56 protein-coding genes and 1 riboswitch (2 of these 57 only partly in view) are annotated in these 56,297 nt (G+C 72.1%); of the genes, 32 read left to right on the top strand and 24 right to left on the bottom strand.

The genetic code is table 11. The features are described from left to right. Both H283_RS0120825 and H283_RS25985 read right to left on the bottom strand, forming a co-directional pair. A protein-coding gene (locus H283_RS0120825) for a hypothetical protein (protein ID WP_020145469.1) crosses the window boundary here: on the bottom strand, positions 1-1,282 show its 5' portion. 74 nt of this gene lie to the left of the window's left edge; 1,282 of the gene's 1,356 nt are visible here — the first part of the coding sequence; the start codon lies at positions 1,280-1,282; its stop codon lies off the left edge, out of view. A gap of 55 nt (positions 1,283-1,337) precedes the next feature. Continuing rightward, positions 1,338-1,601, bottom strand: a complete 264-nt coding sequence (locus H283_RS25985) for a hypothetical protein (RefSeq protein ID WP_231372336.1) — start codon at positions 1,599-1,601, stop codon at positions 1,338-1,340. A gap of 320 nt (positions 1,602-1,921) precedes the next feature. Here H283_RS25985 and H283_RS0120815 point away from each other — a divergent pair, with 320 nt between their 5' ends. Both H283_RS0120815 and H283_RS0120810 read left to right on the top strand, forming a co-directional pair. After that, on the top strand, positions 1,922-3,721 hold the full coding sequence (locus H283_RS0120815; RefSeq protein WP_020145467.1) for a DEDD exonuclease domain-containing protein: 1,800 nt from the start codon (positions 1,922-1,924) through the stop codon (positions 3,719-3,721). Between the two features lie 19 nt (positions 3,722-3,740). Continuing rightward, entirely contained in the window at positions 3,741-4,025 is a 285-nt protein-coding gene (locus tag H283_RS0120810; protein WP_020145466.1) for an Lrp/AsnC family transcriptional regulator, read from the top strand. 77 nt (positions 4,026-4,102) lie between these two features. Here H283_RS0120810 and trpD read toward each other — a convergent pair whose 3' ends face one another. Together trpD and H283_RS0120800 are read right to left on the bottom strand one after the other, a co-directional pair. Next, on the bottom strand, positions 4,103-5,152 hold the full coding sequence (gene trpD / locus H283_RS0120805) for an anthranilate phosphoribosyltransferase (RefSeq protein ID WP_020145465.1): 1,050 nt from the start codon (positions 5,150-5,152) through the stop codon (positions 4,103-4,105). 3 nt (positions 5,153-5,155) lie between these two features. Then, positions 5,156-5,626: a response regulator transcription factor gene (locus H283_RS0120800; RefSeq protein WP_028785793.1), complete on the bottom strand. Its 471-nt coding sequence runs from the start codon at positions 5,624-5,626 to the stop codon at positions 5,156-5,158. A 214-nt stretch (positions 5,627-5,840) separates the two neighbouring features. On the opposite strand from H283_RS0120800, the gene H283_RS0120795 reads away from it, so the two are divergent. From H283_RS0120795 to H283_RS0120770, 6 genes are all read left to right on the top strand, one after another. After that, on the top strand, positions 5,841-6,503 hold the full coding sequence (locus H283_RS0120795) for a heme-copper oxidase subunit III (protein ID WP_081633962.1): 663 nt from the start codon (positions 5,841-5,843) through the stop codon (positions 6,501-6,503). 61 nt (positions 6,504-6,564) lie between these two features. Further along, entirely contained in the window at positions 6,565-7,374 is an 810-nt protein-coding gene (locus H283_RS0120790) for a c-type cytochrome (protein WP_020145462.1), read from the top strand. Positions 7,375-7,423: 49 nt separating this feature from the next. Further along, positions 7,424-8,533 carry a ubiquinol-cytochrome c reductase iron-sulfur subunit gene (locus H283_RS0120785; protein WP_020145461.1) on the top strand — a complete coding sequence of 370 codons (1,110 nt, stop codon included), beginning with the start codon at positions 7,424-7,426 and terminating at the stop codon, positions 8,531-8,533. After that, positions 8,530-10,293 (top strand): ubiquinol-cytochrome c reductase cytochrome b subunit, encoded by a 1,764-nt coding sequence (locus tag H283_RS0120780; RefSeq protein ID WP_020145460.1) that lies wholly within the window; start codon positions 8,530-8,532, stop codon positions 10,291-10,293. Before H283_RS0120785 ends, H283_RS0120780 begins: the two co-directional genes overlap by 4 nt. Before the next feature lie 174 nt (positions 10,294-10,467). Continuing rightward, positions 10,468-11,031, top strand: coding sequence for a DUF2231 domain-containing protein (locus H283_RS0120775; RefSeq protein ID WP_020145459.1), 564 nt, complete (start codon positions 10,468-10,470; stop codon positions 11,029-11,031). Positions 11,032-11,177: 146 nt separating this feature from the next. Next, positions 11,178-11,528 (top strand): metallopeptidase family protein, encoded by a 351-nt coding sequence (locus H283_RS0120770; RefSeq protein ID WP_020145458.1) that lies wholly within the window; start codon positions 11,178-11,180, stop codon positions 11,526-11,528. A 416-nt stretch (positions 11,529-11,944) separates the two neighbouring features. Here H283_RS0120770 and H283_RS0120765 read toward each other — a convergent pair whose 3' ends face one another. Genes H283_RS0120765 through coxB form a run of 3 tightly spaced genes read right to left on the bottom strand, consistent with a single transcriptional unit; the run spans position 11,945 to position 15,047 of the window. Next, complete coding sequence (locus H283_RS0120765; protein ID WP_020145457.1) at positions 11,945-12,346, bottom strand: cytochrome c oxidase subunit 4; 402 nt, start codon at positions 12,344-12,346, stop codon at positions 11,945-11,947. Between the two features lie 5 nt (positions 12,347-12,351). Next, entirely contained in the window at positions 12,352-14,121 is a 1,770-nt protein-coding gene (gene ctaD / locus H283_RS25980) for a cytochrome c oxidase subunit I (RefSeq protein ID WP_020145456.1), read from the bottom strand. Then, complete coding sequence (gene coxB / locus H283_RS0120755; protein WP_369791904.1) at positions 14,121-15,047, bottom strand: cytochrome c oxidase subunit II; 927 nt, start codon at positions 15,045-15,047, stop codon at positions 14,121-14,123. Before coxB ends, ctaD begins: the two co-directional genes overlap by 1 nt. 214 nt (positions 15,048-15,261) lie before the next feature. Between coxB and H283_RS0120750 the strand changes: the two genes are divergently transcribed. Next, the gene (locus tag H283_RS0120750) at positions 15,262-16,500 is read left to right on the top strand and encodes a cysteine desulfurase family protein (protein WP_020145454.1); all 1,239 of its coding nucleotides are present in this window, start codon (positions 15,262-15,264) and stop codon (positions 16,498-16,500) included. Further along, positions 16,497-16,760 carry a sulfurtransferase TusA family protein gene (locus H283_RS0120745; protein ID WP_020145453.1) on the top strand — a complete coding sequence of 88 codons (264 nt, stop codon included), beginning with the start codon at positions 16,497-16,499 and terminating at the stop codon, positions 16,758-16,760. Before H283_RS0120750 ends, H283_RS0120745 begins: the two co-directional genes overlap by 4 nt. On the opposite strand, the gene aat is transcribed toward H283_RS0120745, so the two are convergent. The 6 genes from aat to H283_RS0120715 all read right to left on the bottom strand — a co-directional run bounded on the left by aat (position 16,729) and on the right by H283_RS0120715 (position 22,196). Beyond that, positions 16,729-17,403 carry a leucyl/phenylalanyl-tRNA--protein transferase gene (gene aat, locus H283_RS0120740; protein ID WP_020145452.1) on the bottom strand — a complete coding sequence of 225 codons (675 nt, stop codon included), beginning with the start codon at positions 17,401-17,403 and terminating at the stop codon, positions 16,729-16,731. The genes H283_RS0120745 and aat overlap by 32 nt on opposite strands. Positions 17,404-17,479: 76 nt before the next feature. Beyond that, positions 17,480-18,466 carry a carbohydrate kinase family protein gene (locus H283_RS0120735; RefSeq protein ID WP_020145451.1) on the bottom strand — a complete coding sequence of 329 codons (987 nt, stop codon included), beginning with the start codon at positions 18,464-18,466 and terminating at the stop codon, positions 17,480-17,482. A gap of 120 nt (positions 18,467-18,586) precedes the next feature. Further along, positions 18,587-18,964: an iron-sulfur cluster insertion protein ErpA gene (erpA, locus tag H283_RS0120730; RefSeq protein WP_020145450.1), complete on the bottom strand. Its 378-nt coding sequence runs from the start codon at positions 18,962-18,964 to the stop codon at positions 18,587-18,589. Positions 18,965-19,093: 129 nt separating this feature from the next. Further along, positions 19,094-20,260, bottom strand: coding sequence for a glycerate kinase (locus tag H283_RS0120725; protein ID WP_020145449.1), 1,167 nt, complete (start codon positions 20,258-20,260; stop codon positions 19,094-19,096). Between the two features lie 122 nt (positions 20,261-20,382). Next, a complete protein-coding gene (locus H283_RS0120720; protein WP_020145448.1) occupies positions 20,383-21,477 on the bottom strand; it encodes an S-adenosylmethionine:tRNA ribosyltransferase-isomerase in 1,095 nt (364 codons plus the stop codon). After that, positions 21,474-22,196 (bottom strand): SDR family oxidoreductase, encoded by a 723-nt coding sequence (locus H283_RS0120715; protein ID WP_043650390.1) that lies wholly within the window; start codon positions 22,194-22,196, stop codon positions 21,474-21,476. The genes H283_RS0120720 and H283_RS0120715 overlap by 4 nt, the downstream gene beginning before the upstream one ends. 110 nt (positions 22,197-22,306) lie before the next feature. On the opposite strand from H283_RS0120715, the gene nadA reads away from it, so the two are divergent. Together nadA and H283_RS0120705 are read left to right on the top strand one after the other, a co-directional pair. Further along, a complete protein-coding gene (gene nadA, locus H283_RS0120710; RefSeq protein WP_020145446.1) occupies positions 22,307-23,509 on the top strand; it encodes a quinolinate synthase NadA in 1,203 nt (400 codons plus the stop codon). Positions 23,510-23,515: 6 nt separating this feature from the next. Next, complete coding sequence (locus H283_RS0120705; RefSeq protein ID WP_020145445.1) at positions 23,516-24,295, top strand: metallophosphoesterase; 780 nt, start codon at positions 23,516-23,518, stop codon at positions 24,293-24,295. Between the two features lie 65 nt (positions 24,296-24,360). Here the strand turns inward: H283_RS0120705 and H283_RS0120700 are convergent, their stop codons facing one another. Next, a complete protein-coding gene (locus H283_RS0120700) occupies positions 24,361-25,731 on the bottom strand; it encodes a dipeptidase (RefSeq protein WP_020145444.1) in 1,371 nt (456 codons plus the stop codon). 116 nt (positions 25,732-25,847) lie between these two features. Here H283_RS0120700 and H283_RS0120695 point away from each other — a divergent pair, with 116 nt between their 5' ends. From H283_RS0120695 to H283_RS0120685, 3 genes are all read left to right on the top strand, one after another. After that, on the top strand, positions 25,848-26,657 hold the full coding sequence (locus H283_RS0120695) for a methyltransferase domain-containing protein (RefSeq protein ID WP_020145443.1): 810 nt from the start codon (positions 25,848-25,850) through the stop codon (positions 26,655-26,657). A 70-nt stretch (positions 26,658-26,727) separates the two neighbouring features. Beyond that, on the top strand, positions 26,728-27,309 hold the full coding sequence (locus H283_RS0120690) for a protein-L-isoaspartate O-methyltransferase (RefSeq protein ID WP_020145442.1): 582 nt from the start codon (positions 26,728-26,730) through the stop codon (positions 27,307-27,309). Between the two features lie 73 nt (positions 27,310-27,382). Then, on the top strand, positions 27,383-27,964 hold the full coding sequence (locus tag H283_RS0120685) for a DUF3043 domain-containing protein (RefSeq protein ID WP_020145441.1): 582 nt from the start codon (positions 27,383-27,385) through the stop codon (positions 27,962-27,964). Between the two features lie 43 nt (positions 27,965-28,007). Here the strand turns inward: H283_RS0120685 and H283_RS0120680 are convergent, their stop codons facing one another. Beyond that, positions 28,008-29,381 (bottom strand): serine hydrolase, encoded by a 1,374-nt coding sequence (locus tag H283_RS0120680; RefSeq protein WP_020145440.1) that lies wholly within the window; start codon positions 29,379-29,381, stop codon positions 28,008-28,010. Next, entirely contained in the window at positions 29,378-29,593 is a 216-nt protein-coding gene (locus tag H283_RS0120675) for a hypothetical protein (protein WP_020145439.1), read from the bottom strand. Before H283_RS0120675 ends, H283_RS0120680 begins: the two co-directional genes overlap by 4 nt. Before the next feature lie 53 nt (positions 29,594-29,646). After that, a riboswitch (cobalamin riboswitch) is annotated at positions 29,647-29,760 on the top strand. Between the two features lie 110 nt (positions 29,761-29,870). On the opposite strand from H283_RS0120675, the gene H283_RS0120670 reads away from it, so the two are divergent. The 6 genes from H283_RS0120670 to H283_RS0120645 are packed head-to-tail and all read left to right on the top strand — an operon-like array spanning position 29,871 to position 35,580. Further along, positions 29,871-30,614, top strand: coding sequence for an SCO2322 family protein (locus tag H283_RS0120670; RefSeq protein WP_156023353.1), 744 nt, complete (start codon positions 29,871-29,873; stop codon positions 30,612-30,614). A gap of 15 nt (positions 30,615-30,629) precedes the next feature. Next, complete coding sequence (locus tag H283_RS0120665; protein ID WP_020145437.1) at positions 30,630-31,715, top strand: energy-coupling factor transporter transmembrane component T; 1,086 nt, start codon at positions 30,630-30,632, stop codon at positions 31,713-31,715. Further along, positions 31,712-33,334 (top strand): ABC transporter ATP-binding protein, encoded by a 1,623-nt coding sequence (locus tag H283_RS0120660; protein ID WP_020145436.1) that lies wholly within the window; start codon positions 31,712-31,714, stop codon positions 33,332-33,334. Before H283_RS0120665 ends, H283_RS0120660 begins: the two co-directional genes overlap by 4 nt. Next, positions 33,331-34,188: an ECF transporter S component gene (locus tag H283_RS27925; RefSeq protein WP_020145435.1), complete on the top strand. Its 858-nt coding sequence runs from the start codon at positions 33,331-33,333 to the stop codon at positions 34,186-34,188. The genes H283_RS0120660 and H283_RS27925 overlap by 4 nt, the downstream gene beginning before the upstream one ends. After that, entirely contained in the window at positions 34,185-34,781 is a 597-nt protein-coding gene (locus tag H283_RS27920; RefSeq protein WP_020145434.1) for a bifunctional adenosylcobinamide kinase/adenosylcobinamide-phosphate guanylyltransferase, read from the top strand. The genes H283_RS27925 and H283_RS27920 overlap by 4 nt, the downstream gene beginning before the upstream one ends. Then, positions 34,774-35,580: an adenosylcobinamide-GDP ribazoletransferase gene (locus H283_RS0120645; RefSeq protein ID WP_020145433.1), complete on the top strand. Its 807-nt coding sequence runs from the start codon at positions 34,774-34,776 to the stop codon at positions 35,578-35,580. The genes H283_RS27920 and H283_RS0120645 overlap by 8 nt, the downstream gene beginning before the upstream one ends. A gap of 22 nt (positions 35,581-35,602) precedes the next feature. On the opposite strand, the gene H283_RS26945 is transcribed toward H283_RS0120645, so the two are convergent. Next, positions 35,603-36,388, bottom strand: a complete 786-nt coding sequence (locus H283_RS26945) for a hypothetical protein (RefSeq protein ID WP_020145432.1) — start codon at positions 36,386-36,388, stop codon at positions 35,603-35,605. Beyond that, complete coding sequence (locus H283_RS25970; protein WP_020145431.1) at positions 36,385-37,632, bottom strand: Mur ligase family protein; 1,248 nt, start codon at positions 37,630-37,632, stop codon at positions 36,385-36,387. The genes H283_RS26945 and H283_RS25970 overlap by 4 nt, the downstream gene beginning before the upstream one ends. Before the next feature lie 141 nt (positions 37,633-37,773). On the opposite strand from H283_RS25970, the gene H283_RS0120630 reads away from it, so the two are divergent. Next, entirely contained in the window at positions 37,774-38,910 is a 1,137-nt protein-coding gene (locus tag H283_RS0120630) for a P1 family peptidase (RefSeq protein WP_020145430.1), read from the top strand. Positions 38,911-38,994: 84 nt separating this feature from the next. Here the strand turns inward: H283_RS0120630 and gcvT are convergent, their stop codons facing one another. Continuing rightward, the gene (gene gcvT / locus H283_RS0120625; protein ID WP_020145429.1) at positions 38,995-40,113 is read right to left on the bottom strand and encodes a glycine cleavage system aminomethyltransferase GcvT; all 1,119 of its coding nucleotides are present in this window, start codon (positions 40,111-40,113) and stop codon (positions 38,995-38,997) included. Between the two features lie 185 nt (positions 40,114-40,298). Between gcvT and H283_RS0120620 the strand changes: the two genes are divergently transcribed. Further along, positions 40,299-41,768 carry a leucyl aminopeptidase gene (locus tag H283_RS0120620; protein ID WP_020145428.1) on the top strand — a complete coding sequence of 490 codons (1,470 nt, stop codon included), beginning with the start codon at positions 40,299-40,301 and terminating at the stop codon, positions 41,766-41,768. 63 nt (positions 41,769-41,831) lie between these two features. Here H283_RS0120620 and H283_RS0120615 read toward each other — a convergent pair whose 3' ends face one another. Both H283_RS0120615 and H283_RS0120610 read right to left on the bottom strand, forming a co-directional pair. Next, positions 41,832-42,020 carry a DUF5302 domain-containing protein gene (locus H283_RS0120615; protein WP_020145427.1) on the bottom strand — a complete coding sequence of 63 codons (189 nt, stop codon included), beginning with the start codon at positions 42,018-42,020 and terminating at the stop codon, positions 41,832-41,834. Between the two features lie 133 nt (positions 42,021-42,153). Beyond that, entirely contained in the window at positions 42,154-42,501 is a 348-nt protein-coding gene (locus H283_RS0120610) for a hypothetical protein (protein ID WP_028785791.1), read from the bottom strand. Between the two features lie 201 nt (positions 42,502-42,702). On the opposite strand from H283_RS0120610, the gene lpdA reads away from it, so the two are divergent. The 3 genes from lpdA to H283_RS0120595 are packed head-to-tail and all read left to right on the top strand — an operon-like array spanning position 42,703 to position 46,947. Next, positions 42,703-44,082 carry a dihydrolipoyl dehydrogenase gene (gene lpdA, locus H283_RS0120605; protein WP_028785790.1) on the top strand — a complete coding sequence of 460 codons (1,380 nt, stop codon included), beginning with the start codon at positions 42,703-42,705 and terminating at the stop codon, positions 44,080-44,082. Between the two features lie 31 nt (positions 44,083-44,113). Continuing rightward, the gene (gene sucB / locus H283_RS0120600; RefSeq protein WP_028785789.1) at positions 44,114-46,015 is read left to right on the top strand and encodes a 2-oxoglutarate dehydrogenase, E2 component, dihydrolipoamide succinyltransferase; all 1,902 of its coding nucleotides are present in this window, start codon (positions 44,114-44,116) and stop codon (positions 46,013-46,015) included. A gap of 23 nt (positions 46,016-46,038) precedes the next feature. After that, positions 46,039-46,947, top strand: a complete 909-nt coding sequence (locus H283_RS0120595; RefSeq protein ID WP_020145423.1) for a TIGR01777 family oxidoreductase — start codon at positions 46,039-46,041, stop codon at positions 46,945-46,947. Here the strand turns inward: H283_RS0120595 and H283_RS0120590 are convergent. Beyond that, a complete protein-coding gene (locus H283_RS0120590) occupies positions 46,925-48,523 on the bottom strand; it encodes a serine/threonine-protein kinase (RefSeq protein WP_020145422.1) in 1,599 nt (532 codons plus the stop codon). The genes H283_RS0120595 and H283_RS0120590 overlap by 23 nt on opposite strands. Positions 48,524-48,647: 124 nt before the next feature. Continuing rightward, on the bottom strand, positions 48,648-49,715 hold the full coding sequence (locus H283_RS0120585; RefSeq protein WP_020145421.1) for a Gfo/Idh/MocA family oxidoreductase: 1,068 nt from the start codon (positions 49,713-49,715) through the stop codon (positions 48,648-48,650). 36 nt (positions 49,716-49,751) lie between these two features. Between H283_RS0120585 and lipB the strand changes: the two genes are divergently transcribed. From lipB to H283_RS0120560, 5 genes are all read left to right on the top strand, one after another. Continuing rightward, positions 49,752-50,411, top strand: coding sequence for a lipoyl(octanoyl) transferase LipB (gene lipB, locus H283_RS0120580; RefSeq protein WP_020145420.1), 660 nt, complete (start codon positions 49,752-49,754; stop codon positions 50,409-50,411). 115 nt (positions 50,412-50,526) lie between these two features. Continuing rightward, complete coding sequence (locus H283_RS0120575) at positions 50,527-51,495, top strand: ABC transporter ATP-binding protein (RefSeq protein ID WP_020145419.1); 969 nt, start codon at positions 50,527-50,529, stop codon at positions 51,493-51,495. Further along, positions 51,492-52,541: an ABC transporter permease subunit gene (locus tag H283_RS0120570; RefSeq protein WP_020145418.1), complete on the top strand. Its 1,050-nt coding sequence runs from the start codon at positions 51,492-51,494 to the stop codon at positions 52,539-52,541. The genes H283_RS0120575 and H283_RS0120570 overlap by 4 nt, the downstream gene beginning before the upstream one ends. Before the next feature lie 125 nt (positions 52,542-52,666). Further along, positions 52,667-53,692 carry a lipoyl synthase gene (gene lipA / locus H283_RS0120565; RefSeq protein WP_020145417.1) on the top strand — a complete coding sequence of 342 codons (1,026 nt, stop codon included), beginning with the start codon at positions 52,667-52,669 and terminating at the stop codon, positions 53,690-53,692. A 5-nt stretch (positions 53,693-53,697) separates the two neighbouring features. Continuing rightward, entirely contained in the window at positions 53,698-54,432 is a 735-nt protein-coding gene (locus H283_RS0120560) for a DUF4191 domain-containing protein (RefSeq protein ID WP_020145416.1), read from the top strand. A 99-nt stretch (positions 54,433-54,531) separates the two neighbouring features. Here the strand turns inward: H283_RS0120560 and H283_RS0120555 are convergent, their stop codons facing one another. Next, a complete protein-coding gene (locus tag H283_RS0120555) occupies positions 54,532-55,014 on the bottom strand; it encodes an RDD family protein (protein WP_028785788.1) in 483 nt (160 codons plus the stop codon). Between the two features lie 198 nt (positions 55,015-55,212). Here H283_RS0120555 and glnA point away from each other — a divergent pair, with 198 nt between their 5' ends. Beyond that, positions 55,213-56,297, top strand: the 5' portion of a protein-coding gene (glnA, locus tag H283_RS0120550) for a type I glutamate--ammonia ligase (protein ID WP_020145414.1). The gene runs 340 nt beyond the window's last position; the window shows 1,085 of its 1,425 coding nt (coding positions 1-1,085); its start codon is at positions 55,213-55,215; its stop codon lies beyond the right edge, outside the window.

Genomic DNA, 56,297 nt, shown 5'->3' with positions numbered 1-56,297 from the left:
GCAACGCGGCGTCGACGGCTGCCTCCCGGTCGTCGAGCCGGGAGGTGGGGACGTCGAGCCCGCCGGCCGCGGCCCGGTAGAGACGGACGACGGCCTGGGTGCCGTGCGCGTCGGCGAGGGTGCGCAGGGCGAGCAGCGAGAGGCCGTATGCCGCCGCGAGCGCGTGGGTGCCCGGGTCGAAGTCCGCGTCCGCCGGGAGTGCCTGCGGCAGGCCGGACGCTCGCACCCGCTCGAGCGCCGGAGCGACGATCGTCGCCTCCGGCAGGTCGACGGGCTCGTACGCGACGAGCTCGGCGAAGCCCTCGGACAGCCAGACGGGGACGGCCCGTGTCGTCGAGGCCCGCACGGTGACGTGGGTCAGCTCGTGGGTCATGACGACGTCACGGCCGTCCGGACGCAGGGAGGCCCACGCTCCCGGGACGAGCACGATGCGGTCGGCTCCGGCTCTCTCCCCCGGCGTCAGCGGGCCGTCCGTGGCGGCGGCGACTCCGTCGAGGTCGCCGGTCGTGCGTCCGAGCAACCGGGCGGCGTCGGCATCGGTGGCCGGGGCGATCCAGACCGCCGGCCGCACCTCCCCCCACACGCTCGCGACCCGCGAGGCCGCCGTGCGCGCCCGACGGACGACCTCCTGCACCCGGTCGTCGTCGCCGACGGCGAGCACCAGCGCGGTGTCCGACCTGCGGACGACGAGGCCCGCGAGATCCCAGGGCTGCGGACGCTCGGAGGGAGCCGACGCGGTGATGGCCAGGGCTGCTGGCCGGCCGGGGTCAGCCTTGAACGTGAGGTCGAGGTCGAAGGACCGTGGACGAGCGTCGAAGCCGCGAAGCCTGTAGGTGAGGCTCGCCCTGACGTCCCACTCGACCGTGGTCCCCCGGGCTGCCGGTACCGGCGCGGTCGTCTCGCGGACGCCGACGAGCCGGATGCTCTCCACTCCCATGCGCGTCATGCGGTCGAGGACGCCGGCCTGCGTCGGGCGCAACGCCGCGGACGAGGCCCTCTCCAAGGGTGCGAGCCAGCCGCTCTCGTCGGACCGCTCCGCAGCGGCGAAGCGGGCTCGCAGCAGCACCGTGACCGCACGCTGACGGTCGGCCGCCCACGCCTCCGGGGCGACCTCGGCGTCGGCGCCGCCGCCGCTGGGCGACGTCACGCCCGATGCCGCGGTGGCCGGGTGTCCCGAGTCCGGCCCGGGCGTCGTGCACGCCGAGACGGTCAGGGCCAGCAGCGCGGCCACCGTCGCCGAGGCGACCTCCCGCGCAGGTCCACGACGACGGGTGCTCGACACCGCGTCATCGTGTCACGCGGACCTCTGCGATGGCCGGTCCCCGTGGCCCGTGGGGTCAGACCGCGTGGCGCGCTCGGTGGTGCGTCACGACCTCGGCGGGCTCGAGCTCGGCCCGAGCCGCGTTGGCCGTGGACACGGAGACGAGCCCCGCCGCGACGAAGGCCGACACGGCCCGTCGCTCCGCGCGGTCGAGGGGTGCGGTCATGACCCCGTCCACCTCACGGTGGTCGTCGACCGGCCGCGGTCGGCCGCGTCGCGTGTCGGCGCCGGGTGCGGTGGCGCCCTGACGCAGCGGGATCGCCGTCAGTGCGGTCACCATGCAGTCTGCGCAGTGGACGTCCCGCACCGGGCAGGTCTGGCAGTCGACGAGCATCATCGTGGTCCAACCCCTTCGTCTCTCGTTGCGATCTGTCGTGAAAGACGCTAGGTGGCCCCACTGACACTGCCCGGGGACACTCGCTCGTCGACTCGCCTCCGGGCCTCCTCCGGATGACCCCGCGACCGCGTCGAGCCGTGCCGGAGAGGGAACGCCGCTGACCGCCGTGATGTGCGGACGGCGTCCGGCCCCCTTGTGCCAGAAGGGCTTGCGGCCGACGCGCCTCCGAGGCATTGTCGGCGCCCCGGCATACCGTCGGGGTCATGCAGGCGATCCAGGCGACGTTCGACGACCTCGGCACCCCCCTTGCCGGCGTCACGTTCGTCGTCGTGGACCTCGAGACCACCGGTGGCTCACCTGCCCAGTGCGGCATCACCGAGATCGGCGCCGTCAAGGTGCGCGGCGGCGAGGTGCTCGGCGAGTTCCAGACCCTCGTCAACCCGGCCGAGCCCATCCCGGCGTTCATCTCCGTGCTGACGGGCATCACCGACTCCATGGTCCGCGACGCCCCACGCATCGAGAGCGCGCTGCCCGCCTTCCTCGAGTTCGCCGCCGGCAGCGTCCTCGTCGCCCACAACGCCGGTTTCGACATCGGGTTCCTCAAGGCCGCTGCGGCCCGGGTCGGCGCTCCCTGGCCCGGCTTCCCGGTCCTCGACACGCTCCAGCTGGCTCGGCAGCTCGTCGTGCGCGACGAGTCGCCCAACCACCGGCTCTCGTCGCTCGCCCTGGTCTTCGGCGCCACGACGGCACCGGACCACCGGGCCCTGCACGACGCCCGTGCCACGGTCGACGTCCTGCACGGACTCATCGAACGCGTCGGCAACCTCGGCGTGCACACGCTCGAGGAGCTGTCGAGCTACAGCTCTCGGGTCACCCCGTCGCAGCGACGCAAGCGCTTCCTCGCCGACCCCCTGCCCAGCGCCCCCGGCGTCTACCTCTTCAAGGACGGCAACGACCGCGTCCTCTACGTCGGCACGAGTCGCGACATCCGCACCCGCGTGCGCACCTACTTCACGGCCTCGGAGCAACGCAGCCGGATGGCCGAGATGGTGCGCCTCGCCCACGTCGTCCACCCCGTCGTCTGCCAGACCTCGCTCGAGGCCCAGGTGCGCGAGCTGCGGCTCATCGACGAGCACAAGCCGCGGTTCAACCGTCGGTCCAAGGACGGCCGCAAGATCATCTGGGTCAAGCTCACCCAGGAGCGCTTCCCCCGCCTGTCGATCGTCAAGCAGGTCCGCGACGACGACGCCCACTACATCGGGCCGTTCCGGTCCCGGGCCACGGCGCAGGCGGCCATCGACGCCGTCCACGAGGTCGTCCCGCTGCGCCAGTGTACCGGGAGGCTCACGGGCCGGGGCACCGCCTGCGCCCTCGCCGACATGGGCCGGTGCGGCGCCCCGTGCACCGGCGCGCAGTCCGAGGGTGACTACGCCGTCGTCGTCGCCGAGTGCCGCGCCATCTTCACCGGCAACGCCCGGCCCAGCGCCGAGCTGCTCCGGGTCCGCCTCGAGGAGCTGGCCTCCCAGGAGCGGTTCGAGGATGCCGCGCGGGTGCGCGACCGCTTCCTCCAGCTCGTCCGCGGAGCCGCTCGCGCCCAGCGGCTGGCCCCGCTGGTCCGCTCTCCCGAGATCATCGCCGCGCGCCGCAGCGACGTCGGCGGGTGGGAGCTCGTGTCCGTACGCCACGGGCGCCTCGCCGGCGTCGTCGTGAGCCCGCGCGGCGCCGACCCGATGCCCTACGTCAGATCGATGCAGGCGACGGCCGAGGTCGTGCCCGCGCCGACGCCCGACCGTCCGTCCGCACTGACCGAGGAGACGGAGATCCTGCTCCGGTGGCTCGAGGCGCCGGGCGTGCGCATCGTCGAGCTGGAGGGGACCTGGACGTGCCCCGTCGGGGGCGCCGGTTCCGTGCGCAGCGAGCTCGAGCCCGCCGTCGCATCGGCGCACGAGGTCGTCGGGTTCGACCACGACGCGCCCGGAACGCGTGCCGGCGCCCCGCACGGTGACCGGCCCGGCCGCGGCGGTCGCCCGGGCCGAGGCGGCGGCCTGCGTCGCGCGGGGTAGGCCCGGCTAGGGTGGTCCCGTGATCACCGCCATCGTCATGATCAGCTGCGAGGTCGACCGCATCCCGGAGGTGGCCGAGGCCATCGCCGACATCCCGGCCGTGTCCGAGGTCTACTCGGTGACGGGCGACGCCGACCTCATCGCCATGGTGCGGGTCAAGGCGCACGAGGAGTTCGCCGACGTCATCGCCGACCGGCTCAACAAGGTTCAGGGCATCGTCGGCACCTCGACCCACATCGCCTTCCGCACCTACTCCTCACACGACCTCGAGGCCGCCTTCAGCCTCGGGCTCGAGGGCGAGTAGCAAGGCAGAGCAGGCCCGGTCGCCTCGAGGGGACCGGGACGAGCCGACCGAGTGGACGTCTGACCCGGCCGAGCGACTCAGCGTCGGGTGGCAGCGACCCAGCGTTCGACGAGGCCGGTCGCGGCTCCGCTGTCGATGGCCGCGGCCGCGAGGTCCATCCCGGCACGCACGTCGCCGTCGAAGTCCGCCTCCGACGCCCCAGAGTCCGGGCGCGTCAGCGCGAGGGCGATCCCGGCGTTGAGCAGCACGGCGTCCCGGACCGCTCCCGTCCCGCCGGCGAAGACGTCACGGACCACGCCGGCGTTGTGCGCCGCGTCGCCGCCACGCAGCTCCTCGATCGGGTGCAGCTCGAGGCCGAGCCGTGTGGGGTCGAGCGAGCGCTCGGTGACCGAGCCTCCGCGGACCCACCAGACGTGCGTCGTCGTCGAGACGGTGACCTCGTCGAGACCGTCGTCGCCGCGGAACACCGCGGCGTCCTTGCCACGGTGCGCGAAGACGCCGGCCAGCAGCGGGGCCATGCGGGCGTCCGCGCACCCCACGGCGGCATACGTCGGCTGGGCCGGGTTGGTCAGCGGACCGAGGAAGTTGAACGCCGTCCCGATGCCGAGGTCCCGGCGTGGCACCGCCGTGTGACGGAACGAGGGGTGGAAGGTCTGTGCGAAGCAGAAGGTGATGCCGGCCTCCGACGCCACCTCGACGACACGCTCGGGAGGCAGGGACAGGTCGACACCGAGGGCCTCGAGGACGTCCGCCGAGCCGGACGACGACGACGCGGCCCGGTTGCCGTGCTTGACGAGACGCACGCCCGCCGCAGCGGCCACCATCGCCGACATGGTCGAGATGTTGACCGTGTGGGCCCGGTCGCCGCCGGTGCCGACGATGTCGAGGCTCGGCCCCGGCACCTCGATCCGCCGCGCGTGGGCGAGCATCTGCTCGGCCAGCCCCCGCATCTCCTCGATGCTCTCGCCCTTGGCCCGCAGGCCGATGAGGAAGCCCGCGACCTGAGAGGGCGTGGCCTCCCCGCTCATGATCTGCCCCATGGCCCACTCGGCCGTCGGACGGTCGAGGTCACGACCGGCGATGAGGTCGGTCAGCAGTGCAGGCCAGGTCGTCGCGTCGGGCGCCATGCGTCAGGCCGTGGGCACGCCCGAACGCGCGAGCGTGGCGATGGCCGACGTCAGCGCGATCGGGTCGAGCGGGTGCGGGACGGCCAGGTCGGCCTGGGACCAGGCCGCGAGCCAGCTGTCCTGCGGACGGCCCGTGAGCACGACGATCGGCGGGCAGTCGAAGATCTCGTTCTTGAGCTGCTTGGCCAGGCCGAGCCCGCCGACCTTGGCGGCCTCGCCGTCGAGGACCAGGATGTCGAAGCGCTCGGACTCGACCGAGCTGATCACGGCGTCGGCCGTCGCGCACTCGTGCCAGCGGACCACCTCGACGTCCCTGGCGGGGCGACGGCCGACCGCCGCGCGCACCGCGTCACGGGTCGTGATGTCGTCGCTGTAGAGCAGCACGCTGACCCGCGCCACCGGCCGCTGCGCGCCGGTCGTCGTCGCGATCTCGGTGGCCGTGCCCTGCGCTGCGCTGTCGTTCGAGGCGGTCATGCGACCGATGCTACCGGGCGGGTCGCGACCGACCGCACGGACCTCCCCACCCGCGAGACGACGCGTCGGACCGACGTGGGAGGGTGGTCCCGGACGGCCCACGACACGGCTGTTCAGGGTTCATGTCGGAATGGTCACGAATCCTCTACACCCGCGCGAGAAAGGGCCCCGAAGCGGGGGGTCCCTCGCACAGCCGGACAGGAATGTGGGAATAATGTCCAACGTGGCGACAGCATCGGCAGTTCCTTCAAGCGCAGTAGCGAATCCGGCCCATCACGGGCCGGCGACCCGCCCCAACATGGTTGCCGTCGGCACCATCGTGTGGCTCTCCAGCGAACTCATGTTCTTCGCGGGTCTCTTCGCCGTCTACTTCCAGCTCAGGTCGGTCCGTGGTGACCTCTGGGCGGTGCAGACCGAGAAGCTCAACCTGCCCTTCGCGAGCGTCAACTGCCTCGTGCTCGTCATCTCCTCCGTGTGGTGCCAGCTCGGCGTCTGGAAGGCCGAGCGCGGCCAGAAGGCCCGCACCGGCAAGCTCCTCGACATCAAGGGCTGGGGCATGCGCGAGTGGTACGTCCTGACGTACCTCTTTGGCGCCTTCTTCATCGCCGGCCAGGTCATGGAGTACTCCGAGCTCGTCCACGAGAACGTCACGCTGAGCTCCGACGCCTACGGCTCGGTCTTCTACATGGCCACCGGCTTCCACGGCCTGCACGTGACGGGCGGTCTGATCGCCTTCCTGCTCATCATCGCCCGCACCTTCACGACGCGGCGCTACACGCACGCCAACGCCACGGGCGCCGTCGTGACGTCGTACTACTGGCACTTCGTCGACGTCGTGTGGATCGCGCTCTTCGCGACCATCTACATCCTGCGCTGACCCCCGGCATGATCGCGCAGCTGCACCCGACCCCCACCTCCATGGACGACAGGAACCCACAGTGAACGCCTTGGCCGCCCGACGCCGACACCCCGCCGCGATCGCGGTGCTGCTGCTGCTCGGCCTCCTCGTGACCGGTGGCGCCTACTCCTTCCTCGCCCCCAAGGACGCCAACGCGGCGGCGCCCACGGCTGCCGCCGACGACGTCGCCCAGGGCAAGGACCTCTTCATCGCCAACTGCGCCACCTGCCACGGCGTCGCTGCCCAGGGCACGAAGTCCGGCCCGTCGCTCGTCGGCGTCGGCGCCGCGTCCGTCGACTTCCAGGTCGGCACCGGACGTATGCCGCTCGCCGGCCCGAACGTCCAGGCGCCCCAGAACAAGGTGAAGTTCGACGACGCCCAGATCTCCGCCCTCGCGGCCTACGTCGCCTCGCTCGGCCCCGGCCCGGCGATCCCGGAGGAGAAGTACACGACGGTCATCGAGCCGGGCACGCCGGAGAACAACAAGGCGATCGCCGAGGGTGGCCAGATCTTCCGCGTCAACTGCGCGATGTGCCACAACTTCGCCGGTGCGGGTGGCGCCCTGACCCGCGGCAAGTACGCCCCGGCGCTCGAGGGCACCACACCAAAGCACATCTACGAGGCCATGGTGACCGGGCCGCAGTCGATGCCGGTCTTCAACGACATGAACCTCACCCCCGAGGCGAAGCAGAAGGTCATCTCCTACCTCAAGGCGCAGGAGAACGAGACGAACGTCGGCGGCCTCACGCTGGGCAACCTCGGCCCGGTGTCCGAGGGGCTCTTCGCGTGGGTGTTCGCGCTCGGCATCCTCATCGGCTGCGCCGTCTGGCTCGGCAAGAAGGCAGCATGAGCCCGCGCTGCATCGCCTCGATCACGAACGACGACAGGATCACGACCCGATGAACGAGAACGACACCACGGACCACGGGACCAGCACGTCCCTCGTCCCGGCGTCCGACGCCGGAACCGAGCGACTGCCGGCCTCGCTGATCAGGGGGGTGGACCAGTTCGAGAACCCCGGTCTGCCGCCACACGTGCACCGCGCCGCCGACGACGACCCCGCGGCGGCCAAGCGCGCCGAGCGCCAGGTCGCGACGATGTTCGGTCTGTCGATGCTCGCCACGCTCGTCTTCCTGGTCAGCTACTTCGCCATCCCCGACGAGGCGACCTTCTTCTTCCCCGGCATCGGCATCGCCAAGACCCAGAACGTCGTGCTCGGCCTGTCTCTCGGCTTCGCGATCTTCCTCATCGGCATCGGCGCGGTGCACTGGGCCAAGACCCTGATGTCCGACGAGGAGATCGTCGAGGAGCGCCACGAGCAGGCCTCGACGCCCGAGCAGCGCGCCAAGGCCGTCGCCGTCGTCAACGAGGGTGTCGCGTCGACGCAGCTCAACCGCCGCCCGCTCCTGAAGTACTCCCTCGGTGGGGCGCTCGGCCTCTTCGCCCTCCCTCTCGGCCTCCAGGTCGCCGGCTCGCTCGGTCCGACCAACATCGAGGAGCTCAAGCACACCATCTGGGACCCGAAGGACAACGGCGGCAAGCCGATCCGGCTCATGCGTGACCCGGAGATGACGCCCATCCGCTTCGACGAGGTCACGTTCGGCTCGGTCTTCCACGTGATGCCCGAGACGCTCCAGAAGTACATCGACGAGGGCAAGCACGTCCTCGAGGCCAAGGCCAAGGCGGCCGTCATCCTGATCCGCCTCGACCCCGACCTCATCAAGGTGCAGAAGGCCAAGGACTGGGGCGTCGACGGCGCCGTCGCCTACTCCAAGATCTGCACCCACGTTGGCTGCGCGGTCGGCCTGTACGAGCAGCAGACGCACCACCTGCTGTGCCCGTGCCACCAGTCGACCTTCGACCTCACCGAGGACTGCGCCGTCATCTTCGGCCCGGCCAAGCGGCCGCTGCCGCAACTCAAGATCACCGTCGACGACGCGGGCTACCTCGTCGCCCCCTCAGGCTTCGCAGAGCCCGTGGGACCGAGCTTCTGGGAGCGTGCGCGATGAGCACCATCAACGAGACTCGTCCCGCGGACGCACTCCGCTCCGGCGACCGACAGGCCGACGAGCGCGCGTCCGCCACCAAGCCGCTCGGCGGCATCGCGGGGTGGATGGACGACCGCCTCGGCGGTGCGAAGGGTGTCTCCTTCCTCGCCAAGAAGGTCTTCCCCGACCACTGGTCGTTCATGCTCGGCGAGATCGCGATGTACTCGATGATCGTCTGCCTGCTGACCGGTGCGTTCCTCACCTTCTGGTTCGTGCCCAGCGCCAGCCAGGTCGTCTACGACGGCTCCTACGTCCCGCTCCAGGGCGTGACGATGTCGGACGCCTACCGTTCGACGCTCGGGATCTCCTTCGACATCCGCGGCGGCCTGCTCATCCGTCAGATCCACCACTGGGCCGCCCTGATCTTCGTCGTGTCGGTCTTCGTCCACATGGCGCGTGTCTTCTTCACCGGTGCCTTCCGCAAGCCGCGTGAGATCAACTGGGTCTTCGGCACCATCCTGTCGCTGCTCGCCTGCATCGAGGGCTTCGCGGGCTACTCGCTCCCCGACGACCTGCTCTCGGGCACCGGCATCCGCGCCATGAACGGCTTCATCCAGTCGGCGCCGGTCATCGGCTCCTACCTGTCGTACTTCATCTTCGGCGGCGCGTTCCCCGGCGAGGCGATCATCCCGCGCCTGTACTCGGCGCACGTGCTCCTCATCCCGGCCATCCTCGTGGGCCTCTTCACGGCGCACATCCTGCTCGTCTTCCTGCACAAGCACACGCAGTTCCCCGGGCCGGGCCGCACCAACAAGAACGTCGTCGGCTACCCGCTCCTGCCGGTGTACATCGCCAAGGCCGGCGGCTTCTTCTTCATCGTCTTCGGCGTCATCGCCCTCATCTCGGCGGTCGTGACGATCAACCCGATCTGGGCCTACGGTCCGTACGACCCCTCCCCCATCACCGCGGGCTCCCAGCCCGACTGGTACATGGGCTTCGCCGACGGTGCGCTGCGACTACTGCCCGGCTTCCTGGAGTTCGAGACGTTCGGCTTCACGTGGAGCATGAACATCTTCCCGGGCTCGCTCGTCCTGCTGCCGCTCATGTGGACGATCATCGGCGTCTACCCCTTCGTCGAGGCATGGGTCACCGGCGACAAGCGCGAGCACCACCTGCTCGACCGGCCGCGCAACGCGCCGACGCGCACCGCCATCGGCATCGCGGGGATCTCGATGTACGTCGTGCTCTTCCTCGCCGCCGGCAACGACCTCATGGCGATCAAGCTGCACCTGTCGATCAACGACATCACGCAGACGCTGCGCGTGCTCTTCTTCGTCGCGCCGCCGATCGCCTTCTGGATCACCAAGCGCATCTGCCTCAGCCTGCAGCGCGCCGACCGCCAGAAGGTCCTCCACGGTCGCGAGACGGGCACCATCTGGCGCCACGCCGACGGTCGCTTCGAGGAGATCCACGCTCCGCTCACCCCCGACGAGCGCTGGGTCCTGGTCCAGCACGAGGCCCACGAGCCGCTCGAGCTCACGGCCGGCAAGGACGCCAACGGCGTCGACAGCCCCATCGCTGGCAAGGAGCGCCTCCGCGCGAAGTTCTCGAACTTCTACTTCCGCGACCGCGTCGCCCCCGCGACCCCGTCCGAGCTCGAGGCGGCCCACCACGAGCACGATGACCACGCGGCCGTGCCCGACGGTGGTCACGAGGCCATCGAGCCGGCAGGGGCCAGCCAGGAGCGCGAGACGATCAAGGCCGACAAGCAGCACGGCTGACGTCTGGTCGTCTCCGGCGACACCGACACGAGAGGGACCTCCCGGTGCGGGAGGTCCCTCTCGGCGTCCGGCCACGAACCGATGACCGAGATGTCGGCTATGAGAACTTTCTGAGATGCCGTCGAGAGCATCTGGGCGCACGGCCGTCCCCGTCCACGAACGACAGGCAGGTTCATGCTCGACACGATCTTCGGTCTCCCCGTCCATCCCCTCATCGTCCACGCGACGACTGTCGTCGTCCCGGCCGCCGCCGCCACGGTGCTGCTCTCGGCCCTGTGGCCGCGCTTCCGTCGGTGGTCCGCCTGGCTGCCTCTGGCGCTGTCCCTCCTCGCAGTGGTGCTCACTCCCCTGTCCACCGAGTCGGGTGAGTCTCTCGAGCGACGGGTGGAGCACAGTGACCTCATCGAGACGCACTCACAGCTGGCCGAGGGGTTGCTCCCGTGGGTCATCGGACTCGCTCTCGCGGCGGTCCTGCTCTCCGTGGTGGCCCGCCGGGAGCGTCGGGAGATGCCCGCTGTCGCGCCGGATCCCTCGACCGTGGACCGGAGCGACGAGGCGCCCGACCGCACCTCGCTCGTGCCGCGGTGGCTCCTCGTCGCCGGGGCGGTCGTCGGCCTCGTGGCAGCCCTCGGGACGACCGTGCAGGTCGTGCGCATCGGCCACAGCGGCGCGCAGGCCGCGTGGTCCGACTCCGTGTCCCAGACACCGCCGCCCGCCGGCGGCGACGACGGCAGCTGAGGACGCCGCCGTGGTCCGTCCAGCAGCAGGCCACGGCTCCCCTGCAGGCTCCCCTCGGCTCCCCTGCGGGCTCCCTCTCGGCTCGCCCTCGGCTCCCCGACGGCTCCCGCTCAGGCCCGGCTCGACCCGCGTGACAGACTCGGGTCATGCACCTGTCGGAGGCCGAGTTCGAGGAGGCGGTCGGGGACGCCCTCGACTCGATCCCCGAGGAGCTGGCCCGCGCGATGGACAACGTCGTCGTGCTCGTCGAGCAGGAGCCCCCGCCCGATGATCCCGAGCTGCTCGGCGTCTACGACGGGATCCCGCTGACCGAGCGGGACGGCTGGTGGGACGCAGGCTCGCTCCCGGATCGCATCACGATCTTCCAGGGACCACTGGAGCGCATGTGCGACACCGCAGCGACGCTGCGCGAGGAGATCGCCATCACGGTCGTCCACGAGGTGGCCCACCACTTCGGCATCGACGACGACCATCTCCACGAGCTGGGCTGGGGCTGACGCCTGACGGCCCACGCCCGGCCGTCCGCGGGGTCGCGCAGCGCGACGTCTCGCACTCGGGACAGTTTGTCCGGTCCAACCGGAGCGCCCCTTGTCGTCGCCGCCGGCCGGGGATACCGTCGAGGAACCGTTCAACCGATCGGATGGAGGTGCGTCAGATGTTCTCTCCCACACGATCGCACTGCGAGCCGCACGGACCGTGAAGGTCAGGGTCGGATCGAAGGGGAAGGCCACGGCCTTCCCCTTCGCGCTGTCCGGGGCCGAGGCTCCCGGCGTCGGGGTTGCCTGACGACGTCATGACCGCCGCACGCCGTCCGGCCTGCCGCGCCTCACGACGGCCAGCCACCCGTGCTCCTGACGAGCACGACGAAGGGCCCCGGTCGACGACCGGGGCCCTTCGACGTCAGGCGGATGGATCAGATGGAGTACTCGCCCGAGAAGGACTCGAAGACCCACAGGCACACGGCGACGACCGCGAAGACGGCGCCGATGATGAAGAGCCACCAGCCGATCGCGAGACCGGCGAACATGATGGCACCGGAGCCGGCCAGCCACAGCGGAGTCCAGGAGCTGGCGACGAAGTAGCCGTAGTTGCCCTCGGCGTCCTCGATCTCACCGGAGGCGTTGTCCTCGGGTCGCAGCGGCAGCTTCTTGCCGGTCATCCAGAGGTAGAAGCCCGTGAGCGCGAACAGCAGGGCGGTGAGGATCAGCGCCGTGACGCCGATCGGCTCCTCCCACTTGGACCAGAAGCCGTACATGAGCACGACGGGGACGAAGAAGACGAACAGGTAGAGGAAGAGCTTGGTCTCGACGCGCATCGGGATCAGTCCTCACGCTTCTGGGTGCTGGCGGTGGCCTTCTCGGAACCGGCCACGTCGGCCGGGCCCATGACCTGGACGAGGGTGCCCTGGTCGGCCACGGGTGCGACACCCGCTGCCGACTCGGGGTGGTGCAGGTCGAACGCGGGGCGCTCGGACCGGATGCGGGGCAGCGACGTGAAGTTGTGGCGCGGCGGCGGGCACGAGGTGGCCCACTCGAGCGAGGCGCCGTAGCCCCACGGGTCGTCGGACTCGACGAGCGGCGCCGTGCGCCACGTCTTCCAGACGTTGTAGACGAATGGGATCATCGAGGCACCGAGCAGGAACGAGCCGGCGCTCGAGACGATGTTCGCGAGCTGGAAGCCCTCCTCCGGCAGGTAGTCGGCATAACGACGGGCCATGCCCTCGACACCGAGCCAGTGCTGGATGAGGAACGTCATGTGGAAGCCGATGAAGAGCATCCAGAAGTGGATCTTGCCGAGCGTCTCGTCGAGCATCCGGCCGGTGAGCTTGGGCCACCAGAAGTAGTAGCCGGCGAACATCGCGAAGACCACGGTGCCGAAGACGGTGTAGTGGAAGTGCGCGACGACGAAGTAGCTGTCGGACAGGTGGAAGTCGAGCGCCGGGCTGGACAGGATGATGCCGGTCAGACCGCCGAAGAGGAACGTGACGAGGAAGCCCATCGCCCACAGCATCGGCGTGGCCATGACGACCTTGCCGCCCCACATGGTGCCGATCCAGTTGAAGAACTTCACGCCGGTCGGCACGGCGATGAGCATCGTCATGACCGCGAAGAACGGGAGAAGCACCTGTCCGGTGACGTACATGTGGTGCGCCCAGACGCTCGCCGACAGGGCCGCGATGGCGATCGTGGCGAAGACGAGGGTCTTGTAGCCGAAGATCGGCTTGCGCGAGAAGACCGGCAGGACCTCGCTGATGATGCCGAAGAACGGCAGCGCGATGATGTAGACCTCGGGGTGCCCGAAGAACCAGAACAGGTGCTGCCAGAGCATGGCCCCACCGTTCTCGGCATCGAAGATGTGCATCCCGAAGCGCCGGTCACCGCCGAGGGCGAAGAGCGCCGCCGCGAGGATCGGGAACACGAGGATCGCGAGCAGCGACGTGATGAGCACGGTCCACGTGAAGATCGGCATGCGGAACATCGTCATGCCGGGCGCGCGGAGGCAGATGATCGTCGTGATGAAGTTGACGGCACCGAGGATCGTGCCGAAACCGGCGAGCGCGAGACCGAAGACCCACAGGTCACCGCCGACGCCCGGCGAGTAGCTGACGTCGGACAGTGGCGCGTACGCGAACCAGCCGAACGCGGCAGCGCCCTGGGGCGTGAGGAAGCCGATGGACGCGATGAGGCCACCGAAGAGGTAGAGCCAGTACGCGAACATGTTGAGGCGCGGGAACGCGACGTCGGGCGCACCGATCTGCAGGGGCATGACGGCGTTCGCGAAGCCGGCGAAGAGCGGCGTCGCGAAGAGCAGCAGCATGATCGTGCCGTGCATCGTGAAGAGCTGGTTGTACTGCTCGGGGTTGTCCACGATCTGCAGGCCGGGGGCCATGAGCTCGGCGCGGATGAGCAGGGCCATGAGGCCGCCGAGCAGGAAGAAGATGAACGACGTGATGAAGTAGAGGTTGCCGATGACCTTGTGGTCGGTCGTCGTCACCCACTTGACGAAGGTCTGGCCCTTGGCGAGGCGCGGGCGGGCCGCGGACGTCATGCTCGGGGCCTGCGCCTCGCGGTTGTACGTGGCGGAGGTCATCAGTTGCTCCCAGTGCGAGCCGGTGCGGGGATCTTGTCGATGTCGGCCTGGACCATCTTCTCGCGGCTCACGTCGACGGGGATGAGGCCCTCCTGGCCGATGGACCTGAGGCGGGCCATCTCCTGGTCGTACTCGGCCTGCGGGACGACCTTGACCATGAAGAGCATCTGCGAGTGGTAGGCGCCGCAGAGCTCGGCGCACTTGCCCTGGAACGTGCCGACCTGCGTGGGCGTCAGCTGGAACTTGTTCGTCTTGCCCGGGAGCATGTCCATCTTCATCATGAACGCCGGCACCCAGAAGCTGTGGATGACGTCGCGGGCGTTGAGGACGAACTCGACGCGCTTGTTGACCGGCAGGTAGAGCACGGGCATCTGTGCGCGCTTGCCCTCGGTGCCGTCGAGCTCGGTGTGGACACCGGTCTCGTGGACGTTCGAGTCGACGTAGTTGAAGTCCCAGCTCCACTGCTTCGCGACGACGCTGACCGTGAGGTCCTTCTTCGTGCTCGTGTCGACGAGCCTGGCCTCGTCACGCGCGGTGTAGTAGAAGAAGACGGCCACCATGAAGACGGGGATGATCGTGTAGAGCATCTCCATCGGGACGTTGTAGCGCAGCTGGACGGGAAGCGTCTCGTCGCCCTTGCGCTTGCGGAAGCGGATGGCGGCGTAGAGCATCAGGCCCCACGTGACGGCGCCCACGGCCAGGACGGCGATCCAGCTGCCGATCCACAGGTCGGTCACCCGCTGGCCGGTGTCGGAAACCACGGGGGGCAGGTATCCGTTGGACACCTGTCCCTGGCAGCCGCTGAGGGCCAGCGCCGCGATGCCGGCGATCCCGGCGATGCGCAGACCCGTGCGTCGCCGCCCGGTCCGACCTACCACCGTCGTCACCACCGGCGACGCCGCTGGGGTGTCTTCGAGCTCAGGCACCAGGTGCACCTTTCGTTCCGTACGTGGGCGCGCAGGGCGCGCATCGAACGTGTTCACGTCAAACCGTCTGGGCGTCAAAGGCCCACGGCGCAACCCTACCGTCCCTCTTGTCACGCTGTCCGCAGGGGGCGGCTAACGTTGCGGAGTGGTCAGTCACGATCCGGGCACGAACGTTGGACCCCCTCCGTCCGCCCCTTCCGGAGGCTCCCAGCAGGTGTCCGGCGGGCTCCTCGACGACGGTCAGCACGACCTCGAGCCGGCGCCGGTGGCGACGCCCGTGCCGACCCGCTCGCCGGGCGTACGGCGGCTGCTCGACGCCTCGTCCGGCCCGCTCCACCCCGTCGCACGCGAGACCCTGCAGGCCGCGGTCGAGGTCGGCTGGGCCGACCCGGCCCGCCTGCACGCCGAGGGCCGCCGCGCCCGGGCCCTGCTCGACCGCTCCCGCGAGGTCGTCGCCGCCGGTCTGGGGGTGCGACCCTCCGAGGTGAGCTTCCTGCCCAGCGGGCCGACCGCGCTGACCCGGGCCGTCGACGGGGTGGCGTATGCCGCCCGCCGGCGTGGGGCGCGCACCGTGGCCTCCGCGGTGGAGCACTCCGCGGTGCTCGTGCCGGGACGGGCCCGGGCGTCCGCGGCCGACGACGCGTCCCTGTTCGCGGAGGTCGCCGTCGACGCACTCGGGCGGCTCGACCTCGACGCGTGGCGCAGGGCCCTCGCGGTCCCCGGCACCGTCGTGGCCGCGTTGCAGAGCGCGAACGGCGAGGTGGGGACGCGCCAACCGCTCGGGGCGGCCCGTGACGCCGCCGCGGCCCACGGCACGCCCCTTGTGGTCGATGCCACGGCGTCCCTCGGACGCGACGACGTGCCCGCGGACTGGGACGTCCTCGTCGGTGACGCACGGTCGTGGGGCGGACCGCCGCTCGGTGTGCTCGTCGTCCGCGAGGGCGTGCGCTGGCACTGGTCCGAGGCACGCGCCGACGTCGAGCACGGGCGCGCGGACGTCACGCCGTGGGTGCCACTGGCCCTCGCCGCGGCCGAGGCGTGGCAGCAGACGACGGCCACGCGGACCGCGGACACGCAGGTGACGCGCGCGCTCGTCGACGACATCCGGCGCGCCGCCTCCGCCGTGCCCGACACCGTCGTCGTCGGCGACCCGGACGACCGGCTCCCCCACGTCGTCACCTTCTCCAGCCTCTACGTCGACGGCGAGTCCGTCGTCGGCGCCTTCGACACGGCCGGCTTCGCCGTGGCGAGCGGGTCGGCCTGCACGTCGAGCACGCTGGAACCGAGCCACGTGCTCGCGGCGATGGGGGTCCTGACCCACGGCAACGTGCGCATCACCCTGCCGCTGCCCGCGGTCTCCGCCGCCCTCGCCGACGACGTCAGCGCCTTCACGGCCGCCCTCGCCCCGACGGTCCGCGCCGTGCGCGACGAGCTCGGGGTCGGTGACCTGTGACCGACGACCCTGACCCGTCCGTCGTCGACGCGCGCGGCGAACGCTGCCCCCTGCCCGTCATCCGCCTCGCCCGCCTCGTCCGCGACCGACCGGACCTCGCGACCGTCACGGTCCTGGCGACCGACCCGGCCGCTGCCCACGACGTCCCGGCCTGGTGCCGGATGCGCGGTCACCGCTTCGTCGAGGCGCGCGCCGTGGGCGACCACACGGCATACGTCGTCGAGGTGGTCAGGCCCAGCACGCAGGGAGCGGGGCGCTGAGCACCGTCGGCAGGATCGCGAGGTACTCGTCGCGCGGGACCTCGCGCACACCGAGCGTGGCCAGGTGCGGCGTCTGCCACTGCACGTCGACGAGGCGCCGTGGGTCCCCGTCGGTGATGAGCAGGTCGCGCAGGCCGACGAGCGCGACCTTGGAGGCGTCGCGCTCGTGGTGGAACATCGACTCACCCGCGAAGAGGCCGCCGATCGCGACGCCGTAGAGGCCGCCGACGAGCTCGCCGTCGAGCCACGTCTCGACCGAGTGGGCCCATCCCGCCTCGTGCAGCTGGACGTAGGCGTCGACGATCTCGGGGGTGATCCAGCGACCGTCGCGGTCCGGGGCCGCGCAGGCCTCGACGACCCCACGGAAGTCGGAGTCGACGCGCACCTCGAAGCGCGCCACGACCTTGCGCAGCGACCGGCTCACGCGCAGCTCGCGCGGCCGCAGGATGCCGCGGGGGTCCGGCGACCACCACCCGATGGGCTCGGCACCCTGGTCGCCGATCCCCATGGGGAACACGCCGACGGTGTAGGCCTCGAAGAGCGTCGCGACGTCGAGGTCCGCGCCGATGCCGATGAGGTCCTCGCCCGGGGGCACACGGTCGAGCGCGAAGTCCCAGGGGGTGGACGGCGGCGGCGTGGGCACTGACGGGCTCCGGCTCTCGTGGGGGTGGGCTGCTCAGCGGCGTGCGATGACCGTCAGCACCTGGCCCGCGACGGCCTCATGGCCGTGGGCAGGTGATGTGAGGCCCGATCTCGTCGGCACACTCCGCACCGTAGGCCTCGGCGAGCCGCTCGAGGAAGCGTCCCTTGCCCAAGGCGTACTCCTGCGTGCCGACCGTCTCGATGACGTAGGTGGCGAGCATCGAGCCGAGCTCGGCGCAGCGCCGGACCGGAAGGCCGGCCGCGAGGCCGGTGAGGTAGCCGGCCCGGAAGGCGTCACCGACGCCGGTCGGGTCCGCCTTGCGCACCTCGCGCGCGATCCCGACCTCGACCGGCTCCTCACCGCGCACGCGCACCGTGACGCCGTCCTTGCCACGCGTCTTGACCTGCACGCGGACGCGGTCGGCGAGCTCGTCCTCGCTCCAGCCCGTCTTCTGGCAGGCCAGGTGGCTCTCGTACTCGTTGGTGAAGAGGTACTCGGCCCCGTCGATGAGCCGTGCGATGGTCGGCCCGTCGCAGAACGCGAGCTGCTGCGAGGGGTCGGCCGCGAACGGGATGCCGCGCGAGCGGCACTCATCGGAGTGGCGCAGCATCGCCTCGGGGTCGTTGGCGCCGACGACGACGAGGTCGAGCCCGCCGACCCGCTGGGCGACCGGCGCGAGCTCGATGTCCCGCGCCTCGGTCATGGCTCCCGCGTAGAACGTCGCGATCTGGGCCATGTCGCGGTCGGTCGTGCAGATGAAGCGCGCCGTGTGCTGGGAGTCGGAGTAGTGCACCGCGCCGCAGTCGACACCGTGGCGCTCGAGCCAGCTGCGGTAGTCGGTGAAGTCCTCGCCGACCGCACCCACGAGCAGCGGACGCTGACCGAGGTTGGCCATGCCGAACGCGATGTTCGCGGCGACCCCGCCCCGGCGGACCTGCAGGTCCGAGGTGAGGAACGACAGGGAGATCTTGTCGAGCTGCTCGACGACGAGCGAGTCGGCGAAGAGTCCGTCGAAGGTCATGAGGTGGTCGGTCGCGATGGACCCGGTGATGGCGATCTGCACAGCACGAACCTACCCGGGATCGCGGCCCCGCCGACGCCGGCCCGACGACGGCGAAGGGCCCGACCGTGACGGTCGGGCCCTTCGGACGTGCGGTGTGGCGTGCGCCGTGGCGCGGGCGGCTCAGCTGAAGGAGTCGCCGCAGGCGCAGCTGCTGCCCGCGTTGGGGTTGTCGATGGTGAAGCCCTGCTTCTCGATGGTGTCGGCGAAGTCGATCGTCGCGCCCTCGAGGTAGGGGGAGCTCATGCGGTCGACGACGACCTCGACACCGTCGAAGTCGCGGACGAGGTCACCGTCGAGGCTGCGCTCGTCGAAGTAGAGCTGGTAGATCAGGCCCGAGCATCCGCCGGGCTGGACACCGACGCGCAGGCGGAGGTCGTCACGACCCTCCTGCTCGAGCAGGCTCTTGACCTTCGTGGCCGCGACGTCCGTCAGGACGACACCGTGGGCGGGAGCCTCGGTCTGAACCTCGGCGGGAGATGCGTTCGTCTCGACACTCATGTGTTGGTCCTTCACGTCGTGGAGCATGGGTCGGAAGAGAGAACCCATGCCGCGCCGGATGTGTTCCCGACGTGTCCAAGGATACGTCGCCCCCTCCTCGAAACGTGCATCCTCCCCCCGCCCGGCGGCTCAGGATGTGGACGGCGACCAGGTGCGCGCGACGCGCGCCGTGCGGTCGGCGAGGCGTGCGGCGGGCTCGGCGAGGGCGGCGGCGACCTGCTCGGGTCGCTCCGCAACGGCATACACCCCGGAGAGGCCGGCCGTCATGGCCTCCCGGCGTCCGACGAGCGACTGTCCGGGGACGGCGATGACCGGGACGCCGACACGCGCGGCCGCCTCGGCCACACCGACGACGACCTTGCCGCGCAGCGACTGCCAGTCGAAGGTGCCCTCGCCCGTGACGACGAGGTCGGCGGAGGCCACGAGATCGGCGAACCCGACGGCGTCGAGGACCGCCTCGACCCCGGACACGCGGCGCGCGCCGAGCAGGTGCAGGGCGTAGCCGAGGCCGCCTGCGGCTCCGGCTCCGGGCTCGCGCTCGGGCCTGAGGAGGCTGCCGGTCAGCAGGTCCCGGGCCGGCGGCCGAACCCGGGCCACGACGCTCGCGAAGTGGCCCAGCGCGTTCTCGAGCCGCTGGGCGTCCTCCTCGGACGCGCCCTTCTGGGGGCCGAAGACCGCGCTCGCACCCTTGAGCCCGAGCAGCGGCGAGTCGACGTCGCTGGCGATGACGAGGTCGACGCCGCGCAGCCGGTCACGCGCGGCGTCCAGACCCGCGACGTCGTCGGGCGTCGCGGCGGCGAGCGCCAGCCCGCCGTGCCCGAGGCGGCCGGCGGGCCCGACCCCGAGGGCGCCGAGCAGGCCGGCACCCGCGTCGTTGGTGCCCGACCCGCCGAGCCCGATGACGATCCGCCGGGCTCCGGCGTCGAGGGCCGCGAGGACGAGCGTGCCGACCCCCGAGGTCGATGTCACCGTGGGGTCGTGCTCGTCCGGCGCGAGCAGGTGCAGGCCGGCCGCCTGCGCCGACTCCACGTAGGCCGTCCGGCCGCCCGCGCCCGTCGTCAGCAGGATGGTGCCGGGCACCTCGCGGCCGAGCGGGTCGGTGGTCACGACGGCGTGGACCTCACCCTCGAGGGTCTCGGCGAGGACGTCGACGAAGCCGGGTCCGCCGTCGGAGAGCGGCACGAGCGTGACCCGGTCGGCCGGCGCGGTCCGGCCCCAGCCATCGGCCATCGCGGCCGCGGCCTGGGACGCGGTGAGCGTGCCGGTGTAGCAGTCGGGGGCGAAGATCACGTGCACGTGCCGCATCCTCCCATCCGGCCGCGTCGCGCCGCGTCCCACCCGAGCCGAGGTGACCGCGGCACGACCGCGGATGGCGCGACCATCCCGACCCGGGCGGGTCCCGGCGCAGGTCGCCGGGCTCAGCGGTGGGGCAGGAAGAGTCCCGCGTCGCCGAACTCGTGCCAGGCATAGCGGTGCGCCACCGCCTCGTCGTACGCCCGCTGGGTCAGGTCGGCCCCGGCGACCGACTCGACGAGGAGCAGGTGCGAGGCGTCGGGGTCGTGCCAGCCGGTCACGAGCCCGTCGACGACGCGAGCCGGGCGGTCGGGCGAGATGACGACGTCGGTCCACCCTGCCGCGGCGCGCACGACGCCGTCCTGACCGGTCGCCGACTCGATGGCCCGCGTCGCCGTCGTGCCGACGGCGACGACCCGGCGGCCGCGGTCGCGCACGTGGTTGACGAGGGCCGCCGTCTCCCCCGACACGGCGAACCGTTCGGGCTGCGGCGCCTCACCGGCCTCCTGGGACGACAGACCGGTGTGCAGCGTCACAGGAGCGACGAGGACACCGGACGACACGAGGCCCGTCACGAGGTCGGTCGTGAACGGCCGGGCCGCGCTCGCCATCTCGGCGCTGCCCGGCAGCCGGGCGAAGACCGTCTGGTACGCCTCGAGCGGGAACCTCGAACGGAGGTAGCCGTACGCGATGGGCCGGCCGTGCGTCGCGAGGTGCTCGGCGAGGGTGCAGTCGCCCAGCTGCGTCGCCCGCCACAGCCGGTTGCCGTGTCCCGTCGGGGACGAGCCGGGCCGCGGGTAGGGCGCCTCGAGGCGCAGCCGCGGGCCGCCCGCCGCGAGGTCGACGAGGTCGCCCGCGAGCGCGTCGAGCACCGGGTGCGACGCGTCGGGAGCGGTGCGCAGCTCCACGACCCACGTGCAGTCGTCGAGCTCGGAGGCCACGTGGACGACGACGGCGCCGCCTCCGACCACCCGACCGTCGATCTCGCCCGCCACGGTCGCCGAGTTGTTGACGAGGAGGAGGTCGCCGGGTGACAGGTGGTCGCCGATGGCGGCGAAGGTCGTGTGCTCGACCCGGACGCTGCCGGAGGAGGGCTCCGAGGCGACGAGCAGGCGGACGCCGTCCCGGTCGAGACCTCTCCTCTCGGGCGGGGCGTCGGCCGTGAGGTCGTCGGTGGCGCGGAAGACGGTGTGCGGGACGTGCGCGATGGCCGCGGTCACGAGACCACCTCCGACGTCGCCGCGAGCAGGTCAGCAGCCCGGTACCGACCGTTGGCGGGTCGCGAGGCGAGCAGCGCCAGGATCCCGGGCACGGCGACCTCCTCCGGCAGCGGCCGGTCGCCGATGTCCTCCCCCGGGAACGCCGCCTGGTGCATGGGGGTACGCATGTCGCCGGGGTCGAGGGCGTAGGCGCGGATCGAGGACACCTCCGCGCCGAGGGTCAGCGTCAGGTGGTCGAGAGCGGCCTTGCTGGCGCCGTAGGCACCCCAGGTCTCGTAGTGCTCGACGCCGGCGTCCGACGAGATCGCGAGGACCGTCCCTCCGGCGGCCTCCAGCGCCGGCAGGAGCGAGCAGGTCAGGGCGTGCGGCGCGACGACGTTGACGGCGAGCACGGCCGCGAGGCCGTCCGTCGACAGGTCGCGCAGGGGACGCAGCGGGAGCGGGCCGAGGGTGCTCGCGTTGTGGACGAGGAGGTCGAGGCGGTCCGCACCGGCCGGCCCGGTGAGGACGCCGGCGACGTCGTCGCGGTGGACGGCGTCGCTGACGTCCCCGGCGAGGCCGACGACGTCGTGACCGTGCTCGCGCAGGGCAGAGACGGTCTCCGTGAGGCGGTGGGCGTCGCGGGCCGTGACGACGAGGTCCCAGCCCCGGACGGCAAGGGCCTCGGCGAGGGCGCGGCCGAGCCCCTGGGTGGCTCCGGTGACGAGTGCGGTGGGCATCATGACTCCTGTGGTGGTCGTGGGTCGATGGCCACAGCGTCAGACATCAAGTTCACTTGAGGTCAAGTGCCCGAGCGCTGAGAGCCCGCGGCGCGGCATACGATCTGCACATGACGACCGACACGGCATCGGCCCCGGCTCCTCTCCCCCTCCTCGTGCTCGGGCAGGGCACCGACCTGCACACCGAGCGGGGCGTCGAGTGCCCGGGCGACCTGCCGGCCGCGTCCGACCCCGACCTCGTCGAGCGAGCGCGAGCTGCCAAGGCCGCCCTCGGGGACCGCGTCTTCGTCCTCGGGCACCACTACCAGCGCGACGAGGTCATCGAGTTCGCCGACGTCACCGGCGACTCGTTCAAGCTCGCCCGCGACGCGGCCGCCCGCCCCGGCGCGCCCTACATCGTCTTCTGCGGTGTGCACTTCATGGCCGAGTCCGCGGACATCCTCACGAGCGACGAGCAGACCGTGATCCTGCCCGACCTCGCCGCCGGCTGCTCGATGGCCGACATGGCGGCCATCGCCCAGGTCGAGGACTGCTGGGAGCAGCTGACCGCTGCCGGCGTCGCCGACCGGACGATCCCGGTCACCTACATGAACTCCTCCGCCGCGATCAAGGCCTTCACCGGTCGCCACGGCGGCACGATCTGCACGAGCTCCAACGCCCGCACGGCCCTCGACTGGGCGTTCGAGCAGGTGGGCGGCGTCGACGGCACGGGCAAGGTGCTCTTCCTGCCCGACCAGCACCTGGGCCGCAACACCGCCGTCCGCGAGCTAGGCCTGTCCCTCGACGACTGCGTCGTCTGGGACCCGCATCGCCCGAACGGCGGCCTGACCCGTGAGCAGCTCGAGCACGCCCGGATGATCCTCTGGCGCGGGCACTGCTCCGTGCACGGTCGCTTCTCCGTCGACGCCGTCGAGGCCGCCCGACGCGAGATCCCCGGCGTCAGGGTCATCGTCCACCCCGAGTGCCAGTACGAGGTCGTCGAGCGGGCCGACGAGGTCGGCTCGACCGAGAAGATCATCCAGACGATCGCCGCCGCCCCGGCCGGCACGTCATGGGTCGTCGGCACCGAGCTCAACCTCGTGCGCCGACTCGCCCAGCAGTTCCCCGAGCAGCGGATCGCCTTCCTCGAGAAGAATGTCTGCTACTGCTCCACGATGAACCGCATCGACCTCCCGCACCTCGTGTGGGCGCTCGAGTCCCTGGTCGAGGGTCGGGTCGTCAACCCGATCCACGTCGACCCGACCGTGGCCGCCGAGGCTCGGGCGGCGCTCGACCGGATGCTCGCCCTGCCGGGCACCACCCACAAGGACTGACGGCTGGTGCCCGCACCCGCAGGCGACCTCCACCGGGTCGCCGTCGTCTCCGACGTCCACGGGAACGTCACGGCGTACGAGGCCGTGCTCGCCGACATCGCGCGCCGCGGCATCGAGCACGTCGTCAACCTCGGCGACCTCATCGGCAAGGGTCCCCGCGGGTCGGAGTGCATCCGGATGACGCGGGAGCGCGCCATCCCGACCGTCCGCGGCAACTGGGACACCTTCATCGCGCGCGACACCGTGCAGCCCTGGGAGCACGGCCAGTGGGTGCACGACACGCTGTCGGGCGACGAGCGGCGTTGGCTCGCAACGCTGCCCAACGTCCACGAGATGGTGCTGAGCGGCCAGCCGATCCGCTTCTTCCACGCCTCGCCGGTCAGCGAGTTCCACCGCGTCTTCGCCCCGACGACCGAGGAGGAGCACCGCGCCTTCGTCGCGCAGACCGCGTTCACGGGCGACGGGCCGGTGCCGACGATCGTCGGCTATGGCGACATCCACGGCGCCTACCTCGCCGTCGACCACGGCATCACCGTCTTCAACGCCGGCTCGGTCGGCAACGCGCTCGACGGCCCGGGTGCCCCCTACGTCGTCCTCGAGGGAACCCTGACCGGCGAGGGCGTCGACGGGCCGCCGGGCCACGTCGGCATCGGCTTCGTCCGGGTCGCCTACGACGTCGAGGCCGAGATCGCGGCCGCCGAGGAGCTCGGCATGCCCGGTGCGGACGCGTACGCCCTCGAGCTGCGTGAGCAGCGCTACCGGGGCTCGGCGGTCTCCGCCTCCTGAGGACCGATGACGGCGGGGTCCCGCACGTGCCGGGACCCCGCCGTCCGTCGCGTGTGCGGGCGCCGTCAGCGTGCGGGACGGAGCGCTCCCAGTCGGGCGAGGAAGACGGCCTCGGCCACGCAGACCTTCTCGAACTCGCCGAGGTGCAGCGACTCGTTCGCACCGTGGGCGCGGGTGTCGGGGTCCTCGACGCCCGTGACGATGATCGACGCGTCGGGGAAGCGGGCCGAGAAGTCGGAGATGAACGGTATCGAGCCGCCGACTCCCATGTCGACGGGATCGGTGCCCCAGGCGTCGGCGAAGGACGCGCGCGCCTCGTCGTAGACCGGGCCGTTCGCGTCGGCCGCGAAGCCCGAGCCGTGCTCCTCGAGCTCGACCGTGAGCCTGGCGCCCCACGGAGCGTTGGCCTCGAGGTGCTCACGGACCCGGTCGAAGGCGACGAGTGGGTCCTGGGTCGGGGCGAGGCGGACGGAGATCTTGGCAGCGGCCTTGGCGGACAGGGTGTTCGACGCCTTGTCGATGGACGTCGCGTCGATGCCGATCGTCGTGATCGAGGGCTTGTTCCACAGTCGGCTGAGGATCGAGCCGGACCCGATGAGCGACACGTCGTCGAGCAGGCCTGACTCGGCGCGGAAGCGCTGCTCGTCGTAGTCGATGTCGGCGGCCTCGCCCGCGTCGAGACCGGCCACGGCCACGTTGCCGTCGGCGTCGTGGAGCGAGGCGAGGAGGCGCACGAGCGCCGTGGTCGCGTCGGGCGCCGCGCCGCCGAACATCCCCGAGTGCACGGAGTGGTCGAGCGTCTGGACGCGGACGACGACGCGGATGCCGCCGCGCAGGGTCGTGGTGAGAGCGGGCGTGCCGATGTCCCAGTTGCCGGAGTCGGCGATGACGATGGCGTCGGCGGCGAGGCGGTCGCCGTGCTTCTCGAGGATCGTGCCGAGCGACGGCGAGCCGGACTCCTCCTCCCCCTCGACGAAGACGGTGACGCCCACGGGCAGGTTGCCGGCGTGCGCGCGCAGTGCCGCGACGTGGGCCATGACGCCGGCCTTGTCGTCGGCGGCGCCGCGGCCGTAGAGACGGCCGTCGCGCTCCACGGGCTCGAAGGGCGAGCTGTCCCAGTCGGCGTCGTCACCGGGGGGCTGGACGTCGTGGTGCGCGTAGAGCGTCACGGTCGGGGCGCCGGCGGGACCGTCGAGGTGTCCGATGACCGCCGGGCGGCCGCCCTCGACGACGACCTCGACGTCGAGGCCCTCGCGGCGGAGCAGCTCGGCGACGGCCTCGGCGCTGCGGGCCACCTGGCTCTGGTCGAAGGAGGAGGCCGAGACGCTCGGGATGCGCACGAGCTCCTCGAGGTCGGCGCGCACCTGCGGCATGAGCTCGGCCACGCGGTCGCGGATCTGCTGGATCTGGTCGGGGGTGAGAGCGTCGTCAGTCACGAGCCGACCCTACCCACGCCGCAGGCGGGTCCACGAGGCAGGCGATGACCGTCTCGGGCGCGATCCCGGTGGTAGCCGGCTCGGCGGGTGTCGCCCTCGGTGGGTAGGTTCGCCCGATGGCAGAGAACACCTTCGTCGCCGGGCAGGACCCGTGGCTCGAGCGGCTGGGCAACCTGCGCAACGTCGTGCGCCAGGAGATGGTCACCAGACAGCTCGCAGCGCACCTGCCCCGCGGTCCGCTCCGGGTCCTCGACGTGGGAGCCGGGCAGGGCACCCAGGCGCTGCGCCTGGCCCGCCTCGGCCACTCGGTCACCGCCGTCGAGCCGGACGGGCGCATGCGCGCCACCTTCGAGCAGGCCGCCGCCGGGCTCACCCCGGAGCAGCGCGACCACGTGACCCTCGTGGCCACCGACCTCGCCGGGCTCGCGAGCGTGACGCGGCCTACGGCATACGACGTCGTCATGTGCCACGGCGTGCTCATGTACCTCCCCGAGAGCCGCGCCGCGGTCGCCGGCCTGGCCCGCCGGGTCGCTCCGGGCGGCATCGTGTCGATCGCGGCCCGCAACGGCGACGCCATGGCTTGGCGCCCGGCCCGCAGGCACGACTGGTCCGCTGCCCTGGCGATGCTCGACGAGACGCACCGTGCAGCCGAGCAGGGCCGGGATGCCCGCTACCGCAACGAGATCGGCGTCGACGCGCGCGCCGACACGCTCGCCTCGCTGACGGCCGACTGCGAGGCCGCAGGCCTCGAGCTCGTCGCGTGGTACGGCATCCGCGTCGCGAGCGACGACGTCGCGGTGGACGAGCCCGCACCCACGGGCGAGGAGCTGGCGACGCTGCTCGACGTCGAGGAGCGACTCGGCTCGACCGACCCGTACCGCGCCCTCGGCACCCTCGTCCACGTCATCGCCCGCCGCAAGGCCTGACTCCACCCCGTCCGCGCCCGTGACGACGTTCGGGGCTGACGTCCGGACCCCGGCGTGCTTGGCTCGACCCATGGACGCCGTCGACCGGGTGCAGCAGGCCTTCGCGGCTGTGCCCCGGGCCGGCTTCCTCCCGCGCGGGGCCCGGTCCCGCGCGGGCCACGACGGCCCCATCCTCATCGGGCACGGGCAGACGAACTCCCAGCCGCGGACCGTCGCCGACATGTTGCGCCTGCTCGACGTGCAGCCCGGGCAGCGCGTCCTCGACGTCGGCTCGGGATCCGGGTGGACGACCGCCCTGCTCGCCCACCTCACCGGGCCCGCGGGCGAGGTCGTCGGCGTCGAGCTCGAGCCGGCCCTCGCGCGATGGGGTGCCGCGAACCTCGCCGCCGCCCGGATGCCGTGGGCCGAGATCCACGAGGCCGCCGCCGGGGTGCTCGGCGCCCCGGACCGCGGCCCCTGGGACCGCATCCTCGTGTCGGCCGAGGCGCGGACCCTGCCCCAGGCGCTCGTCGACCAGCTCGGCGACCCCGGGCGGCTCGTCCTTCCCGTCGCCGGCTCCATGACGCTCGTCGTGCGGGACCACGGCGCGCTCGTGACGAGCCGGCACGGGCACTACCGCTTCGTCCCGCTCCGGACGACCCCCGGGGCCTGACCGCGAGGGGTGGTGGGCCGTGTGGCCACGGCGCGATGAGGGCCCACGACGCCCTTCGGCTTAGAGTGTCCCCGTGTTCGGACGCAAGAAGACCCTCAACGAAGACCTCGCACCCACGGCCTCGACCGACGCGTCGGCGCGCCCCGGAGCGAAGAACCGGCCCACGCCGAAGCGGCGCGAGCAGGAGGCCCTCAACAAGCGTCCCCTCATCGTCACCGACCGCAAGGCCGCGACGAAGCAGGACAAGACGGCCCGCCGCGAGGCGATGGCCAAGCAGCGCGCCGGAATGATGACGGGTGACGAGAAGTACCTCCCGGCCCGCGACAAGGGCCCCCGTCGCCGGTTCATCCGCGACACCGTCGACGCCCGCTGGAACATCGGCGAGTTCATGCTGCCGATCATGCTCATCGTGCTGCTGCTCAGCTTCGTCCGGACGAACTGGGCCCTGCTGCTCGTCTTCGTCCTCGTCTACGGCCTCATCCTCGTGGCCATCGGCGACGCCCTGCTCATGTGGCGCCGCACGCGCCGCAAGATGGACGACAAGTTCGGCGGCGCCGAGAAGGGCGACGCGTGGTACGCCATCATGCGCGCCTTCCAGATGCGTCGGACGCGCATGCCCAAGCCGCAGGTCGCCCGCGGCGAGCACCCCGCCTGACCGGAGCTCTCCCGGACCGACGGGGTGAGGCCGACCGCCGCGGTCAGCCCTGCAGGTCGGCGAACGCCAGCGGCGCCCGCGTCACGGCATACGTCGCGAAGTAGAGCTTGTCGACGGACCCGTCGCCGGCACGCACGACCTCGAGCACCTCGCCGCGCTCCCGGCCGGCCACGGCGCGGAAGCGGTCGGTGCCCTCGGCGGCATACCGCGTCTCCGACAGCGGCTCGTCGTCGGCGAGCCGGGACCACAGCTGCCCGCCCCGCACGAAGAACGTGATCGGCGACCCCTCCGACCACCACAGCCCGAGGAGCTCGGTCAGGGAGGGCTGCTCCGTCTCGGGCACCCACGCCGAACCCAGTGTCGGCTCGGCGTCGACGACGGCCTCGACGAGGTCGGTCGCGAGACCGAGGGTCAGGGCGCCGGAGGTGGCGTTGGCGAAGACGATCGCCCCGACGCCGTCCTTGCGACGGACCCGCAGGCCGGTGAGGAAACCCGGCATCGCGCCGCCGTGGCCGACGTAGACCCGGTCGCCGCGGCGGCCCATCCCGAAGCCGAGGCCGTAGGCACCGCTCCAGCCGTCGACGTCAGTCATGATGATCGGCCGGCACATCTCGTCGACGGTCTCGGGCCGCACCACCCGGTCGTCGGGGCTCGCGACGTAGGCGGCGTAGCGCGCCATGTCGGCGACGGTCGACCACAGGCCACCCAGCGGCGCCGTCGCGTTGAGCGTGAAGAGCGGCTCCTCGCTCGCGGTGCCGGCGTAGGGGTCGACCTGGTAGCCGAGAGCCCGGTCGTCGGCAGGCGTCAGGCCGGTGCGGTCCATCCCGAGCGGCTCGAGCACCCGCTCCCGGACGACGTGCTCCCAGTCCCGGCCCGTGACGCGTTCGACGACCTGGCCGAGGAGGCCGTAGGCGAGGTTCGAGTAGTGGAAGGCGTGGTGGGCGGGCAGCACCTGCTCGGCCTCCTCGACGCCGGCGAGGAACTCGTCTCGCACGGGGGCCACGAGGCTCTCCCAGATGTTGCCGACCGGCTCGCGCTGCAGTCCGGAGGCGTGCGCGAGCATCTGCCGCAGCGGGACCCGTGCGTGCTTCGTGCCCGGCACGTACGTCTCGAGCGCGTCGTCGAGGGACAGCAGGCCCTCGTCACGCAGCGACATGACGGTCAGGGCGGTGAACGTCTTCGTGACCGATCCGATCATGAACTGCGTGTCGTCGGTGGCTGGTGCGGGCTGCGACCCGAGCCGGGCCGACCCCACGTGCGCCGACCAGACGAGCGCGCCCTCGCGGACGACCCCGACGCTGACGCCGGGCGAGCGCCAGGCCCGCTGGGCCGTGACGACCCGGGCGAGCAGGTCGCGCTCGAGTCCCGCCGACAACGCCGTGTCCGACGGGCTGCCGACACCGTGCGACGCGCTCACTCCGCGGCCCGCAAGCTCATCGGGCCGTAGACGACGGTGTCGTTCTCCCGCAGGGTGACCGCCTCGACACCCGCGTCGAGCAGCTCGCGCCAGGACTCCCCCAGGTAGCTCTCGGCGTCGCTCTGGGTCGGGAATCCCGAGGTCGTCACGCCGTCACCCTCCACCGGGTTGCCGTGCGCATCGAGGAACAGCCAGGACCAGTCAGCACTCATGCGGCCACCCTAGTTGGCACGCCGTTTGACGGGCGGAGGCCCCGCGTGCGACGGTTCGCCTAACCGAAGGACGATGGGGCAAGCCGGTGTGACTCCGGCGCTGACCCGCAACCGTGATGCCACCTCCCGCCGCAGTGCGGCCCGGGGTGACCAGCCGGAAAACCCGCGTCCCACCGGCTCCTTTGTCAGTCTGTCGTGGAATGCGGACCGGAGTCACCCCGCCGGGCCGGCATCAGCCAGCAGACCCGACATGGTGTCCGACCGCGAGGAGGAAACCGTGTCCCCTGTCCGTCGTGCCCCGCTCCGGGTCGTGCTCGCCGCGCTCGTCGCCGCCTGCCTCTCGGCCCTCACCATCGCTCCGGCCCACGCCGCCGCGTACCGCTACTGGGGCTTCTACCAGCTCTCGGACGGCGCCTGGACCTTCGCGCAGAAGGGCCCGGACCAGACGACGCCCAAGGACGGCAGCGTCGACGGCTGGCGCTTCGCCGTCGCCGACGAGGCGTCGACCCGCTACCCGCGTGCCGTCCTCACCTTCGACCAGGTCTGCGGCACGACCCCGGCCGAGGCGGGCAAGAAGCGCGTCGGCCTCGTCGTCGACTTCGGCCGCCCGGCCGACGCTGCCGCCGGCGGCACGCCGCCCGAGCCGAAGGCCCTGTGCACGGTCGTCGCCACCGATGCCACGAGTGCCGTGGTGCTCGCCGCCGCCGGTGACGTGCGCACCGAGAAGGGCTTCGTCTGCGGCGTGGACGGCTACCCGACGAGCGACTGCGGCGGTCCCGTCAAGGAGGTCAGCCCGGAGGCGAAGGCCGCGGACCAGCCGGTGACGATCGCGGCGCCTGCAGCCTCGCCGTCCGCGTCGGCCTCGACCCCGGCCGCCTCGGGCACCGACGTCGCGGCAGCGCCGACGTCCGGCACGTCGGGCGGGACCGTCGCGGCCTACGTCATCGCGGGCCTCGTCCTGCTCGCACTCATCGGCTACCTGCTCGTGCGCTCGCGGTCGCGCGCCCGCCAGGACGGCTGAGGAGCCCCGACGAGCGTGGCGCGACTCCAGCGCAGGGCCCGGCTCCAGCACCCCGCAGCCTGGTGGCTGTGGGGGCTGGGCCTGGCCACCGCTGCGTCGCGCACGACCAACCCCGTGCTGCTCCTGCTCGTCATCGGGGTCTGCGTGCTCGTCGTCGACGCGCGCCACGACCCGGCCACGGTCAACCCGCTGCCCGCCTTCCTCGCCATCGGCGCCGTCATCGTCGCGTTCCGGATCGTCATGACGGCCCTGCTCGGCAACGGCATCGTCGGCGAGACCGTCGTCGCGACCCTGCCGAGCGTGCCGCTGCCGGACTGGGCGGCGGGCGTGCGCATCGGCGGGACGGTGACGCTCGAGTCGCTGCTGTATGCCGCCTACGACGCCCTGCGCCTCGCCGCGGTGCTCGCGTGCCTCGGTGCCGCCAACGCGCTGGCCAGCCCGCGCCGGCTGCTGAGATATCTGCCCGCCACCCTCTACGACGTCGGCACCGCCGTCGTCGTGGGGCTGACGTTCGCACCGCAGCTGCTGACCGACGCCCGCGAGGTGCGTGCAGCGCGCACGCTGCGCGGTCGTGACGGCCGCGGTCTGCGCGAGATGGCCCGGCTCACGGTGCCCGTGCTCGAGACCGCCTTCGAGCGGTCGCTCGGGCTCGCGGCATCGATGGAGTCGCGAGGCTACGGCCGCGCCGTCCGCTCCACGACGACGAGCCGTCGGGCCGCGACCGGGCTCGCCCTCGCCGGCCTCGTCGGCGTCCTCGCCGGTCTCTACGGCCTCCTCGACTCCTCGGCCGGCGGCGTGCTCGGGCTGCCGGTCCTCGTGCTCGGCGCGCTCCTCGCCGGCTCGAGCCTGCTCGTCGGTGCGTCGCGCGATCCCCGGTCGGGTCACCGGCGCGACCGCTGGACGTGGACCGAGACCGTGACGGTCCTCGCGGGCGCCGTGCCCGCCGTGGTACTCGTCGTCGGATCCGTGCAGGGCTGGGAGGGCATCGTGCCGAGCCAGCAGGCCGAGCTGCCCGCCGTGCCGCTCGTCGCCGTCCTCGCCCTGCTCGTGGCCGCCGTGCCCGCCTGGCTGTCACCCCGTCCCCGGGAGGTCGCACCGTGATCACCTTCGAGCACGTGTCGGTGCAGTATGCCGACGCCCCTGCGCCCAGCCTCCGTGACGTCACGCTCGAGATCCCCGAGGGCGAGCTCGTCCTCGTCGTCGGCCCCACGGGTAGCGGCAAGTCCACGCTGCTGCGCACCATCAACGGGCTGGTCCCGCACTTCAGCGGCGGCACGCTCACGGGGCGGGTCACCGTCGACGGTCTCGACACCGCGGAGCACCGTCCTCGAGACCTCGCGACGGTCGTCGGCCTCGTCGAGCAGAACCCCTCCTCGACCTTCGTCACCGACGTCGTCGAGGACGAGGTCGCCTACGGCATGGAGACGATGGGTCTGGACTCGACGACGATCCGCCGCCGCGTCGAGGAGACCCTCGACCTCTTCGGGCTCACCCCGCTGCGCGCCCGGGCGTTGCGCACCCTGTCGGGTGGTCAGCAACAGCGAGTCGCGATCGCCGCCCTCTTCGCTGCCGGCCCTCGGGTGCTTGTGCTCGACGAGCCGACGTCGGCGCTGGATCCCGTTGCGGCAGAAGAGGTTCTGGCTTCACTTCACCGCATCGTGCACGACCTCGGGGTCACCGTCGTGCTGGCCGAGCACCGGCTCGAACGCGTCGTGCACCACGCCGACCGCGTCGTCCTCGTCGACGAGGGACACGTGTCCGAGCTCCTCGACCCCGCCGAGGCGATGCTCCGCTCCCGGATCTACCCGCCCGTCGTCGGCCTCTCCCGCCTCGTCGGGTGGTCGCCGACGCCGCTGTCGATCCGCGACGCGCGCCGCAAGGCGGCCGCGCTACGTGATGCCCTCGGCACGAGCACACCGCGCCCCGTGGCAGACCTCAGGGTGATCGGGCCCGCCGATGCCGTCACCGTCGACGGGCTTCGCGTCTCGCGCGGCGGCCGGATCGTCCTCGACGGCGTCGACCTCGCCGTGGCCCGCGGCTCGGTGACGACCCTCATGGGTCGCAACGGGGCGGGCAAGTCGACGCTCCTCGGCGCCATCGCGGCCCAGCACCGGCTGGCCGGGGGGACCGTGCGCATCGGGGCGGCAGGCGACGACCCGCACGCGAGGTCCGCTCGCGAGCGGGTCCGCACCGTCGGGCTCGTCCCGCAACAGCCCGAGCTGCTCCTCTACGCCGACACCGTGGCGGCCGAGTGCGCCGCGGCCGACGAGGACTTCGGCGCCGCCCCGGGCACGGCCCGCGACCTGCTCGACCGCATCTCCGGAGGCATCGACCCCGCGGTCCACCCGCGCGACCTCTCCGAGGGCCAGCGGCTCGAGCTCGCGCTCGCCGTCATCCTCTCGGGGTCACCCGAGGTCCTCCTGCTCGACGAGCCGACGCGCGGCCTCGACTACGGCGCGAAGAAGCGTCTCGGCGAGATGCTCACCGGGCTGGCGGCCCAGGGCACGACCGTCCTGCTCGCCACCCACGACGTCGAGCTCGCGGCCGAGGTCGCCGACCGCGTCGTCATCCTCGCCGACGGGGAGGTCGTCACCGACGGGCCGGCCCGCGAGGTCCTCGCCTCGTCGCCGGCCTTCGCCCCGCAGGTGACGAAGGTGCTCCTCCCTCAGACCTGGCTCACCGTGGCCGAGGTCGCGGGCGCCCTCGCGAGGATCGCATGACCGGGCGCCGGGTCATCCCGCTGCGCTGGCCGGCGGTCGTCGCCGTGGCGGTGGTCGGCATCGTCGGGCTGGTCGCGTTCACGTGGCCCTTCTTCGTCACCGGCGACTTCGCGCGCGACCACGGCAACGACGCGCCCTGGCTCTTCGCCGTGCTCCTCGGGCTGCTCGCGGTCGTCTGTCTCGCCGAGGTCACGGCCGGGCGCCTCGACGCCAAGACGATCGCCGTCCTCGGAGTGGCTGCAGCGGCCGGCGGAGGGCTGCGCCTGCTCAGCGCCGGCACGGCCGGGCTCGAGCCGATGTTCTTCGTCGTCATCGTGGCCGGGCGCGTGCTCGGGCCGGGGGTCGGGTTCGTCTCCGGCGCGCTCGCCGTCACGACGGGCGCCCTGCTGACGGGCGGGGTCGGCCCGTGGCTGCCCTTCCAGATGATCTGCGCCGGGGGCATCGGGCTCGGTGCCGGTCTGCTGCCGGCCCGCGCGGGCGGACGCGCCGAGCGATGGGTGCTCGCGGCATACGCCCTCGTGACGGGACTCGCCTTCGGGCTCTTCATGAACCTCTGGTTCTGGCCCTTCCTCGGGACCAACGCGCCCAGCGGGATGGGCTTTGTCCCGGGCGCCCCGCTCTCGGAGAACCTCGCCCACTACGGCCTCTTCTACCTCGCGACGTCCCTCGCGTGGGACCTGCCGCGAGGCGTGCTCAACGCGGCCCTCGTCCTGCTGGCCGGTCCGGCACTGCTGCGCGTCTTCCGCCGCGGAGCCCGACGCGCGGCCTTCGGGGTGCCGGTCGTCTTCGAGCCGGCACGGGCGACGGGCGCCGACGCCGAGTCGCCGCTCCAGGGCGCCGGGGGCACCCGGTGAGCCACGCGCACGCGGCCCGCACGACGACCCTCGTCACGGGGCCGGTGCGCAGCGGAAAGAGCCGCCACGCCGAGGATCTCGTCGCCGACCGCGCGGACGTCACCTACGTCGCGACAGGTCGTCGGGCCGATGCGTCAGACCCCGAGTGGAGCCGGCGCGTCGAGGACCACCGGACCCGCCGACCCGGGACGTGGCGGACCCTCGAGACGACGAACGTCGCCGGGGTGATCGACGCCGCCACCGGACCGGTCCTCGTCGACTGCCTCGGCACCTGGCTCACCGCCCTCGTCGACGGCGTCGGGTGGGACGACCTCGTCGCCGCGGCCGACGTCGTGCGTCGCGAGGGCGACCGGCTCGTCGAGTCACTCTGCGCCGCAACGGTGCCCGTCGTCGTCGTGACGAACGAGGTCGGCTGGTCCCTCGTGGCGACGACCGCTTCGGGACGTCTCTTCCAGGACGAGCTGGGCCGGCTCAACGCCCAGGTCGCTGCAGTGGCGGCGCGCGTGCACCTCGTCGTCGCCGGACGGGTCGTCGACCTCAGCGACGCCCCCGTCGTGCCTCACGAACCGCGGCCCAGGACGCTCGATGCGTGACGCCTGGCGGGTGGCGTTCGGCACCTTCACCGCGCTTCCCGTCGGGCCACCGGAGCACGTCACCGGTGTCGTGCTCGGCCGCGCCCTGCTGCTCGCGCCACTGACGACGGCGCCCGCCCTCCTCGCCTGGGCCGCTCTGGGCACGGTGTCGACGACGGGCTGGGCTCCCGCCGGCGTCGCGGCCGTGCTGGCTCTCGTCGTCACGGCGCTGCTGTCGCGGGCGCTGCACCTCGACGGGCTCGCGGACCTCGCCGACGGGCTCACCTCCGGGCACGATCCTGCGCGCTCGCTCGAGGTCATGCGCCGCGGCGACACCGGTCCGGCCGGTGCGGCGGCTCTCGTCCTGGCCCTCCTGCTCGACGCCGCCTGCCTCACGACCCTCCTCGGCGGCGCCTTCGGCACGACACTGGCCGTCGTGGCCCTCGTGGCGAGCCGCCTCGCCTGCGCGCTGTGCGCGCGGGACGGCATACCCCCTGCCCGTGCCGACGGGCTCGGTCAGGGCGTCGCCGGCACCGTGTCCCGGGCCCACCTGCTGGGGCTCGTCGCCGCGGTCGCCCTGGCCGCCGGCCTCGCCGGCGCGAGTGTGTCGGCTGGGCTCGGCAGCACGTGGTGGGCCGGGGGTCTCGGCGCCGTCGCCGTCGTCCTCGTCGCGGTCGCCGCGGCCGTCGTGACGCGGCGGCACGCGGTCCGGCGCCTGGGCGGGGTCACCGGGGACGTCATCGGAGCCGCGATCGAGGTCGCCCTGGCCGCCGGCCTCGTCACGGCCGCTCTCGTCGTCACGGCCGTCCCCCACCTCTGACCCTCGAGCGGCCGTGGGTCGGTCAGCGGCGGAGGCGTGCCGCGACGGGTCCGGGCAGACGACTGCGCCAGTCGGCCTTCGGCGACTCGCGCCGCACCTCGGCGATGCGCTCACGACGGGCGCGTTCGATCGCCGGGGACTCGAGTGCGGGCCACGGCTCGGACCGGTGGGTGGCCCGGGCGAGCACGAGATCGGCCAGCTCCGGGTTGAGGGCCAGCAGCGGGCCGTGCAGGCGAGTGCCGAGGACCGAGCCGGCGAGGACGCCCTCGGCCGCGCCACCGACGGCGTCGTCGGTGCGGTTGCCCGCACCGACCTCGAGCGTGAAGAGGGCGCGCACCCCGTCCTCGCGGACCGTGCGCAGGTCGTTGGCCTCCCAGCCGATGAGGGCGGGCAGGTCGAGGGAGGCATCCGGTCGGGTCACGACGGTGCCGGTGACCTCGGGCGCGGCGTGGATGTCGACCGGCGCGAGACCGAGACCCTGGTGTCGGGCACCGGACGGGTCGACCCACGAGCGGGCGATCGCGTCGAGACCGGCGTCTACGGCGAGCAGCACCGCGCCGTCCGAGACCCGTGCCGCGAGGTCGGTCGAGGTCAGCGCCTCGACGAGGGCCGCCACGCCGCCCCGTCCGGTCCCGCCGACGAGATAGACGTCGGCGTCGACGAAGGAGTCGGCCCGGTCGACCGTGACGGTCTCGACCGAGAGGTCACGGGCGGCCCCGCGGCGCACGAGCGCGCTCGCGTTGGCCTCGTCGGCCGCGGCGACCGTGGCGAGCGGGAAGAGCGTCGCGACCGTCAGTGCGCTGCTCAATGGGTGCCTCCTCGGAACTGCTTGGAGATGCGGCGGAAGGCCGGGTAGTTGCAGGCCACCATCACCTCGCCCGGTGCGTGCGCGCGGACGGCCGACTCGATGTCCGGCGCTTCGACGACGTCGGCGCCGGCCGCGTCGAGGATCGCCACGGCGTCCGCCGTGCGTCCGCCCGTGACGGCGACGCGCTCGCCCGCGAGCCGCTGGAACGGCGCCTCCCACATCGTGGCGGTGTCCTTGGGTCCGAAGGGGTCGACGGCCACGACGAGCGGCCGGTCGGTGGAGACGGCGACGTCGATCGCCTCGGCCCACCCGGCCGGGTTCTTGAGCATGAGCAGTCGTGCTGCGTGGTCGCCGAGCCGGTAGGGCGCGTAGCGGCCGTCGACGTCGGCGACGGCGCTGACCCGCTCGGCGGCCTCGGCCACGTCGACGCCGAGGGCGTCGGCGGCCGCGAGGGCGAAGGCTCCACCCACCGGGCCGGTGCGGCCGGGCACCGTGACCTCGATCCGGGTGCGCTCCCCGGCGTGCTCGACGGCCCAGCCGTCCCCGTCGGGCACGACCTTCCAGTCGGGCTCGGGCCGCGAACGCCGGCAGCCGGGGCAGCTCCACGAGTCGTCGGTGAAGTCCTGGACCGAACCGCAGGCGGGGCAGATGAGGGCGTCCCCACGCCAGTAGAGACCGCCGCTGACGCCGATGCGGCGTGGCGCGGTCTCGAAGGCCCAGCTGACGAGCGGGTCGTCGACGTTGACGATGGCGACGCAGTCGTCGGGCAGGGCGGCAGCGGTGCGGCGCCAGTGCTCGAGCGTGCTCTTGAGCGACACGCCGCGGGTGTACTCGCGCGAGCTGTTGAGCACGACGACGGCCTTGGGCCGGGTGCCGCGCGCGACGGGCTCGAGGTAGACCTCGTCGACCTCGAGGGCCGCGAGCGCGGACGTGCGGTCGGCCGAGAGCGCGGTGACGATGCCGTCGGTCATGTTGGCGCCGGTGGTGTTGCTCACGACCGCGCCGCCGGGCGTGATCGCGGCAGCGACGAGGGCCGTCACGGTGCTCTTGCCGTTCGTCCCGGTGACGAGGACGCTGCGCCGGTCACCGGCCACGGCGCGAAGCACCTGCGGGTCGACGCGGAGGGCGAGGCGGCCACCGATCATGGAGCCGGAGCCCTTGCCGAGGGCCTGCGAGAGCCGTCCCGCCGACCGTCCCGTGGCCAGCGCCAGGCGGGCGCGGAGCGGATCGCGTGCGTCAGACAAAAGCGGTTACCCTTCTCGACATCGTGGGTCGCGCCGCTCGGCAGCGAGGGGCGACCGCTCGGTGACATGCCAGATCGACAAGCCAGATCGTAGCCGCAGCACCGGTTCCCCCGGTCCGCGGGTGGACGAGGAGGAGACCGCGTGCGAGCCACCGATGTCGGGATCGAGATCGGGACGGGGCGCTCGGGTCCACTCAACGCGATCACCGACGTCGAGGGCGTCCGGGTCGGCTACAGCACGATCGTCCACGGTGCGGGCGAGATGACCGTCGGCCAGGGCCCCGTGCGCACCGGCGTCACCGTCGTGCTCCCCCACGGCGGCCGCGCCTCCACCGAGCCGGTCTTCGCCGGCTACCACCGGCTCAACGGGTTCGGCGAGCTGACCGGCCTCGAGTGGCTGCACGAGTCGGGCATGCTCTCGAGCCCCATCGCCCTGACGAACACCGACAGCGTCGGGGTCGTGCGCGACTCGCTCATCGCCCGCGAGACCCGCGTGCCCGGGCGCATGCCGATCATGCTGCCGGTCGTCGGCGAGACGTGGGACGGCATCCTCAACGACATCAGCGGACAGCACGTCACCCGCGAGCACGTCCATGCCGCCTTCGACGACGCGCGCACGGGCGTCATCGCGGAGGGCAACGTCGGTGGTGGCACGGGCACGCAGTGCTACGGCTTCAAGGGCGGCACCGGCACGGCCTCGCGGGTCGTCGACCTCGGTGACCGCCACTTCACGGTCGGCGTCCTCGTCCAGGCCAACCACGGCGACCGCAAGCACTTCGAGGTCAACGGCGTGCCGATCGGGCACGTGCTGACGAAGAAGGTCGTGCCCTTCCCGCGCATGTCGGAGATCACCCGGGTGCCGCCGCCGGGCACCGGGTCGGTGCTCGCCGTCGTCGCGACGGACGCGCCCCTGCTCCCCCACCAGCTCAACCGGCTCGCCCAGCGCGCCGGCCTCGGCATCGCGAAGTTCGGCGCCCGCGGTGACAACTACTCCGGCGACCTCATGATCGCCTTCTCGACCGCCGCTCACGGGATGCCCGACCAAGGCCCCGGTGCCCGCACCGAGATCGGCATGCAGGTCGAGATGCTCGCCCTCGAGTACTTCGACGCGATGTTCGGAGCCGTCATCGAGGCCACGGCCGAGGCCATCCTCAACGCGATGCTCCAGGCCGAGACGATGGAGGGCCGCGACGGCCTGACGATCCACGCCCTCGACGGCGAACGCCTCGCCAGCATCCTCGACCGCCACGGCCGACGACGGTTCTCCCTGCGCGAGTAGCCCGTTTCGCCAACGCCGAGCACGGCGTGCGCCGGGTCGCGCGCTCACGCGCGCCACCCGGCATACGTCGTCGGTGACGGGGACTCAGCCCTCGCGGACCTGCACCTGGACGAACGGCGGCTTGACGACGGTGGCCTCAAGGGCGCGACCGCGCACGTCGATCGAGACCGTCTCACCGTCGGCGATCTCGGGGTTCAGCAGCGCGAGGGCGATGCCCTGCTTGAGGGTGGGCGAGAAGGTGCCGGACGTGACCTCTCCCGCCGCTGCGCCGTTCCACGAGACGGTGCAGTGCGCACGCGGGATGCCGCGGCCGGTCACGAGCAGACCCCGCATGAGGCGTGTCGGGTTGGCCCGCTCGGCCTCGAGGGCCTGCTTGCCCCAGAAGGCGTCCTTCTTCCAGCCCACGGCCCAGCCGGCGCGTGCCTGAACGGGTGAGATCTGCAGCGACAGGTCCTGTCCGTGCAGCGGGTAGCCCATCTCGGTGCGGAGGGTGTCGCGCGCGCCGAGGCCGCACGGCTTGCCGTCGAAGGGCTCGAGGGCTGCCACGAGGGCGTCCCAGAGCGCCGGGGCGTCGTCCCAGAGCGGGACGAGCTCGTAGCCGCGCTCACCGGTGTAGCCGGTGCGGCAGACGATGACGGGCCGCCCCTGCCAGTCCGCCTCGACGAAGGACATGTAGTCGTGCCCGGTCGGCAGCCCCAGGGACTCGAGCACCTCGTCGCTCTTCGTGCCCTGGACGGCGATGACGCCGTAGTCGCGGTGCAGGTTCGTGACGGTGATGCCCTCCGGCGCGGCGGCCTGCAGGCGCCGCACGACCTCGGCGGTGTTGGCCGCGTTGGGGATGAGGAAGACGTCGTCGTCGGACTTGAGGTAGACGATGAGGTCGTCGACGACGCCGCCCGCGTCGTCGCAGCACAGGGTGTACTGCGCCGAGCCCGGCTGGATGCGGCGCACGTCGTTGGTCAGGCACGCGTTGACGAAGTCGGCCGCGCCGGGACCCGTCACCGAGGCCTTGCCGAGGTGGCTCACGTCGAAGACGCCGACGCGCTCGCGCACCGCCGTGTGCTCGGCGACGACGCCGCCACCGGGGTACTCGATCGGCATGTCCCAGCCACCGAAGTCGGCCATCTTCGCGCCGAGGGCGACGTGGCGGTCGTGCAGGGGTGAGGTCAGCGGGGAGGTCGTCCCCGACGTCGCTGTCGTCATGGGCGCCAACCTACCGCCCGCCGGGTGTGCCGCCTCGGCTCGTTATCATCGAACGCCGCCACCCGCGGCGGTGTCGTGAGGCCGACCGGCGCACGAAACCGTGCACCAGCGACGCACCACCGACGCACCCCTCAAGGACGTGCTCTGACCGTGCGCCCGTCAGCACCTCGACAAAGGAGTCCTTCGTGGCCAACCTGACCATCTCGAACCGCTCGGCCGCCGACACGGCCGGCGACGCGCTCGTCGTCGCGCTCGTCCCCGGTGACGGCGGCGCCGCCCTGGCCCCGGGCCACGGACTCCCCCGCAAGACCGTCGCCCACCTCAAGTCCGTCGTCACCGACCTCGAGCTCGCCGGCACGGTCGGCGAGGTCACGACCCTCGCGTCCGTGCCGGAGGTCGCCGCCAAGCTCGTCGTGCTCGCCGGTGTCGGGCAGCTGTCCGGCGACCCGTCCGCCCTCGAGGACGTCCGCAAGGGCTTCGGCGGCGCGATCCGCAGCCTGAGCCGCAAGAAGAAGGTCGCGGTCGTCGTGCCCGGCACGTCGGTCGAGCTCGTCTCCGCCGTCGCCGAGGGCGTGGCCCTCGGGGCGTATGCCGTGTCCAAGGCGGGCACGCGGAGCACCGACGCCGTCGGCGCGGTCGCCCTCGTCGGCCCCGCCGACGCCGCCTCGCGTCGCGCGGTGAAGCGCGCCGCCGCCCTCGGCGAGGCCGTGGCGTACACGCGCGACCTCGTCAACCTCCCGCCGAACCTGCTCTACCCGGAGACCTTCGTCGACTCGCTCGCCGACCGCGTCAAGGGCACCAAGGTCAAGCTCAAGTCCTACGACATGAAGGCGCTGCGGGCCGGCGGCTTCGGGGGCACCGTGGGGGTCGGCCAGGGCTCGGCCAACGAGCCGCGCATCGCCGTCCTCAGCTACACGCCGACACGTCCCAAGGCGTCCATCGCCTTCGTCGGCAAGGGCATCACCTTCGACTCGGGCGGCCTCTGCATCAAGCCGGCCAACGGGATGCTGACGATGAAGTGCGACATGGCCGGCGCGGCCGCCGTCGCCGGTGCCGTCCTCGCCATCGCCGAGCTCGGTCTGCCGATCGCCGTCACCGGCTACCTCGGCCTGGCCGAGAACATGCCGAGCTCCACGGCCCAGCGTCCCAGCGACGTCGTGACGATGCGTGGTGGGACGACCGTCGAGGTGCTCAACACCGACGCCGAGGGCCGCATGGTCCTCGGCGACTGCATCGCCCTGGCCTCCGAGACCAAGCCCGACGCCATCGTCGACATCGCGACCCTCACCGGTGCGCAGGTCGTGGCGCTCGCCAACACGGCCGCCGTCATGGGCAACGACGACGACTTCCGCACGCGAGTCCTCGACGCGGCGTCGGCGGTCGGCGAGGCCATGTGGCCGATGCCGCTGCCGACCGAGCTGCGTCCGGGCCTCGACTCGATCAACGCCGATCTCGCGCACAAGGGCGGCGCCGAGGGCGGCATGCTGACCGCCGGCATCTTCCTCGGTGAGTTCGTCGGCGAGGGCATCCCGTGGAGCCATCTCGACATCGCGGGACCGGCCTACAACGACAAGGCGCCGACGGGCTACTGGCCCAAGGGCGGCACCGGCTTCGGTGTGCGCACCCTCGTGGGGCTCGCCGAGTCCTACGTCTGACGCCGATGTGGGAGAGGCCCCGTTCCGTGACGGAACGGGGCCTCTCCACGTGTGCGGCTGAGGTCAGCCGCCGGACTTGCGACGGAACATCTGCTGGGCCTTGGCGGGGCCGTGTGCACCGTGCACCTTGGTGCGGTCGTGGTCGTCGGAGACGTCCTTGCCACCGTGGGCGTGCTTCTTGTCGAGCGCCGCACGGAACTTGGCCTTCATCTCCTCGCTCGGACCGCTGGATTCGCCATCCTGCTTCGACATTCGAGAACCTCCTGTGTGCTGTGGCGCCGAATCCGGCACGGACTGAACGCTTTTCACCCTGTCAGCGAACCGGGGCCCGGTCCACCCCTTTTGCCCGGCAACCGACCACGAGGTCGTATGCCGTGTCGCCGGGTCAGGCGTCACCCTGACGTCGGCGCTTGCTCCACTCGCGCATCCGGTTGGGATAGCCCGTCTTGTTGACGTCGTAGACGGGGACGCCGAGCTTCTGGCTCATCTCGAAGCCGTCCTTGGGAGAGGGCACGGCGCGACGCGTCCACTCCCCGTCCCACGCGATGAGCACGATGGTCGTGGGGGTGACGCTCGTGGCGGGCTCGACGTAGGCCTCGACACCGAGGCGGGACTCGACGAACGCGCGCAGGTGCTGCTCGACCGCCTTCCGGTCGATCTCCATCTGCGGCCCGTCGGACCGGCCGGGAAAGGGATTGCCCTTGCGGCTGCCGCGTCGTGAGAACCAGCCCATGGCCGCACTGTACGGGGTCGACCCGTGCTCACCACCACAGCGCGCCGGGAGGCGTGACCTGCCTGTGACGTCTCATCCGATCAATGACAAGATGCTGTTGCACGCCCACCCGTACGCCCACCCACGCGTACGCCAGAACGTCCGCGGACTCCTGCTGCACGACGGCGGGAGCAGGCGATTCACCCGAAGGAGCACATGCACATGCCGGCTGGTGCCGCAGGCGACTACGACGTCGTCATTCTCGGTGGAGGGTCCGGCGGCTACGCCTGTGCCCTGCGGTCGGCAGAGCTGGGGCTCTCCGTGGCGCTCGTGGAGAAGGGGCGTCTGGGCGGCACGTGCCTGCACCAGGGCTGCATCCCGACCAAGGCGCTGCTCCACGCCGCCGAGGTCGCCGACGTCGCCCGCGAGGGCGCGTCCTTCGGAGTGAAGACGACCTTCGAGTCCGTCGACATGTCCGGCGTCAACGCCTACAAGGACGGCGTCATCAGCCGCCTCTACAAGGGACTGCAAGGCCTCGTCAAGGCCGCGAAGATCGACTACGTCGAAGGGGCGGGCGTCCTCGACGGGCCGCACACCGTCGTCGTCGGCGACCGTCGCATCACGGGTCGCAACGTCGTGCTCGCCACGGGCAGCTACGCGAAGTCGCTCCCCGGGCTCGAGATCGGCGGACGCATCATGACGAGCGAGCAGGCCCTCGCCATCGACCACGTGCCGGCCCGGGTCGTCGTGCTCGGCGGCGGTGTCATCGGCGTCGAGTTCGCCTCCGTCTTCAAGAGCTTCGGCTCCGAGGTGACGATCGTCGAGGCCCTCCCGCGTCTCGTCGCGGCCGAGGACGAAGCCATCAGCAAGCAGCTCGAGCGCTCCTTCCGCAAGCGCAAGATCGCCTTCAAGACGGGCGTGCGCTTCGCCGGCGCGACCCAGCAGGGCGACGTCGTCACGGTGTCGCTCGAGTCGGGCGAGACCATCGACGCCGACCTGCTCCTCGTGGCGGTCGGGCGCGGTCCGGTCACCGAGGGTCTGGGCTACGAAGCCGCCGGCGTCACCGTCGACCGTGGATTCGTGCCCACCGACGAGCGGCTGCGCACCAGCGCCCCGGGCGTCTACGCCGTCGGTGACATCGTGCCCGGCCTCCAGCTCGCACACCGCGGCTTCGCCCAGGGCATCTTCGTCGCCGAGGAGATCGCCGGACTCGCACCGGCCGCCATCGACGAGACGGGCATCCCCCGCGTCACGTACTGCGACCCCGAGATCGCGAGCGTCGGTCTCACCGAGGCCCAGGCGCGTGAGAAGCACGGCGACGTCGCGACGTACGAGTACAACCTCGGCGGCAACGGCAAGTCCCAGATCCTTGGCACCCAGGGCTTCGTCAAGCTCGTGCGCCAGGTCGACGGACCCGTCGTCGGCGTCCACATGATCGGCGCCCGGATGGGCGAGCAGATCGGCGAGGCACAGCTCATCGTCAACTGGGAGGCGCACCCGGAGGACGTCGCCGGTCTCATCCACGCGCACCCCACACAGAACGAGGCGCTCGGCGAGGCACACTTGGCCTTGGCGGGGAAGCCCCTGCACGCACACGCTTGAGCCAGAAACTGGGAAGAGGAGAAAACACGTCATGTCAGAACGCGTGACCATGCCGGCCCTGGGTGAGTCAGTCACCGAGGGGACCGTCACCCGCTGGCTGAAGAACGTCGGTGACCGCGTCGAGGTCGACGAGCCGCTGCTCGAGGTCTCGACCGACAAGGTCGACACCGAGATCCCCTCCCCCGTGGCGGGCACCCTCCAGGAGATCCTCGCCCAGGAGGACGACACCGTCCCCGTCGGCGCCGACCTCGCCGTGATCGGCGACGGCGCGGCTCCCGCGTCCGGTGGCGACGCCCCTGCCGCCGAGCAGGCTCCCGCACCCGAGCAGGCCCCGGAGCCCGAGCAGGCTCCCGACGCGGCCCCCGCACCCGAGGCACCGAGCACCGAGCAGGAGCCGCAGGCCGCCACGAGCGAGCCCGAGGCCGAGCAGGCCGAGGCGCCCCAGGCTGCTGCCTCGTCCTCCGGCGGCGGCGAGGGCCAGACCGTGACGATGCCGGCCCTCGGCGAGTCCGTCACCGAGGGCACCGTCACGCGCTGGCTCAAGTCGGAGGGCGACGAGGTCGCCGTCGACGAGCCGCTCCTCGAGGTCTCGACCGACAAGGTCGACACCGAGATCCCCTCGCCCGTCGCCGGCACCCTGACGAAGATCCTCGTCCAGGAGGACGACACCGTGCCCGTCGGCGCCGACCTCGCCGTCATCGGCGGTGGCAATGCCGCCACGTCGGCCGAGCCCGCGAAGGCGCCCGAGCCCGAGCCCGCGAAGGCACCCGAGCCGGAGCCCGAGCCGCAGAAGGCACCGGAGCCCGCCGCCGAGGCCCCGAAGGCCCCGGCCCAGGAGCAGCCGGAGGAGGCGACGCAGGAGGCGGCCGGCAAGCCGGCCGACGCCGAGCGAGCCCCCGCCCAGCAGTCCCCGGAGGCCGCCGCACCGGCAGCCCCGGCCTCGGCCGAGACGCCGTCGCGCGACGACGCCGCCGCCTACGTCACGCCGCTCGTACGCAAGCTCGCGAACCAGCACGGTGTCGACCTCGGGTCGATCACCGGCACGGGGGTCGGCGGTCGCATCCGCAAGCAGGACGTGCTCGACGCCGCCGAGGCCGCCAAGGCCCCGGCTCCTGCCCCTGCGGCCCCCGCCGCCGCGCCGGCCGCCCCTGCGGCATCCGCCGCGCCGGCCGCCCCTGCGGCATCCGCCCCGTCGGGTGCCTCGACCGCTGCGGCGACGGTCTCGCCCAAGCGCGGCACCCGCGAGAAGATGACGCGGCTGCGCAAGGTCATCGCGACCCGCATGGTCGAGTCGCTCCAGGTCTCGGCCCAGCTGACGACGGTCGTCGAGGTCGACCTCACGAAGGTGGCGCGCCTGCGCGCCAAGGTCAAGAGCGACTTCGAGGCCCGCGAGGGCACGAAGCTCAGCTTCCTGCCGTTCCTCGCCCTGGCCGCCACCGAGGCGCTCAAGGCGCACCCGATGGTCAACGCGAGCATCGAGGGCGACGAGGTCGTTTACCACGGCAGCGAGAACCTCTCGATCGCCGTCGACACCGAGAAGGGCCTCATCGTCCCGGTCGTCAAGAACGCCGGTGACCTCAACATCGCCGGCCTCGCCCGCGCGATCGCCGACGTCGCTGCGCGCACGCGCAGCAACAAGATCACGCCTGACGACCTGGCCGGTGGCACGTTCACCATCACCAACACCGGCAGCCGTGGCGCGCTGTTCGACACGCCGATCATCAACCAGCCGCAGGTCGCCATCCTCGGCACCGGAGCGATCGTCAAGCGGCCCGTCGTCGTCACGGACGCCGACGGCGGCGAGACCATCGCGATCCGCTCGATGATGTACCTCGCGCTGTCCTACGACCACCGCATCGTCGACGGGGCCGACGCCGCTCGGTTCCTCGGCACGATGAAGGCCCGGCTCGAAGAGGGCCAGTTCGAGGCCTGAGGTCCCTGCATGAGGAGCACCCCATGACGAAGCGCGTCGCCGTCACCGGCTCGTCCGGCCTGATCGGCGGCGCGCTTCGTCGTGCGCTCGCCGAGCGCGGCGACGAGGTCGTGCGCCTCGTGCGCCACGCCCCCTCGGCCCCGGACGAGGTCCAGTGGGACCCCAGCCGCGGCCGCCTCGCGGACGGGGCGCTCGACGGGGTCGACGCGGTCGTCAACCTCGCCGGCGTCGGCATCGGCGACCGGCGGTGGAACGCCGAGCACAAGCGTGAGGTCGAGCGCTCGCGCACGGACGCGACGGGCACGGTGGCGCAGGCCCTGGTCGCCCACCGCGACCGCACCGGCGAGACCGTCCGTCTCGTCAACGCCTCGGCCGTCGGCTACTACGGTGACCGCGGCGAGGAGCACCTGCCCGAGACGAGCGAGCCGGGTCAGGACTTCCTCTCCGGCGTCGTCGTGCGGTGGGAGGGCGCGGCCGAGCCCGCCGTCCAGGCAGGCCTTCCCGTCGCCTTCGCCCGCACCGGGCTCGTCATGGCTCCGCAGGGCGGCGCCTTCGAGCAGGTCGTCCTGCTCGGCCGGCTCGGTCTCGGCGGCCCGATGGGGTCGGGACGCGAGTGGTGGCCCTGGATCACCCTCGTCGACGAGGTCCGCGCGATCCTGCACCTCGTCGACCGCCCGGAGCTCGTCGGTCCGTTCAACCTCGTCGCGCCGGGAGTCGCCCGACAGGCTGAGATCGCCTCGGCCATCGGTTCGGCGCTGTCACGACCGGCCTTCGTCCCCGCACCCCGCTTCGCCCTCCGCGCCGTCATTGGCGAGTTCGCCGACTACGTCGTCGCGAGCCAGCGGGTCGAGCCCCAAGCCCTGCTCGCTGCGGGCTTCACCTTCGAGCACCCCGACCTCGACGGGGCCGTCAGGTGGTTGGTGAAGCGCTGATCGCGCTGATCCGCCACCCCTCGGACCCGCGCGTGAGCCGGAAGTCGAGCTGACGACCGACGTCCGCCGGTCGCGCGAGCCGCGCCCCACCACCCGTGACGACGACGTATGCCGTCCAGTCGACCCGGGCGCGCACGACCGCCTCCGTCGGCGACCCGGTCACGAAGGCCGCCTCGGCGACCTCGAGCCGCAGCCCCTCCCAGCGCGTCCGGGCGTCGACGAGCCCCGAGACCAGGGTCTGGTCGCTCGACAGGCTCGGTGAGCCGGTCGCGTGGACCCTTCCGAGTGCCGTCGGGTCTCGCCCGACGAGGGCGGCCGACCGCCGGTCGCTCAGGGCCTGCAGCAGCTCCTCCGGCCTGGCCGAGGGGCTCTGGGCGTCGCGCAGCACCCGCTCCACCGCGCTGACGTCCGGAGCCGGTGCAGTGGGAACCGTCGGAACCGCCGGCGTCGGTCGCGCCGACGCCGGCGACGAGGTCGCGGGCTGCGTCGACGCCGTCGGCTGCGTCGGCTTCGTCGGCCCGGCGCCTGCCGGTCGCGGGGCGGGGCGTCCCGTCGCCGTCGTCACCGCCCCCGGCGGCGGAGTCGACACGGGATCCCGGACCGCCCGCGCCCACCCCGCGGCGGCCACCAACGGCACCGCGACGAGCGCCGCCGTGGCGGCCCGGCGGGGCCACCGACGGCCGTCCTGCTGTGCGGGTGACGGCTCGACCCCGGCCTCGGCCCGGAGCCGGTGGGTCAGCGCCGAAGCCTGGTCGGCCCCGACGACGACCTCGACGGGCTCGGGCGGGACGGCGTCGAAGAAGAGGCCGGCCAGCTCGGCCGCGCCCGGACGGCGGGTCGGCTCGGGGTCGATGGCCGACGCGATGACGGCCGCGAGCTCGGGCCCGACGTGGCTGACGATGATCTCCTCGTCGAGCCGCACCATCGTGTCCGGCGCACCGTTGCCGGTGAGACAGAACCACGCGACGGCACCGAGGGCGTACACGTCGGAGGACTCGTCCGGCGCCGCGCCGAGGAGCACCTCCGGAGCGATGTATCCGGTCGTGCCGTGCACGGCCCCGGGCTCGCGACCGGGCACCCGCACGGCGCCGAGGTCGAGCAGGACCGGGCGTCCCTCCGAGGTCAGGGTGACGTTGGACGGGGAGATGTCGGCGTGCACGCCGCCCGCCGCGTGGAGGTGGGCCACGGCCTCGCAGACCGGCGTCAGGACGGTGACGACCTCGCCCGCGCGCAGGTGGCCGCGACTGCGCACCATCGCGGACAACAGGGCTCCCGTGACGAGGTCGAAGACGAGCGCCTCGCGACCGTCGGCAAGGGGCACGACCGACCGGAGCGGGACGAGGTGGTCGTGCTGCACGGCGAGCAGGACCTGCTGCTCGGCGAGGGACTGCTGCCGGTCGAGCTCGTCGCGCACGAGGTGCGGCACCTTGATCGCCACCCGGCGTCCCGTCGCGTCGGCCCCCGACCACACGACCGCCGACGCGCCCGTGCCGATGACCGCATCGACGCGGTGCCCCGGTACGTGGGGCCGCTCGGCCGGCTGCTCTGGTCGCTTCTCTCGCTCGTGCTCGGTCACCCGACCATGCAAACAGCGCCGCGCCGGGCCGGGGGCTCGTCGTCCACAGGGGCGCGACGGGGACCGCGCCCGACGACGGACCCGGCCACCCGGCATACGCCCGCGGTCGGTGTCGGGACCGCCGTCAGGGGGTCTGGCCGGGCGTCACGACGTCGACGACGCGGCGGTCCCGGGCGCTGATCCTGGCGGCGTCGACGACGGCGAGCACGTGCACGGCGTCGCGCGGGTCGACCGGCATCGTCGCCTGCGGGTCCGACGAGACGAGGGCGGCCGCCACGGCCCGGTAGAAGTTCGCCTGGTCCGCGTCGGTCACGACGGGCCCCCGCACACGCTCGTCACCCTGGACGATCCAGCCGATCGCGTCCCCGTCGTTCTCGAACTCGGTGAACGCGCTGACGTCGTCGACCTGGCGGCCGATGACGAAGGAGCCCGCCGAGCCGTTGACGCGGGCGCGCGGTCCGGGGGCACCGTTGACCGAGCTCGACATGATGTGGCTCACGACGCCCGAGGTGTGCCGGCAGGCGAGGAAGGTGTCGTCCTCGGCGACCGTCGTGCGGGAGTCGACCTCGGCATAGACCGACTCGACCTCGCCGTGGAGGAGCACGGCCTGGTCGACGAGGTGGGTCTGCAGGTCGAGGAGCAGACCGCCGCCCTCCTCCGCGGAAACCTGCTCGCGCCACCGCTGCTTGGGCACGGGACGCCAACGGTCCCAACGGTATTCGGCCCGCCAGATGTCGCCGACGAGATCGTCGTCGCGCACGATGCGCAGCGCCGCCAGCTCGGGGTCGAAGCGCCGGTTGTTGAAGACCGTGAGGGGCACGCCGTGGTGGGCGGCGAGGTCGACGACGTCGAGGGCACGGCTCGCGTCCACGGCGAGCGGCTTGTCGACGACGAGCGGGATGCCCGCCTCGATGACGCGCTCGGCCTGCTCGGCGTGCACCCCGCTCGGTGACGCGAGGACGACGAGGTCGAGGCCGTCGACCCCGAGGATCGTCTCGAGGTCGGGGACGACCTCGGCGGTCGGGAGGTCGGCCCGCACCTCCTCGGCGCGGGTCGCGTTCGACGTCGAGACGGCGGCCACCGTGAGCCCGGCGCGCCCGATGAGCGGGGCGTGGATGCCCCGACCGGCCGAGCCGTAACCGACGAGTCCGACACGCAGCGGGGTGGACGAGGACGTCTCGGTGGCAGGCATTCCGGCATCGTATGCCGCCCGGCGTAGGGTGGCCGCATGCGCTTCGTCCACCTCGGTCTCGACCCCGACTTCGTCGACTACGAGCAGGCGTGGCAGCTCCAGCGCGACACCCACGCGAAGGTCGTCGCGGGTGAGGAGCCCGACACCGTCTACCTCCTCGAGCACCGCGCCGTCTACACCGCGGGCAAGCGCACCGAGCCGCAGGAGCGGCCCACCGACGGCACGCCCGTCATCGACGTCGACCGCGGCGGCAAGATCACCTGGCACGGTCCCGGCCAGATCACCGGCTACCCCATCGTCCGGCTCCCGGCGCCCATCGACGTCGTCGGCTACGTCCGGCACATCGAGGAGATGATGATCCGCGTCTGCGCCGACTTCGGCGTCGAGGCCGGTCGCGTCGAGGGCGAGAGCGGCACGTGGATCGCCGCCGACGAGCGCGGCCCGCGCCGCAAGATCGGTGCCATCGGCATCAGGGTCAGCCGTCAGGTCGCCATGCACGGCTTCGCCCTCAACTGCAATCCCGACCTCTCGTGGGGCGAGGTCATCATCCCGTGCGGCATCGTCGGTGCCGGGGTCACGTCCCTGTCGTTCGAGCTCGGGCGGGACGTGCCGGTCACCGAGGTGCTCCCCCGGGTCGAGAAGCACCTCGCCGACATCCTCCCGACGCTCCGGCCGAACCGCCGCGCGCTCGCCTGACCCGTCCCGGCCTTCCCGGGGCCGTATGCCGTGTCGTGCCCCGGCGGGTCCGCGCGCGGCCCGTCGGGCCCCCCTCTAGGGTGTCGACCACCAACCGGTCGAACCAGGGGGATCGATGGACGTCGCCGTCCGCACCGTCAACCTACGCAAGACGTACCTGAGCCGAGGGTCGAGACGCGTCGCCGTCACCGGCCTGTCGATGGCGGTCCCCCTCGGGGGCGTGCACGGCTTCCTCGGGCCGAACGGCTCCGGGAAGACGACGACGATCCGGATGCTGCTCGGTCTCGTGCGCGCCGACTCCGGCACCGCCGAGGTCTTCGGCGAGGCGGTGCCCAAGCGGCTGCCCCACGTCATCGACCGGGTCGGCGCGATCGTCGAGTCGCCGAAGTTCTTCCCGGCGTTCACCGCCCGTCAGAACCTCACCCTGCTCGCGAGCGCGATCGGCAGCCCACGCCACCGCGTCGACGAGGTCCTCGAGGCGACCCACCTCGGCGACCGGGGTCGCGACCGCTACGCCGGCTTCTCGCTCGGCATGAAGCAGCGTCTCGCCATCGCCGCGACGCTGCTCAAGGACCCTGAGCTGCTCATCTTCGACGAGCCCACCAACGGACTCGACCCCGCCGGGATCCGCGAGGTGCGCGACACGATGCGGACACTCGGAGAGCAGGGCAAGACGGTGCTCGTCAGCTCGCACATCCTCGCCGAGGTCGAGCAGGTCGCTGACACGGTGTCGATCATCGGGCACGGGTCGCTGCTCGCCGAGGGCCGCGTCAGCGACATCCTCGGTGGTGCAGGCGCCGGCACCGCGCAGGTACGTGTCGGTGTCGCCTCCCCGGACCGGGCCGCCGAGGTGCTGACCGCCGACGGCTTCACCCTGACCCGCGACGACGCCTACCTCGTCGTCGGCACCGACGACCCGTCGGCCGTCACCCGGTCCCTCGCCGGACACGGTCTCTACGTCGCCGAGCTCGTGCCGGTGCGCCCGGACCTCGAGTCGGCCTTCCTCGCCCTCACCGCCGACGAGGGCCTCGGCACCGATGCCGACCGGGCCGCGGGTGGACGACGGGGCGGAGGTGCCGCATGAGCAGCACCCTCGTCTCGCCTGACTCCCGGCCCCGCGCCGACCGGCAGCCGAAGGGCACGTCGTTCGCCGGGCTCGTCGGCGTCGAGCTGCGCCGTCTCTGGTGGCGCCGCCTGACGAAGGTGGTCGTCGCCGCCGTCGTCGTCTTCATCGGCGCCACCGTCTACAACGCCTACAACGAGAGCTCGCCCGAGCGCATCGCCCAGCAGCTCGACAGCTACCGGATCATGCAGCAGGAGGCACCACGCATCGTCGAGGAGTGCCACCAGCAGGAGGCCATCGAGCGCGACCGCAGCGGTGACCCGACGCTCGACTTCGGGTGCGACCAGCAGGGCCAGGCTCCGACGCTCGAGCAGATGGGGCTCGCGCTCCCCCTGGCCGACACGATCACCGAGGGCATCGCCAAGACCATCGCCCTGCTGCTCGCCTTCGTGGCGCTGCTCCTCGGAGCGAGCTTCGTCGGGGCCGAGTTCTCCACCGGCTCGATGGGGCTGTGGCTCACCTTCCAGCCCCGGCGACTGCGCGTCGCCGCCAGCAAGCTCACGGCGGCAGCCGCGGGCGGCGTCGCCATCGCCGTCCTGGGCCTCGTCCTGACCAACCTCGGCGCCCGCATGGTCGCCGTCGTGAACCGTCCCGGATCGGACCTCCAGCTGCCTCCGGCGCCCGCTCTCGAGGAGCCGCTCGCGGTGCTCGGGCTACGCATCGTCGCGCTGGCGCTCGGGGCCGGGCTCGTCGGGGCGGCGCTCGGACTGCTCCTGAGGCACACGGCCGCGATCATCGGGGCCGTGCTCGGCTTCGCCGTGGTCGTCGAGGGCATCGTCATGCAGGCGTTCCTCCAGGGCCGGCTCCAGCCGTGGTCGGTCCTGAAGAACATCGAGGCGTTCATCGGACGGGGTACCACGTACTTCGCGGAGTCCTGCGGACCCTCCTCGTGCGACTACACCGAGCGGACCCTCAGCTACACGCACGGCTGGGTCTTCCTGCTCGTCGTCGCCCTGGCCGTCGTGCTCGTGGGGGTCGCCGCCTTCCGGCGTCGCGACGTCACCTGACGCGCACGTCACCGCTCGGCCGGACCGGGACCGGACGGCATACGGCCCTCGTCGAGGGTGGTCCGGAACTGTCCGTGGGGAGGCGTAACCTGTGCGGAGCAGCAAATCCCGACCAAGGAGCCCGTGTGTCTGTCGTTCCCGACGGCCGTCGTCTGCTGCGCGTCGAGGCGCGCAACGCCGAGACCCCCATCGAGCGCAAGCCGTCCTGGATCAGGACCACCGCGAAGATGGGGCCCGAGTACACCGCCCTGCACTCGATGGTGAAGTCCGAGGGCCTGCACACGGTGTGCCAGGAAGCCGCCTGTCCCAACATCTTCGAGTGCTGGGAGGACAAGGAGGCCACCTTCCTCATCGGAGGTGACGTCTGCACCCGGCGCTGCGACTTCTGCGACATCGCGACGGGTCGCCCGACGACCCTCGACCTCGACGAGCCGCGCCGCGTGGCCGAGTCGGTCGCGCAGATGGGCCTGCGCTACTCGACGGTGACCGGTGTCGCCCGCGACGACCAGCCCGACGGGGCCGCAGGCCTCTACGCCGAGACGATCCGCCAGATCCACCTGCTCAACCCCAACACCGGCGTCGAGATCCTCCCGCCCGACTTCGGCGCCAAGCCGGAGCTCGTGGGCCAGGTCTTCGACGCCCGGCCCGAGGTCTTCGCGCACAACCTCGAGACGGTGCCGCGCATCTTCAGGCGCATCCGTCCCGCCTTCACCTACGAGAAGTCGCTGGCCGTGCTGAGCATGGCGCGTGAGGCCGAGCTCGTCACGAAGAGCAACCTCATCCTCGGCATGGGCGAGACCGACACCGAGATCGAGGAGGCCATCCGCGACCTGCACGACGCCGGCTGCGACATCCTCACGATCACGCAGTACCTCCGGCCCTCGAAGCTGCACCACCCGATCGACCGGTGGGTCAAGCCCGAGGAGTTCGTGCACTGGTCGGAGGTCGCCGAGGAGATGGGCTTCAAGGGCGTCATGGCCGGTCCGCTCGTGCGCTCGTCGTACCGCGCCGGCCGTCTCTGGGCCACCGCGATGCGCAAGTGGGGGCGCGAGATCCCCGCGCACCTCTCGCACCTGGCCGAGGCCGCCGGGTCCCCCGCCCGCCAGGAGGCGGCGTCGTTGGTGGCCCGCGCCCAGAGCGCCGTATCCTGAGCACCATGGCACGCAACAAGGACGGCGACGCGAGCAGCGCGCCCCAGGAGAAGAAGCAGGGACGACTGTCCCAGATCCGTGACGTCTACCGGGTCTCCAAGCAGGCTGACCCGCTCATCGGCTGGTTCATGCTGCTGTCGTTCCTCGTCGTCTTCGGGGTGCTGCTCGTCATCGGCTTCCTCGTCAAGCTGCCGTGGATCTTCGGCATCTTCGGGGTGCTCTTCGGCGTCCTCGCCGCGACGATCATCATGAGCCGCCGCGCCGAGCGGGCCGCCTACAGCCAGATCGAGGGCCAGGCCGGTGCCGCGGGCGCCGCGCTCACCTCGATCCGCCGCGGCTGGTACACCGACCGTGAGCCCGTCGCCGCCGACGTCGCGCGTCCCGGCGACATCAACTCCGCCGCCATGGTCTACCGCGCGCTGGGCCGCCCCGGCGTCGTCCTCGTCGGCGAGGGCCCCACCAGCCGCGTGCAGAAGCTGCTCGCCACCGAGAAGAAGCGCGTCGAGCGCGTCGCCCCCGGTGTCCCCGTCACGACGATGCGCGTCGGCTCGGGCGAGAACGAGGTTCCCCTGCCCAAGCTCGCGAGCAAGGTCCAGCGCCTCAAGCCGCAGATCACCAAGGACGAGATGGCGCTCGTCAACAAGCGCCTCAAGGCCCTCGGTGGGCTGCGCGCCCCGCTCCCGCCCGGCGTCGATCCCATGCGCGCCCGCATGGACCGCAAGGCCCTGCGCGGCAAGTGATCCCGGCCGCCACGGCGGCACGACCCAGAGGTATGCGGAAGGGCCGGTTCCCCGGGGAGCCGGCCCTTCCGCCTACCCCGTCCGCGCGGGCGACCCGCGTCAGCGGGTACGGACGATGACGGTGTTGGGCACCTTGTCGTGCAGGCCCCGACCGTCGCGGTCCCAGACGACAGCGGGCAGGAAGAGGCAGAGCAGGACGGTGCGGGCGATCGCCTGGAGCGGCAGGACGCGGTCGCCGACGAGCGAGCGCACCTGCAGCCCCATGATCCGGTGCCCGATCGTGAAGCCGACCGTGCCGACGAGCACGAGGTGCATGACGCCGAACACGGCGAGCACGACGAACCCCTGGGCACCGGACGCCGGCGGCTGCGAGAACGGCAGCGGGACCCCGAAGAGCCCTCGGGCGATGAACGAGGCGATGGTCCAGTCGACGAGCACGCCCGCGAGACGGATGCCGAAGCCGGCGACGGAGCCGGGTCCGTGGGGTGGCATGCCGAGGTCGCGGCCTCGGTACTGCCCCTCGGCGTTCGTACGCGCGCGCGGGCCCTCGAGCCACGAGCCGAAATCCTTGCGGTCCACCACGGGTCCAGCGTAACGAGACACGGCTCGGGCCCTTTGCCCGGGCCTGTCCATCCGTAACACCCGTGAAACATGAGGGTCATTGCCGAGAAATCGGCAGTCGATAGTGTCGACACCGACAGCACGAGGCCGTCCCACGATCCCTGATGCTCCGCGGAGCCCAGGACCGGGCGACGACCTCGCCCCACATCAGGAGGTTGGATGTTCAGCTCAGCTGACGAGGTCCTCACGTTCATCAAGGACGAGGACGTCAAGTTCGTCGACATTCGGTTCTGCGATCTGCCCGGTGTCATGCAGCACTTCAACGTGCCGGCTGAGTCGGTCGACGAGGACTTCTTCACCGTTGGTCAGATGTTCGACGGGTCCTCGATCCGCGGCTTCCAGGCGATCCACGAGTCCGACATGAAGCTCGTGCCGGACCCCGCCACGGCCTTCATCGACCCGTACCGCGCCGAGAAGACGCTGGTCATGAACTTCTCGATCCTCGACCCCTTCACGGACGAGCGCTACAGCCGCGACCCGCGCAACATCGCGAGCAAGGCCGAGGAGTACCTCAAGTCCACCGGCATCGCCGACACCGCCTACTTCGGTGCCGAGGCCGAGTTCTACATCTTCGACGACGTCCGCTTCGAGACGAAGCAGAACGCGTCGTACTACTACCTCGACTCCATCGAGGCCGCGTGGAACACCGGTCGCGTCGAGGAGGGCGGCAACAAGGGCTACAAGACCCGCTACAAGGGTGGCTACTTCCCAGTCTCGCCCGTCGACCACTTCGCCGACTTCCGCGACAAGATCTGCCTCGACCTCAAGGAGGTCGGTCTCAACGTCGAGCGCAGCCACCACGAGGTCGGCACCGCGGGCCAGATGGAGATCAACTACCGCTTCAACACGCTGCTGCACTCCGGCGACGACCTCATGAAGTTCAAGTACGTCGTCAAGAACTCCGCGTGGAAGCAGGGCCACACCGCGACCTTCATGCCGAAGCCGCTCTTCGGTGACAACGGTTCCGGCATGCACACGCACCAGTCGCTCTGGAAGGACGGCGAGCCCCTCTTCTACGACGAGCGCGGCTACGGCGGTCTGTCCGACCTCGCGCGCTGGTACATCGGCGGCCTGCTCAAGCACGCCCCGTCGCTGCTCGCCTTCACGAACCCGACGGTGAACTCCTACCACCGCCTGGTGCCCGGCTACGAGGCCCCGGTCAACCTCGTCTACTCCGCCCGCAACCGCTCGGCCTGCGTCCGCATCCCGATCACGGGCACGTCGCCGAAGGCCAAGCGCATCGA

Source organism: Terracoccus sp. 273MFTsu3.1 (genome assembly GCF_000383675.1).
In the GTDB taxonomy this organism is placed as follows: domain Bacteria; phylum Actinomycetota; class Actinomycetes; order Actinomycetales; family Dermatophilaceae; genus Terrabacter.
The sequence above is the reverse complement of the archived record's forward strand: the minus strand, read 5'-3'. Positions and strand labels throughout refer to the sequence as shown.

Coding starts and splice junctions, on each gene's coding strand:
- H283_RS25985 (WP_231372336.1), bottom strand. CDS start 1,601: ATGGTGACCGCACTGACGGCGATCCCGCTGCGTCAGGGCGCCACCGCA.
- H283_RS0120815 (WP_020145467.1), top strand. CDS start 1,922: ATGCAGGCGATCCAGGCGACGTTCGACGACCTCGGCACCCCCCTTGCC.
- trpD (WP_020145465.1), bottom strand. CDS start 5,152: ATGGCGCCCGACGCGACGACCTGGCCTGCACTGCTGACCGACCTCATC.
- H283_RS0120800 (WP_028785793.1), bottom strand. CDS start 5,626: ATGACCGCCTCGAACGACAGCGCAGCGCAGGGCACGGCCACCGAGATC.
- H283_RS0120795 (WP_081633962.1), top strand. CDS start 5,841: ATGTCCAACGTGGCGACAGCATCGGCAGTTCCTTCAAGCGCAGTAGCG.
- H283_RS0120785 (WP_020145461.1), top strand. CDS start 7,424: ATGAACGAGAACGACACCACGGACCACGGGACCAGCACGTCCCTCGTC.
- H283_RS0120780 (WP_020145460.1), top strand. CDS start 8,530: ATGAGCACCATCAACGAGACTCGTCCCGCGGACGCACTCCGCTCCGGC.
- H283_RS0120775 (WP_020145459.1), top strand. CDS start 10,468: ATGCTCGACACGATCTTCGGTCTCCCCGTCCATCCCCTCATCGTCCAC.
- H283_RS0120770 (WP_020145458.1), top strand. CDS start 11,178: ATGCACCTGTCGGAGGCCGAGTTCGAGGAGGCGGTCGGGGACGCCCTC.
- H283_RS0120765 (WP_020145457.1), bottom strand. CDS start 12,346: ATGCGCGTCGAGACCAAGCTCTTCCTCTACCTGTTCGTCTTCTTCGTC.
- ctaD (WP_020145456.1), bottom strand. CDS start 14,121: ATGACCTCCGCCACGTACAACCGCGAGGCGCAGGCCCCGAGCATGACG.
- erpA (WP_020145450.1), bottom strand. CDS start 18,964: ATGAGTGTCGAGACGAACGCATCTCCCGCCGAGGTTCAGACCGAGGCT.
- H283_RS0120715 (WP_043650390.1), bottom strand. CDS start 22,196: ATGCCCACCGCACTCGTCACCGGAGCCACCCAGGGGCTCGGCCGCGCC.
- nadA (WP_020145446.1), top strand. CDS start 22,307: ATGACGACCGACACGGCATCGGCCCCGGCTCCTCTCCCCCTCCTCGTG.
- H283_RS0120695 (WP_020145443.1), top strand. CDS start 25,848: ATGGCAGAGAACACCTTCGTCGCCGGGCAGGACCCGTGGCTCGAGCGG.
- H283_RS0120690 (WP_020145442.1), top strand. CDS start 26,728: ATGGACGCCGTCGACCGGGTGCAGCAGGCCTTCGCGGCTGTGCCCCGG.
- H283_RS0120675 (WP_020145439.1), bottom strand. CDS start 29,593: ATGAGTGCTGACTGGTCCTGGCTGTTCCTCGATGCGCACGGCAACCCG.
- H283_RS27925 (WP_020145435.1), top strand. CDS start 33,331: ATGACCGGGCGCCGGGTCATCCCGCTGCGCTGGCCGGCGGTCGTCGCC.
- H283_RS0120645 (WP_020145433.1), top strand. CDS start 34,774: ATGCGTGACGCCTGGCGGGTGGCGTTCGGCACCTTCACCGCGCTTCCC.
- gcvT (WP_020145429.1), bottom strand. CDS start 40,113: ATGACGACAGCGACGTCGGGGACGACCTCCCCGCTGACCTCACCCCTG.
- H283_RS0120615 (WP_020145427.1), bottom strand. CDS start 42,020: ATGTCGAAGCAGGATGGCGAATCCAGCGGTCCGAGCGAGGAGATGAAG.
- H283_RS0120610 (WP_028785791.1), bottom strand. CDS start 42,501: ATGGGCTGGTTCTCACGACGCGGCAGCCGCAAGGGCAATCCCTTTCCC.
- lpdA (WP_028785790.1), top strand. CDS start 42,703: ATGCCGGCTGGTGCCGCAGGCGACTACGACGTCGTCATTCTCGGTGGA.
- sucB (WP_028785789.1), top strand. CDS start 44,114: ATGTCAGAACGCGTGACCATGCCGGCCCTGGGTGAGTCAGTCACCGAG.
- H283_RS0120595 (WP_020145423.1), top strand. CDS start 46,039: ATGACGAAGCGCGTCGCCGTCACCGGCTCGTCCGGCCTGATCGGCGGC.
- H283_RS0120585 (WP_020145421.1), bottom strand. CDS start 49,715: ATGCCTGCCACCGAGACGTCCTCGTCCACCCCGCTGCGTGTCGGACTC.
- lipB (WP_020145420.1), top strand. CDS start 49,752: ATGCGCTTCGTCCACCTCGGTCTCGACCCCGACTTCGTCGACTACGAG.
- H283_RS0120575 (WP_020145419.1), top strand. CDS start 50,527: ATGGACGTCGCCGTCCGCACCGTCAACCTACGCAAGACGTACCTGAGC.
- H283_RS0120570 (WP_020145418.1), top strand. CDS start 51,492: ATGAGCAGCACCCTCGTCTCGCCTGACTCCCGGCCCCGCGCCGACCGG.
- H283_RS0120560 (WP_020145416.1), top strand. CDS start 53,698: ATGGCACGCAACAAGGACGGCGACGCGAGCAGCGCGCCCCAGGAGAAG.